This is a genomic window from Natronorubrum halophilum, assembly GCF_003670115.1.
GTDB classification, from domain to species: domain Archaea; phylum Halobacteriota; class Halobacteria; order Halobacteriales; family Natrialbaceae; genus Natronorubrum; species Natronorubrum halophilum.
In genome coordinates this window covers 846,731-904,401 of the sequence record NZ_QQTY01000001.1, presented here as the reverse complement: position 1 = coordinate 904,401, position 57,671 = coordinate 846,731, and the positions used below count along the sequence as shown (strand labels likewise).

Here is a 57,671-nt window from a genome sequence, read left to right as displayed (position 1 = left end):
TCGGAGGCCGTCGTGTTTCTTATCGGTCGAGTCGACCACTTCCGGGTCCCACTCGAGGCCGAGTACGTACCCGAGGACGTACGGTGAGACGTCCGCTCGAAACTGTCCGCTCGCGTGCCCCGGTTCGTCGGGTACTGAGAGGTTTCCGTGCACCGCATCGATGACGTTTTCCACCCCTTCTTCGTGAATTTTCAACACCTCCGGGTCGAACATGTCGCCCGTTTCGATCATCACCTCTTCGTCGATCCAGTTCCCCTGCAAGAGCAGTAACGGGTCGTCGCGATCGACGTTGTGTTCGGCGAGCGCCTCGTAGAACGCCGGCGGGTGAAGCGTATACGTTCGGATAACGTTCGCGTTCATCTCCGAGATCTGTCTCAGCCACCGACTGTACTCGGCTTTCGTGATCGCCGCCTCTCCCGGAAAGTAGCCCGGTTTTGCCATCCCGAGATTCACGCCACGGGCCCGAAAATCGGTCCACTCGCCGCCGTCTCGCCTCGTTCGAAACCGGTCGTCGGTGACGTTGCTTTCGATATCCTGTGGCTCCGGAAGTGGACGATATTGGATGCATCCAGCGATCATAGATCCCGCTGTCGCTACCCCTACCGCCGCTAGAAATCGTCTTCTATCCATCAATCGTAACCGATATTAGGAGCCGAATAGGAATAGTGTTGCCTAGTCAACAATTATGACCTACAGACTCGTGGGTACGTCGGAGATGGACGATGCGTTCGGTCCCCCACGGATCGAGTGCGACTCTGCTTACTATCAAAGCCGGCGGACGGACTCTCGAAAAACGCACTCCGTTATCCGCGACTTTCGTGCTCGCTCCTCGCGCCGGTACGCAACCGCGTGTACGGTTACCGGACGGAACAGTCCCGCCTCGAGCGGAACGTTCGGACGGTGTCTCTCTTTCCCGACTCGGCGTCGATTTCGTCGAATCCTAACTCGGTGAAAACGCGGTTCCAGTCGCGGTAGTACAGGGGAAAATCGTCGTTGACGTAGTTCACTTCGAACTCCGCCGATCGCGAGCTATCGGTCTCGATCTTGCTCTCGTTTTCGACCGTGATAAGGAGGTCGCCCGCGACCCGGGACAGTTCCTCGAAGACCCACTCGACGTCCGGGTGGATGTGTTGGAGCGTTTCAACCGAGTAAATCGCATCGAACTGTCCGTTGTCGAAATCCCTGACGACGTCTTCGATCGCGTCGTGGTAGAACGTTCCGTGAGCGGCGAGATCGGGATAGCTCTCTCGCATTACGTCGAACGCGTCCCCGTTGACCTCGATCCCTGTCAGGTCTTCGAACCCGTGTTCGGAGAGATACGACAGGTGACGCCCCGAACTACAGCCGAGTTCCAGGATCGATGCGTCCCGGTCGACGAACCGCTCGAGGATTCCGCGAATCGACTCGCTCGTCTCGTCGGGACCGTAGTAGGCGTAATACGTCGGCGAATACTCTCCGGACCGGGTCGCCCACTGACGTCGAACCTCGTTAGAATTCACGTGTACCTTCCACGGCGCGTCTCTAAAGTCCCGTCGACTTGAGAATGCAACCCTCCTACCTCCGTCGCTCGGGGTAGCGCCGCTCCCGGTTCGACGTAGCGCCGTTTCCGGCTCTCAAACCGGCGTCGCCAGGATCGTTTGGAACCAATCGGCGGGAGTGAAGCGACCGACGGATTCGCAGGACTATCGGCGTGATCGAATCGATCTCACGAAAAATCGACTACTGACGAATTCGTTGCGACGAATACGGAGTCATTATCCAATACACGGTAATATTTGCGAGAGTCACATGTAAGGGGTTCAACAATTCGAGGATGTTGTGCTATCGATGCCTTCCGTTACATGCCAGTGAACCCGGGTTATCTGCCGAATGAGCCTCTCATGTCCGGTATTCTCAATCGGGAGTGAAAGTCGTCGATACTAATTCCGTCAATTGACGAAAATCCAAGTCAAAGAATATGAGTTATCCGTGTGGAGTTCCGTGACGGAAATAGCTACTCCCGAAACATGTCTGGCAAATACGACCTCGTTATCGTCGGTGGCGGTATCAGTGGCGCATCCCTGTTGTACACGACCGCGAAGTTCACTGATATCGACTCCATTGCACTGATCGAGAAGGAGTCGGAGATCGCGGCGATCAACTCCCACTCCACGAACAACTCCCAGACCCTCCACTTCGGAGATATCGAGACCAACTACACGCTCGAGAAGGCCGAAGAGGTAAAGGAAGGCGCGGAACTCTTGGCGGGCTATCTAGAGAACCACGACGCCGACCGAGAGATGCACGCCAAGCGTAGCAAGATGGTTCTCGGCGTCGGCGAGGAGGAAGTGGACCAACTCGAGCGCCGCTACACCGAGGAAGGGTTCGGGGAACTCTTCCCGAAACTTCGGGCGATCGACCGCGAGGAAATCGCCGAAATCGAACCGAAGGTCGTGGAAGGCCGCGATCCGGAGACGGAGATGCTCGCGCTCCAGACGCCGGACGGCTACGTCGTCGACTACGGCGAAACGACGAAGTCGTTCATCGAACAGGCCGAGGAGGAAGCGAACGTCGACATCTACACCGGGACGGAAGTCGAGGATATCACGGAGACGCTCGACGGGTACACGATTGGCACGAGCAACGGTCGCTTTGACTGTGATACCACCGTCGTCGCCGCGGGATCACACAGCCTCCAGATCGCGAAGGAGCTCGGCTACGGGCAGGACAAGGTGTTGCTCCCCATTGCCGGGAGTTTCTTCCTCGCGGACGATCTCCTCAATGGGAAGGTGTACACGCTCCAGATGAAGAAACTGCCCTTCGCCGCGGTCCACGGCGATGCGGACGTCCACGACGCCAGCGTGACCCGGTTCGGACCGACCGCGAAACTCGTCCCGACGCTCGAGCGCGGCCGCATGTCGACGGTGAAAGACTTCCTCGACGTGTTCGGACTGAACGCCGCGGCGTTCCTCAGTTACGCCAACATTCTCTCCGATCGGATCCTCCTCCCCTACGTCATCAGGAACCTCGTCTACGACCTCCCCGAGGTCGGACCGCGACAGTTCCTCCCGCACGTCCAGAAGGTCGTTCCGAGCGTCGAACTCGAGGATATCGAACGGGCAAAGGGATACGGTGGCGTGCGCCCACAGATCGTCGACACGAAAAACAAGTCCCTCGACATGGGCGAGGCGAAGATTATCGGCGACGACATCATCTTCAACATCACGCCCTCCCCGGGCGCGTCGACGTGTCTGAAAAACGCCGTAAAGGATACCCATCGAGTGGTGGAGTTCCTCGACGACGAGTACGAGTTCAATGAGGACGCGCTCCGCGAGGAGACCATCGACAACTTCCCGCGCGTCGACGACTCCGAGGCAGCCGAAACCGGCGACGCCGAGGCGGACGAAGTCGGGTCGGTCGAGTCCGACGAAACGGACGATGGAACGGTTACGGTCGACGCGGACGACTGACCGACTCGGTCGACGCTCGAGATAACGGCCCCCGCCGCGAGTCGAGTCCGTGCTGGCGGCTACCGCAACCGTTGAGCGAAGACGGACCGTTCTCGAGGGTGGGCCGTCACTCGTAGCGGTTGGCCCACTCGCTGGCCTGAACGAACACGTCCTTGCCACAGGCACCGCAGGAATCGGGCGGTTCGGAACCGCCGGATGTCGCGGTCGAGGTGCCCGCATGGACTATCTTACAGTTTTCACAAACGTATTGGTCCAGTTGTTCCGGAACGTGTGCCATACGAGCAACACCCTCCGAACAATCATAACTGTTGTTCACATCCGGGGATATGTTGGACGACGATCCCCCGCAACTGCGGCCGTCGTTCGATTCGTCGCGGTCGGCGTCTTTTCCGCGTCGCCCGTTACTCCAGTACACTGCGGTACTGGGCGACGATATCGCTTTCCGGTACCCCGTCGAACCGAAGTTCGCCGTCGACGACGACGGTGAGTCGATCGAAGGAGTCCGCGAACGCGGTCACGTTGTGCGTCGAGATGACGACCGTCCGATCCGCTTGCTGGTAGGACTCGAGAAAGGTCCGGATGCGCCGCCGGGAGTAGTCGTCGACGTCGGCCAGGGGCTCGTCGAGCAACAGGAACTGCGGGCGCTTGACCAGCGCGAGCCCGAGATCGAGATTCTTGCGGAATCCGCCCGACAGTTCGGCCGCTCGCCGATCCGCCGCCGGGTCGAGCCGAAGCGCCTCGAGCAGCGTCTCGACCCACGACGCCGGCGGCGGATCGTCGGCGAAGCCCCGGAAAATCTCGAGGTTCTCGCGGACGGTCAGGTCGGGGTAGAACCGGGGCTCCTGAAAGCTGTAGCCGACGGTCGTCGCAGCGTCGGCGCGTTCGAGCCGTCCGCTCGAGGGACGCGCGAGTCCGGCGAGCAGCGCGAACAGGGTCGTCTTCCCCGAGCCGTTCGGGCCGATCAGGCCGTGAAACGTGCCCGGACGAATCTCGAGCGTGAGGTCCTCGAGCGCGGTCGTCTCCCCGTAGCGTTTCGACACGTCGACGAGCGCGAGTGCGTCGGAATCGGAGTCGGTATCAGTCACGGATCACCGCCTCCGCCGGTAGACGAGCAGGGCCAGTTTCAGGGCGACGAGCGAGGCGAGCGTCGTCGCGATCAGCCACAGCAGGTAGTCGGCGTACAGGGACGCCGGCGCGTCCCGCAGCATCGAGCTTCGCATCGCGATCGCGGAGTAGTGCGTCGGCAGCGCCCGCGAGATCGTTCCCTGGCTCCGCGAGAAGAACCCGACCGGATAGACGAGACTCGAGAGGCCGAAGACGGCCAGCGCGAGTCCGAGATTGACGAACAGCGCCGACTGTCGGAGTCCGAGCGCGAAGAGCACCGCGAGCCCGATCGCCGCCAGGTAGGCGAAGGTGAGCCCGAGCACGGCGACCGACAGCGGTGACAGGATGCTCACGTCGTAGCCCAGCCACGCGCCCGTCGCGGCGACGACCACCGCCGGGATCGCGAGCACGATGCCGTAAAAGAGCAGTTTGCTCGCCACGACCGTCTCGAGTCTGGACTCGGTCTGGAGACGATCGAGCACCGGCCGTTCGGAGCGAACCTGATAGGGCAGGTAGACCAGCGCGTAGAGCGTGACGAACGCGAACAGCCCGGTCGGGACGAGGAACTCCGAGAGCGTGTGCGGGTCGCCGACCCGCTCGTGGTCGACGGTAACGTCGGCTCGCACGAGTCGATCGATCTCGGACTCGGCGAGGCCGGCGCTCTCGTTGACCGGCTCTTGGAACGGCACGAAGGCGTGGTCCGAGACGATCGTGACGTTCGCGTCGGTTCCCTCGTCCATCACGTCGCTCGGGACGTGAACCACCAGATAGACTTCCTCGCGTTGGAGTCCCTCGCGCGCGTCGGCCGCCGACTCGTACTCGACCGGCGTCGCGAACGCGGTCAGGCCCGCCTCGGCGATCGCGATGTCGTCCGCGGTCGCTCCCTCCTCGGCGACGACGCCGACCGGAACGTCGCGCGGAATCGTCTGCTCGAAGACGGCGGTTCCGGCGACGATGCCGCCGGGGAGCAAGACGAGGAGGACGCCGATCAACCCCAGGTTTCGCCTGACGGTGATCGACTCCTTTCGCAGCAGTGCCGGCAGGTCCACGCGGCGTCACACTCCATCGAGCAGGCTGAAGACGGCGTCGGCCTCGCCCACGTAGGCGACCGTTACGACCGCTCCGTCGCGCTCGAGGCCGATGTCGTCGCGCGCCTCGTCGAACTCCTCGTCGAACTGGCCGAGGGACGGGAACGCTCCGAGTAGCGTCGTCTCGAGGTCCTCGGCGTCGCGGTCGTCGGGGACGTGGAGGTCGACCTCGAGGTCGATACCGGCCTCGACGACGTCGTAGCTCCGACCGACGGCCTCGATTTCCTCGAGGATATCGAGGTTCAGTTCGATGCGCGACGCGTACATCTCGGGAACGAGGGATCCCGACGGTTCGGAAGCGACGGATAGCTGGGCGTCGCGGGTGTCGTCGTACGCCTCGCGGACGGGTCCGGAGACGGGGTCGGCGTCCCCGTACCGGACGTCGAGCGAGGCTCGCACGGCTTCGCCGCCGCCGATAACGAAACGTCCGCCGCCGTGATCGCCGACCGAGGGAAGTTCCGGAAGATCGTCCACGTCCGCGGAAGGTTCGTACAGCACCGGTTCGTCCGCGTACGTCGTTTCCGCGTACTCGAGGCCGGTATTCCCTTCGAGCGAGTCGAGGATGTCGTCCTCGTTCCAGTCGCCGTCGACGATGACGTCGATGTGTTCCCAGTCGTCGGAACCGGCGTCGTCCGAGTCGGCAGCCGACGCTCCGAACAGTAACACGTCGTCCGTCTCGAGGAGGTCCAGCCCGGTTCGCGACTCGAACCTCGTCGTGATGTCGGACACGTGTTCCGGGTCGGCAGGTTCGAGGACCGCGAGGGTCTCGTCGACGCCACCGTCGACGGCGTCGCTGCTCGCGACCGCAGCGATGTCGAGGTGGACGAGCAACGTGGTGCCGGCGGGCGCGTAGCTCTCGAGATCCGCCGCCGTCCCGTCGTCCTCGTCGTCGACAAAGCCGGAACAGCCGGCCGTCGCGGAAACGAGCGCGACGCCGGTAGCGAGCATCGTGCGTCTCGAGATGGCGTGACTGTCGAGGGTGGGACGGGGTGGGCGAGTCAACGTATTGGCATGTCTCGAAGGCGAGGATCATTAACCGTTCGGTACTCGTGACAGAAGCGCGACGATCGGAGGGACACGGCGCGACGGCGGGCCGGAAGCGAGACGGCATGTCGCCCGGGGCCGGAGCCGGCTACAGGAGTCCCTTGAGTTTGAGTTGTTGTTTCGCCAGGCGAGCGACCAGCGGTACATCCTCGAGACCGAGTAGTTCCGTGATGGCACCGACGTTCCCCCGGTTCGCCTTCGCCAGCGTGTCGTCGTCGAGTCGGTTGAGATCCGCCATGAGTTCGTCGTAGCGCTCGTTCGGAGCGAGATAGAGCAGTTGGGTCATCAGCAGCCGCTTTCGCTGGTTCGGCGCGACGTCGCGGTGCCAGAGGGAGTCGTACACCTCGAGGTTCTCGGCGGTCGGTTCGTGGTCGGCGTGTTTGAGGCAGGTGTCGGCTGTGACGGCCGCCACGCGGCCCGACTGCATGCACTTGTTGATCCCCTCTCCCCAGAGCGGATCGACCGTCGGGACGGTGTCGCCGATGGCCATGAACCGATCGGTGTGAACCTTCCCCGGCGGCTGGATGTGGGCCGAGCCGCGGTGTTGTTTCCCCTCGATCCGCTCGGCGTTCGCGAAGCGCGGATCCGTCTCGAGCCAGTGAGTGAGGTAGTCGTCGATCGAGGTGTCCTCGCGCGCGTACTCGCTGTGACTCTCGTTCTGGATGTAACAGAGGCCGACCTTGGCGGTGTCCTCGCCGGTGTGGAAGATCCACGAGTAGCCGCCGGGGGCGATCTCGTGGTCCAGTCGGAGCATCATCGCGTCGTGGAGGTCCGCGAATCCGGGTCGGTCGATATCGATCCCTTCGAACTCGTACTCGATGCCGATCGCGTGGTTCTCACGCTTGAGGTCGACGACGTCGAGTTTCTTCGCGAGAGGGGCGGCCGGACCCGTCGCGTCGATGACGATCTCGCCGTAGACTTCCTCGTCACCGTTGTATCTGACGCCGACGATCTCGCCGTCCTCCATGATCGGCGCGGTGACGCGGGCGTCGAATCGGTACTCGGCACCGTCGTCTCGGCCGTCTTCGACCAGGAATCGCTTGAAGTCAGCGAATTCGAGGACGGCACCGGGCTGTTTCCGGACGTAGTGGTCGGTCGGCGACTCGAGAACGACGCTGTCGGTGTACTGCATCACGACGTCGTCGGGGATTCCGAAGGACGCCATCATCGACGGGAACGTGCCCGCAGTCGACTTGTTGCTCTGGCGCGGGAACTCCTCTTCGGACTCGGTCTCGAGCACGACAACGTCGTAGCCCCTGGTAGCGAGGTCGCGTGCGCACTGACCGCCGGCCGGGCCGGCGCCAGCGATGACCACATCGTAGCGGTTGTTCATACCGCCGAAACTGTTTCGGACCCTCATTAGTTTATTCAGTCACGATTGAGTTACGGGTTCCGGACACATACTGGTTTTGACACACGATCGGTGGCCGTCCGCTTCGAGTGGGAGAACCCAGGCGAAGCTGACGGATTATCCGTCTGCTTGCGAGACAGTGACTCACCGAACGATCGTCACGGGAACGCGGGCTCGGCGGGCGATCCGCTCCGCGACGCTACCGAGCAGGACCCTCGAGATCCCCGACCGGCCGTGGCTGCCGACGATCACGCGGTCGACTCCGCGTTCGGCGGCGTAATCGACGATCGTGGCCGCGGGCTGGCCGACCAACAGCTCCGTGGTGAGTTCACGGCCGCGTTCGGCCGCGCGCTCGCGGGCCGCATCGAACAGTTCTGCCGCATGCGCTCGCTGCCGATCGCGGATCGCCTTCGTGCCGAGGTGTGCGAACTCGCCGTACCCGCTCTGGCTCAAGTCGACGACGTGAACGACGACGATGTCGTCCTCGGGGTGTTCTCGGAGCGCGTACTCGAGAGCCTCCCACCCCGGTTCAGACTCGTCGAGGGCGACCAGCAACTCCATGCGAAACCGTTGGTCCGGGAAGCACTTGAGTGATTGCGTTGGTAACACGGCGCGTGGTATCGGACGATAGCTGAGCGCTGAGCGTGCTGTCGCCGGACGCTCGGTGCGCTCCGCCCCGAGAGACCGATTCACCGCGGCTCACCTCCGTTACCGTGAATTCGAAAACGGCGTGCGCTGTCTGACGACGGTGCTTGCAAGGCCAACGGGTGCAATAACGGGGATGGCTGAAGTACGCTTGGGAGCCCCTACCACATGAGTACGAAAACGCCACAGAAGGCCGATATCTTGCGGCCGATACAGAACACGTCGACGAAGTACTTCGCACTGGTCGCCGTCGCCGGACTGGCGTTCGCGCTCTTCCTGCTCGGCTGGTTCTACCAGCTCTACCGGGGACTGGTCGTGACCGGTCTCTCGGACTGGGGGTCCGGCGGCGGCGTCACCTGGGGACTGTACATCGGGGCGTTCATCTGGTGGGTCGGAATCGCCCACGGCGGGATCATCCTCTCGGCGGCGGTCAGATTGCTCGGAATGGACCGGTACATGCCCGTTGCGCGCCTCGCCGAACTGCTGACCATCGCCGGACTGTCGGCGGCCGGCTTCTACATCGTCGTCCACCTGGGGCGACCCGACCGGATGGTCACGAGCATCATCACGCACTACCACATCACGATCCACGCCTCGCCGCTGGTGTGGGACGTCACCGTCATCACGGCCTACTTCGTGCTGACGGCGACCTACCTCGCGCTCACGCTTCGATACGACATCACGAGGTTACGCGGTGAACTGCCGGATCACTTCGGCCCCATCTACAAGCTGTTGACAGTCGGCTACTCGGAGAAAGAAGACGAGATCGTCCAACGGATGGTCTGGTGGCTCGCGCTCGCGATCATCATCATGGCACCGCTCCTCCTCCACGGCGGCGTGATTCCGTGGCTGTTCGCCCTCATTCCGAGCATGCCGGGCTGGTTCGGCGCGGTGCAAGGGCCGCAGTTCCTCACCATCGCGCTCACCTCGGCGATCAGCGGCGTGATCCTCCTCTCCTACGCGTTCCGCTGGGCCTACGACTGGGATCACATCATCACCGACGACATCTTCCGCGGGCTCACGCTGTGGCTCGGGTTCTTCTGTCTCCTCTTCCTCTGGCTCCAGCTTCAGCAGATGATCACCGGCTCGTTCGTCGCCCCCGTCGACCTGACCCACGTGTGGGAGGCGAACTTCTCGAACGCACTCTATCTATTCGCGATCGGGCTCGTCGCCGCGGTGCTCGCCTACATCTTCGCACAGACGATCCGACCGTCGCTGTTCACCAAGCGTCGGGCCGTCGTCTGCGGTATCGCGGTCCTCACCGCCACCCTCACCGAGAAGATCCTCTTCGTCGTCGACGGACTACTACACCCGACGTTCGACATCTACGCTGCGACGCCAGGCACGTACTTCCCGAGCCTAATCGAGATCGCGTCGATCATCGGCACGGTCGGCATGGTAACGCTGATCTTTCTCACGGTCGCCAAAGTGTTCCCCGTGGTCGAACTCCACGCGGTCGAACACCTCCGGGAGAAACAGGAACGTGAGCGAGATCACGACCCGACCACCCACGACTGACGGGACTCGGAGTTCATCCTGGCTGCTCGAGCGCATCCGGACACGACTCGAGCGAATCCGAAGCGCTGTAGTATCTGAAAGTCGGTGCGCACCCGATCGCACGAGGGCAGCGCGGTTCGGAGCGAACGGAGTGAGTGAGAGCCGCGGCTATGCGATCGGTGTACAAACAGTTTCAGTTGTTACTATCGTCGAACGAGTCCGAAACGACGGCGGTGATCGGATGCGGCCGCGCATTTCGATCGGCGGTCTCGAGGGCCCCCGTCACTCGGAGTACCCCTCCTGGAGGAACGCGCCTTCGGTCTCGTAGATCGTGAGGAGTTCCTCGAGGAACTCCTCGTAGGTCTCGTCTTCTTCGCAGTGGGCGTCCAGTCGGTCTTTCATCTCGTCGCTGATTTCGACGGTGTGTGTCATGGTGGTGTCTCGAAGCGGGCGCTTCGATTGAACCGTCGTCGACCGTCGGCAAATAGTGTGGGGGCGCGTTTGCAACGAAGATGGTCGGCTGGCGCTACTGACGGACGTTCGAGGGGGTGGTTGAGGGGTTCGCCGGTGGTCCGGACCGGCACGGGACGGCCCGAACGTTATCCCGGCCGTCGTGATACCAACCAGTGTGACAGCAACACTGACTGACGACGAAGTTGGAAAGACGGTCGTCGACGCGGACGGAAAGGAACTTGGAATCGTTGCCAAAGTCGAGGGCGGACGCGCCTTCGTCGATCCGAACCCCTCGGTCGCCGAACATCTGCTCGCGAAGATCGGGGTGGAAGGCGAAGACGACGAGGACTACCTCGTCACGGAGGACATGCTCGAGTCGGTCGGCGAGGAGATCGTCCTGCGCGGGAATCTCTGAGCTCGGTAGCCCTCGCCTCGAGTCGATCTTCCGCCGAACACCGCGACGGCGCACGATCCGCCCTCGGTCGCCGAGTTTCGGGAATCGGACCGAAGCGAGGGTCTAACACGGCGTGGACCCAACGGCCACGCGATGACACCGCTGGAGTTCCGCGAAACCGTTCCCGCCCTCGAGTCCGACGCGTACCTCAACTGGGGTGCCGGCGGGCCGAGTCCGCGTCGCGTGGTCGACGCGGCCAACGCGAGCCTCGAGCACCACGAGTACTCGGCTCCGACCGACGAGGGGATGTACCCCGCGGCGTTCGAGGTCTACGACGAGGCGCGAGCAGCCGTCGCGTCCCTGCTCGGCGCTACCGCCGAGGAAATCGCGCTGACGGACAGTACTACGGACGGGATCAACCGCGTCGCGGGAGCGATCGACTGGGGCGAGGGCGATATCGTCGTCCGAACCGACCTCGAGCACTCCGCGGGGATCCTCCCGTGGCAGCGCCTCGAGCGCGAGCACGGACTCGACGTTCGGGTGCTGGAGACCGAAGGTGGGCGACTCGATCTCGAGGCCGTCAAATCGGCGGTCGACGGTGCAACCCTCGTCTGTGTGAGTTCGCTCACGTGGACCCACGGGACGCGCTTGCCCGTCGAGAAGGTGGTCGACGTCGCCCGCGATGCCGGCGCGCTCGTGCTGGTCGACGCCGTGCAAGCGCCGGGGCAGGTCCCGATCGACGTTCGCGAGTGGGGTGCCGACGTCGTCGTCGGCGCTGGCCACAAGTGGCTGTGCGGACCGTTCGGATCCGGATTTTTGTACGTTCGTGACGGCGTCGTGGACGAGCGAGACCTCGTTCCCCCTGCGATCGGGTACCGGAGCGTCGTCGACGAGAACGCCGTCGAGTACCGGTACGAAACGGGCGCGCGGAGGTTCGAGGTCGCGACCGCGAGTCCGGCACCCTACGCCGGACTGACGGCGGCCGTCTCGTGTTTCGAGGACGTCGGCGTCGAGACGGTCGAGGACCGAATCTGCGCGCTCACCGATCGACTCAAAAGCGGCCTGTCCGAGGAGCGGCTGTTGAGTCCCCGTTCTTTCGAATCCGGCCTCGTGACGATCGCCGTAGACGACCCGGAGGCGACCGTCGAGCGCCTGGCAGCGCAGGGTATCGTTGTCAGGTCGTTACCCCGTCCCGAGGCGATCCGCGCGTCGGTTCACGCGTTCAACAGTCGGGGAGACGTGGACGCGCTGCTCGAGGCGCTCCGCGGGTAACGACGCGTGGCTGTCGATCGTGCCGGTCGGTCCCAACCGCTGGGACGCCCGGATAGCTGTAAGTCGCTGTGCGATGACGAGTACGTATGTTCGAACGCATCCTCGTTCCGACGGACGGGAGCGGTCCGGCCAACGCGGCGCTCGAGTACGCCGGCGATATCGCAGCCGTAGAGCAGGTGACGGTGCACGTGCTGTACGTGACCGAACCGGGAACGGATCCGGCGGACGCCGCCGACCAACTCGCCGACGGTCGCGACTGGGTGGGCGACAGCGAGACGTCCGTCGTCGACGGGATAGAGACCGGTGAGCCGGCCGAGGCGATCCTCGAGTACGCCGCAACTCACGACGTCGACGCGATCGTGATGGGAACGCGGGGCCGAAGCGGCGTCGGTCGGCTCCTGTTGGGAAGCGTCACCGAAACGGTCGTCCGCGACGCCGACGTTCCCGTCCTCGTCGTTCGAGGGGCGGCCGGGGTCAGACGCCCCTATCCGCTCGAGACGATCGTGGTCCCGACGGACGGCAGTGCATACGCCGACGCGGCGATCGAACGCGCACTGATGGTGGCGAGACACCACGACGCGACCGTCCACGTCCTCTCGGTCGTCGACGTGACTCCCGCCGGGATCGAAGAACACAACGACCTCACGATCGACCGCCTCCAGCAGTACGCCAGGAGGGTCGTCGACGAGGGCGTCGCGGCTGCGGAGAACGCGGGCGTCGACGCCGAGAGTGCGATCAGACACGGGTCGACGCATCGGATGATCCGTACCTACGTGGACGACGCGGACGCGGACCTGCTCGTGATGGGGACGCACGGCCGAAGCGGACTCGACCGATTGCTGCTCGGGAGCGTCACGGAACGCGTGTTACGGACGGCGACGACGCCGGTGCTGACGGTACGAGCGTCTGAAGCGGAGTGAACGATCGATTCGGCGATCGACGATCCCGCGCGTTTCGGTCGCTCACTCGCCCTCGGTCGAGCGCGAGTGCGCCGCGGCTTCGACCAGCGTCTCCCGGTCCTCGAAGTACGTCGGCGCGTCGTTGTCGGCTTCGAACTGAATCACTCGGGTCATCGCTTCCTCGCCGTCGTCGACGTCCGACCGTAACTCTCCGGCGAGGTCGGTGTAGGCTGCAGCCAGTTCCTGAAAGGCCTGCATTCGCGTCTGTTTGGCCTTGACGAGCAGCTGTTTCTCTTTGACCTCGCTTTCGAGCCCCTCGAGCGCCTCGAGGTCGAGGTCGCTCCTGTCCGGACCGGCCGGCGTCGACGGCGCGTCGGTTCCCTCGAGTCGCTTCGTGTGGTCCTCGAGTCGGCGTCGGATCTCGGCCGTCTCCTCGTCGATTTCGGAGAGCAACTCGTCGGCTTCGGCGCGCATCATCTCGACGCGCCCCGAGAGCAGGCCGGTCTGCGTGTGGCAGTAGTCGACGAAGTCGTCGACCGACAGCGTGGGTCCGGTATCGTCGCTCATAGCCCGCTATTGGCGCTTCCAACCGAAGTCACTTTGGTCCGCCAGCCCGCCACACCGAGTCGTTCCGCCTCGAGTCCATCGAGTTGCGGGAGCCTTCGATTGCATCTCGAGCGTCCCCATGCAGCGATGATACTTCAACCGTTCGTGCTCACGACCGCCCTCGCGCGCCGCGACCTCGAGGAGTCGATACTCGACCCGACGACGGTCGGCGAACTCGCCTTCGTCTTCGGACTCTATATAGTAACAACTGAAACGATTCACACCTGATCGCACAGCTATCGTGCGATCAGGTGTGCATTGACTTTCAGTGGCTACTATAGCCTCCTCACCCTGAGCGTCGGTGCGATTCTTCTCGCCGTCTCCCGGTCGTCCGTCCGGCGAATCGAGGCTCGAATCCTCGAAAACCCGCTGAACGCGGGGGCGATCGGGTTCGGCGCGCTCGTCGGCTCGGCGCTTGCCGTCGCGTCAGTGCGAGCCGTCGTCGCGTTGCTCACCGAACGCGGATTGCCCCCGACCGTCGGGTTCGCACTCGCGCTTTCGGCGGTCGTCGTGCCGGTGTTGTTGACGCTCGCGAACACAATCGGGATCATCCTTGCTGGCTCCGCCCTGCTCCGTCACTTCGGCGACGGTTCGGAATCGAACCCGTGGCTCGCGCTCGTCGTCGGAACGGTCGTCGTCAACCTCCTGTATCTGATCCCGGTGGTAAACATCCTCGTTATCGTCGGTCTCGTCTCCGTCGCGACCGGCGGGATCGTCGGCCAGTGGTGGCACGACCGGTGAATCGGGTCGTCGGAGCCGTCCGCACCGAGCGCGATGGCGGCTGAGCGAATCGACCGTCCTCGAGCGCGCGGACGCCGCCGGTGACCGTCTGGTGAAGCCGCGCTCGAGATGCGTCTTGGGGCGACATTCGGGCCATGTTGTCGACCCCCGACGATCGCCTCTGGGAGATTCGCCCCCGCCGCTTACCGAAGTGTAACGGGTCTGTTTGAGCATGAATATCGGTCCGGTATTCCTCTTCGGAAAACACCGCACGCTGCGGTGGCTAGTTATCAGCGCCGATTCGGTCTGTCACCCCTCTTGAATCAAAACGTCTTGCTCGAGCGTCGGTTCGTACCAGATGTCCGCTTTAGCGGCGGTGGTTCCTAACTCGTTGGTCGAAGCGGGCCACGGAAATTCTCGTTCCTCGGCCGAATCTATTTTGATGTAGATCCGGGATGGAGTATCCTCGATCGAGACGTTTTCGTTGGCCGTTTCGCCATCCATCACGAACGTTTCTTCTCGGAAATACCCGTCTAAGTCGTTTCCGATCCGAACTCTGAACGAATGGGACTCCCGCGGTCCGTTATAGATTCCAAACTCGTAGCTTTGCCGCTGAGTAGCGGATGTAATGCTTGAACAACCCGCAGAGAGCACTACAAGGGCGGTTCCTGCCGTAGCGAGAAACGAACGTCTTTCCATAGTATGTCTTTCATTTCGAACGTCGAAAATATTTGGAATGTAACGCTATCGCCGGTGTCCGAGACGCGAGTCACTGTACTCGTCGCCGAAGATACCTTCTGATAGCGATCTCACCGCAATATTTGCGTGTTCACGTGGTCCAGTTTCGACACAGTACTCGACGAAAATCGTGCAGTGACAACGCACGTGGACACATCGGCTCGATCCATCGAATCGAGCGCAGGCGGGCCACCGAATCGGTCGAGACCCGCGCGAAACTTCGTTTGCTAGCACGCATCACGCTACCGGGCTTTCAGACTCGTTAAGTTCTTCCGGCCACTGACTCTATCACAGTGAATCGAGCAGCGAGTCGAACATCGATCCGGTCACCATTCAGTACCAGAACATGAGCAAGGACTATATCGAGGTGCGGGGTGCAGAGGAACACAACCTCAAGGACCTCGACGTGACGATTCCCCGCGAGGCGTTCACCGTCGTCACCGGCCTTTCGGGGTCGGGAAAATCCTCGCTGGCGTTCGAGACGATCTACGCCGAGGGGCAGCGCCGGTACATCGAGAGCCTCTCGGCGTACGCCCGGAACTTCCTCGGCCAGATGGACAAGCCACAGGTCGAGACCGTCGAAGGACTCTCGCCGGCGATTTCGATCGACCAGAAGAACGCCGCGAACAACCCGCGATCGACGGTGGGGACCGTCACCGAACTCCACGACTATCTCCGTCTTCTCTACGCCCGCGTCGGTACCCCCCACTGTCCCGAGTGCGGTCGCGAAGTCGGCGAACAGAGCGCACAGAACATGGTCGAACGCATCCTCGAGCTTCCGGAGGGAACCAGGGCCAAGCTGGCCGCACCCGTCGTCCGCGATCAGAAGGGAGCCTTCGAGGACCTCTTCGACGAACTCGTCTCGGAGGGGTACGCCCGCGTCGAAGTCGACGGCGAGGAACACGACCTCACCCGCGACGAGCCGAACTTAGACGAGAACTTCGATCACACGATCGATGTGATCGTCGACCGCGTGAAGGTCTCGACCGAGGCCCGACCGCGGATCATCGACAGCGTCGAGACGGCGCTCGAGGAGGCCGAGGGCGTGCTGAAGGTCATCCTCCCGGACGCACCGAAGGAGGTCGCGAGTGATCTGGGCGACGCGGCCCGCCGGACGGGCGCGCTCGGCGACGAAGTCGAGGAGGACGACCGCTTCGTCGTCGAGTTCTCGAAGGATCTGGCCTGTACCCACTGCGGAATCGACGTCCCCGAGATCGAAACCCGCTCGTTCTCCTTTAACTCGCCCCACGGCGCCTGTCCCGAGTGCGAGGGGCTGGGCGAGACGAAGGAGGTCGACGAGGACCTCGTGTTGCAAGACGAGTCCAAACCGCTCAAGCACGTCTTCGAACCCTGGAGCTACAACCGCTCGTACTATCAGACCCGCCTCGACGCCGTGGCCGAGCACTTCGACGTCCCGCTGACGACCCCGTTCGAAGAACTCGAGGAAGACGTCCAGCAGGCGTTCCTGTACGGCACCAGCGAGCAGGTGCTGTTCAAGCGACGGACGAAAAACGGGACCCGCCGCAAGAAAAAGCGCTTCGAGGGAGTCATTCCGAACCTCGAGCGCCGCTACCTCGAGACCGATTCGGACTCGACCCGAGAGCACATCGAGGACTACATGTCGGTCACGGAGTGTCCGGCCTGCGACGGGACCCGCCTGAAAGCCGCGAGTCGCGCGGTACTCGTCGACGACAGTTCGATCACCGAGATCAACGGGCTGTCGATCGGCGACGCTCTCGAGCACTTCGAGTCGATGGAAGCCGACCTCACCGAGCGCGAGAAGGTGATCGCCGAGGAGATCCTCAAAGAGATCCGTTCGCGACTCGCCTTCATGTGCGAGGTCGGCCTCGAGTACCTCACGCTCGACCGCGAGGCCTCGACGCTTTCCGGCGGCGAGAGCCAGCGGATTCGTCTCGCGACGCAGATCGGCTCCGGACTCGTCGGCGTCCTCTACGTGCTGGACGAGCCGTCGATCGGGCTCCACCAGCGGGACAACGACCGCCTGCTGGACACCCTGGAGGAACTGCGCGACATCGGTAACACCCTGATCGTCGTCGAGCACGACGAGGAGACGATGCGCCGTGCCGACCAGGTCGTCGACATGGGTCCCGGCCCCGGCAAGCGCGGCGGCGAGGTCGTCGCCAACGGCTCCGTCGAGGAGCTCAAACGGACCGAGGGATCGATCACCGGCGACTACCTCTCCGGCCGCAAGCAGATTCCGGTTCCCGACGAACGCCGGGACGCGGAGGGTGCACTGACGATTCTCGGTGCCCGCCAGCACAACCTCAAGGACCTCGACGTGGATCTTCCGCTGGGATGCTTTACGGCGATCACGGGCGTTTCCGGCTCCGGGAAGTCCACCCTCATGCACGACGTGCTCTACAAGGGCCTCGCTCGCCGGATGAACGACAACACGAGCGTGATTCCGGGCGACCACGACGGCCTCGAGGGGCTCGAGGGGATCGAGACGGTTCGCCTGATCGACCAGTCGCCGATCGGCCGCACGCCGCGGTCCAATCCGGCGACGTACACGAACGTTTTCGACTACATCCGGGAGCTGTTCGCGTCGACGAAGCTCGCGAAACAACGAGGCTACGAGAAGGGGCGGTTCTCCTTCAACGTCAAGGGCGGTCGCTGCGAGGAGTGTGGCGGACAGGGCACCGTCAAGATCGAGATGAACTTCCTCTCCGACGTCTACGTCCCCTGCGAGGAGTGCGACGGCGCGCGCTACAACGACGCCACGCTCGACGTCACCTACAAGGGCAAGACCATCGCGGACGTCCTCGAACTGTCCATCGAGGAGGCCTACGACTTCTTCGAGTCCTCGAGCCAGATTCGGCGGCGGCTGAAGCTGCTGAAAGACGTCGGGCTGGACTACATGAAACTCGGCCAGCCCTCCACGACGCTCTCGGGCGGGGAAGCCCAACGGGTCAAACTCGCGGAGGAACTCGGGAAGAAGGACTCCGGCGAGACGCTGTACCTGCTCGACGAGCCGACGACCGGTCTCCACAGCGAGGACGAGCGCAAGCTGATCGACGTCCTCCACCGACTGACCGACAACGGCAACAGCGTCGTCGTCATCGAACACGAACTCGACCTCGTAAAGAACGCCGATCACGTCATCGACCTCGGCCCCGAAGGCGGCGAGAATGGCGGCGAACTCGTCGCGAGCGGCACGCCCGAGGAGGTCGCCCGACTCGAGGAATCCCACACCGGACGGTACCTGCGCGATCTGTTGCCGAAGGTAGACCTCGAGGGGCCACGCGGCGAGCGCGTCGAGCCCGTGACCGCGCCGATGGACGACGACTGAGCGACGCCGGTATCGATGTCGGCCGTCGATTACGACGTCGATGCGAACGGTTAACGGCGGCGGACGGCGAACACGAGCGCGATGAACGCTCGAAAGCGGGTCGTCCGGCACGGGCTCACCGGCGGCGGGTTCGTCACGCTGGTGTTAGCGGGAACCGTCCTCATCTCGCTCGGCCTGCCACCGAGTCCGTCGACGTTCGTGCTGATCTCGTGGCTGGCTCTCGTCGGAGGGACGATGCTCCTCGCCGGGCTTCGTGAACGCGTATCGATCGGCTCGAGGACCGTCGGCTGGCCTCGCGTCGCCGCGGTCGCCGTTTCGATGCTCGCGGTCGGCTGGGGTGGCGTCAGCCTCGTGAGTCTCCTCGCGGGCGACGGAGTCACCGGACTCGGATCGATCGAGGTCGTCATCACCCTCGGGATGGTGGGCTACTTCGCGTGGTTCGCCCGCGAGTGCTGGGCCGGCGGCGTGGTGATCGCCGAGGAGGCGTTTACCGTCGACTGATTCTCGAGACGGCAGACCGTGACTGAGGCCGCTCGTCTCCTGTCCGGTTCCGGGCGTACAGCCAAGGTGGAGGCGACACAACCCACAGAGTATGCCAACCGATACCAGTGACGAGCGCACCGAAGAGCCCGAGTCGGAGCGCGACCCGATCGATGCGGATCCGACGGACTCGTTCGACCTCGAGCACGCCGAGCGCGTTCAAATGGGCGTTACCCGCGGCGAGACCGATATCGAACTCGGACCGCCGCGGGACTATCCCGACCGGGCCGACGTCTCGGTGCGACCCGAATCGACGGACGGCCACCGGATCGTCCTGAGCGTCGACGCGATGGCGGGCGACCACGGTATGGGTCACGTCGATGTCGAACTGACGCCGGCGGAGGCGCGAGCGCTGCGGGACCACCTCGACGAGACCGTCCGCTGGATGACCGAAGACGACGATCCGGAACTCGACGGTTGACTCACCGTCGAGATCGGCTCGAGGCCGACGGATCGATAGACGAAACTCGCGGCGAACGCGCGACTCCGTCGAATACGGCGCTCGACGGCGACCGATTACTCGGGACTCGGCGTCTCCTCGCGCGAGAGGTAGGAGGCCAGATCCGACGTCGTGATGATCCCGATGACTCCCTCGTCCTCGTCAACGACGGGGAGATGATGGAAGCCGTGTTCGACGATTACGTCCGCGGCGTCGCGGATACTGTCCTGCGCCGTGACCGTGATCACGTTCTGGGTCATGTACGCCGAGACCGGCGTCCGGTCTTTGGGCTTTCGTTCGGCGACGATCCGGACGAAGTCCGTCGTCGTCAGAATCCCTTCGAGTTGGTTGTCTTCGTCGACGACGATGACCGAACCGACCTCGTTCTCGAGCATCAGTTGTCCCGCGTCTTCGACGAGCGTGTCCGGTGTGACCGTCTGCAGCGACGAAGACATTACTCGGGCAACGAAAATATCCTCCATACGAACTAGTATTCACTACCCACTATAAGGATTGTCGAACCCGATCAGTTTGACCGGGAACGGGTGCGTCCGTATCGAATCGCTGGTCGTTCTCGCGTCGGTTACAGCGGCGGTCTCCACCGACGGCGTCCCTTCTATACCGTTTTTCCGGTCGACGCAGGCCGCGGTCGTCGAACGGACCGGTGTTCGAACCGAGTCGCGGTGAACCGCGAAAGTACCGTCGGATAAGGGATGGGGATCGGTTTTGGAAACATCAAATAATAGTCTATTACCGGATGAGATGCTATAGCCGACATCTTCGAGCACGGAATAACCAGCGTTCGACAAATATGGAGTATCACGCCTACTAGTGGTCTAATTCGAGTGTGTTGGGATTTTCGACGCCTTACCCACAGAGCCGCTGTTCCGAATGACTGCCAGACTATGCGCTCAACGCGTTCGTTTTCCGCGTTCTCGAATTTGTCGCCAGATAGTGCCTATTGAAACTATCATGCCAACATCTATATCTATAAAAATATATTATATCGTACCCGGAGGGTTCCGTTCTCGGGAACGGCTGCGGTTCAACTCGAGTTCGGTGCTGACGCCTCGGGTCGTGTTCGGGATGTCCTCCGTGGACCGCTCGCCACGCAGTCAGTGGCTCGGGCCGACAACGGCGGACCCGCCGAGGATTGCGCCGTCGGGTCCCAGTAGTGGCACATCGACGGCGTAGCGTTTCGGGCGATATCGTCAGGTGATACACTCTTTTGGTGACGATCCCTCGAGCGCCGCTACCTCGGGGTACCACAAGGGGAGGTCCTAAGTACGTGGTTTACGAGGAAATCGTATGGACGTCAGCCAGGCCGTCATCGAGCGACTGACTGCCGATGGGATCGACACGGTGTTCGGCATTCCCGGCAAACAGACGCTCCCGCTCAACGAGGCGATCGGGACGCGAGACGACATTCGGTTCGTGGTCGCTCGACACGAGACCGCCGTCACGCATCAGGCGTGGGGGTACGCGGAAACCAGCGGACGGCCCGCGGCGACAGCCGTCGTTCCGGGGCCGGGCGACATGAACGCGATGAACGGGTTGAAGAACGCGCTCAACGACTGTACGCCGCTGGTTCACATCGCCGTCGAAACCGAACCAGAGGTACGCGGCGGGGACGGTATCCACGAGACGCCCCCTGACACCTACGACAACGTCGTCAAGGCGAACCTGCTCGTCGAACGTCCCGAAAGCACGATCGCCGTCCTCGAGGAAGCCATCTCGATCGCCGAAACGCAGCCGAAAGGTCCAGTTCGCGTCGGAATTCCGAAGAACTTCCTCGCGATGGACATTCCGCTCGCGACGCCGGCGGACTACAGCCGAGAGTTCGTTACGGGCGTCGCAACCGAGGATATCGAGGCCGCCGCCGATCTCCTGGCCGAGGCCGACGACCCGGTAATCGTCGCCGGCGGCGGCGTTCGCACCGCGAACGCGAGCGACAACCTCCGCCGAGTCGCCGATCGACTCGGAGCCCCCGTCGTCGCAACGTACAAGGGGAAGGGAGTGCTTCCCGACGGATCCGGCGGCTACGTCGCCGGGACGCTCTCGGGAAGCGCGTCGCCCGAGTTGCTCGAGTTACTCGCGGAGGCGGATGCGGCGCTCGCCGTGGGAACGGACTTCGACGCCGTTGCCACCCGCGCGTGGGCCGTCGACGTCCCCGAAGCACTCGTCCACGTCACGCTCGATGCCGACGATCTCGGGAACGGCTACGAGCCGTCCGTCGGGATCGTCGCCGACGCCGCGGCGGCGCTGTCGCGTCTCGAGGGCGCGCTCTCCGAGCGCGAGTTCGCGGCCGGCGACGCCGTCGAGCGAGCGGGTGCGATCCGAACGGCGACGAGCGATCGGCTCGAGTCGCTTCGCGGGTCGTCGCCGCCGATCACCTCCGTCAGCGCGCTCGAGACCGTTCGAGCGGCGGTTCCGCGGGAGGCGATCGCCACGGCCGACGCCGGCGGCTCGCGCGTCTGGGGGCTGAACGTGTTCGAAGCCGGCGGCCCGCGTTCGTACGTCAATCCGGGTTCGTGGGCGACCATGGGGACCGCACTGCCGTCCGGGATCGGTGCTCAACTCGCGAACCCGGACGCGGACGTCGTCGTTCTGGTCGGCGATGGCGGACTGCTGATGTGCGTCCACGAACTTCACACGGCCGTCGCCGAGGCGCTCCCGATCACCGTCGTCGTCTTCGTCAACGAGGACTACGCGATCATCAGCGACGACGCCGGCCGGAACTACGACCTCGAGGACGGCGAGTACGACTGGACCGACGCGCCGATCGATTTCGCCGGCCTCGCGGCGAGTTTCGGCATGCGAACCGAGCGTGCGGAAACGCCGTCGGAGATTCGCTCGACCCTCGAGTCCGCGGTCGCCGCCGACGAACCGGTTCTCCTCGAGGTGCCGACGGATCCTCGAGAGCCACAGGCGAGCGACTGGATGAGCGACGACTCGTAGATCGGTCTGCTGCCTGATCGCCGGACCGTTCGGACCGGTGTCGAGCGTGACCGGAATCGTGTTCGGACGACGCACGCGGACGGAAATCGCTCGGCCGACGTGTCACCGCGAGCTGATAATACTGGTCAAACCAGCCACACATCGAGAGCCGTCCGATAGACGAGTGTCGACGAACGCCCTCGTCCCGCGACCGCTCGCGTGGCAGCGCTAGCGCAACGCAGCGGCAGGCCGCTGAAGGCGTCCCGTAGCCATCCCATCGTCCGTTCGACGAACTCGCGGGAAAACGCGCCCGGCGGATAGATCCACGACGGCAACCTGCGACGAAATCTACCCCGTTCCCGTCTCGAGACGCCCCATTCCAGCTGACTGATCTGTTTCGTCTCTGATTTCGAAGGGAATTCTTGCCGTCGACCGGAGCCCCTCTCGCCGACTCGCGACGCCGTCGAGTGGCGTCACCGGTACAACTTTGGTTGGAGGACGAATACGTGGTGGTACGCAATGAGAGATTTTTCGAACCATTCGACAGAACGACCCGCGGGTCACGACGTCGAAATCACCGGCGTCGAGGCGGCGGTCGTCGACGGAAACTTCGAGTGGAACCTCGTGAAGGTGCACACCGACGCGGGCGTGACCGGAATCGGCGAGGCGTACCGCGGCGGTGGCGTCCCCGAACTCGTCGAGTACACCAATCGATTCCTCGTCGGCGAAAATCCGCTGGACGTCGAACGGCTGTTTCGATACATCGTCCAGGAGATGTCGGGCCACGGCGGAACGACCGGAAAGGTCGTTACCGCCGTCTCCGGGATCGAAATCGCGCTGTGGGACGTCGCTGGGAAGATCCTCGACGTGCCCGTCTACCAGCTCCTGGGCTCTCGCTACCGTGACCGCGTCCGAATCTACTGTGACTGCCACGCTGGCGAGGCCTACGCGGTCGACGAGGGCGGGTTCACCGAGTACGCCAACGCGGAGGCGTACACGCCCGACGCGTACGCGGCGGAGGCCGAGCGCGTCGTCGACATGGGGTTCGACGCGATCAAGTTCGACCTCGATATGGAACGCGACAACAAGCCGGATCCGTACAACGGACGGCTGTCCAACGCCGCGCTGAATCACAAAGTCGAGGTCGTCGCGGCCGTCCGCGAGGCGATCGGCGACGAGATCGATCTCGCCTTCGACTGCCACTGGGACTACACGGTCGAGAGCGCCGCTCGCCTCGCGAGAGCGCTCGAGCCGTACGATCTCATGTGGCTGGAAGACGTCGTTCCGCCGGAGGAGACGGCCGCCCAACGCGAGGTCGCTCGGCGCACGAAGACGCCCCTCGCCACCGGCGAGAACCGGTTTCGCGTCCACGAACTGACCGAACTGCTCGACGGGTACGCCGTCGACGTGATCACGCCCGATCCGACTACCTGCGGCGGCCTCGCCGAGTCCAAGCGCGTCGCTGACCGCGCCGAGGAGCGCTACGTTCCGTTCTCACCGCACAACGTCTGTAGCCCCGTCGGAACGATGGCCTGCGTTCACCTCTGTGCAGCCGTCCCGAACGCCGACGTCCTCGAGTATCACGCCCTGGAAGTCGACTGGTGGGACGACTTGCTCGAACGAGACGAACCGATAATATCGGACGGATACATCGACGTGCCGACCGATCCCGGCCTCGGCATCGAACTGGACGAGTCGGTTGTCGAAGACCACGTTCTCCCCGGAACCGACAGATTCGATTGATTCTCCGCTGTATTCGAGACCGACGAGCAGAGGAGATCGCGATCGTTTTCTGCGAACTGCACGTCAAGACGATTCCGCAGTGGCCGACGGTTCGGGGCGACCGCAGGAGTACGGAGGTCAGCGAAGCGGTCGACGCGACCGTGACGACTACTGTTCGGTTCGCCGACGGCGACAGCGGCTATCGATAGCCCATCGATTCGTTTGGTATCACCGGTGGTGCGCGCCGAGATTCGAACGGGACGGTTCCAGTTGCGTTCCCGGTCGAGCGTCGCTGGAACTGTTGTAGCGCATTTTCTTACAATCGTATGTCTGTAATGATACGGGTTCGTCCACAGGTGGGTTCCACCGATCGTCCGGTGGTGGCGGACGTGCTACGTGTACGTCATATTGACTTCGATCACGTTTGCGGTGCTCAACACGCTTTTCGGAATCTCGTCCTCGAACACTTCGTTGTTGAACCGATTCGTCGGGCCGGACACGCTGACCGCTCCGATGGGCATGCCGTCTTCGTCGCAGATCGGCGCGGCGACACAGCGCATCCCGAGTACGCGTTCTTCGTCGTCGATCGCGTATCCTCGGTTGCGGATCTCCGCGAGCTGGGCTTTCAGTTCGTCTCGGTCCGTAACCGTCTGTTCAGTGACGGCGGGCAGCCCGTGGCGGTCGATGATCTCGTCGACTGTTGCCTCCGGGAGCCTCGAGAGGATCGCCTTGCCGAGCGCCGTCGTCTGGAGATAGACGCGCATGCCGATGTGGGTGTCGAGATTGACGGCGTCGGGCCCTTTGACCTTGTTGAGGAAAATTCCCTTGCCGTGTTCTTCGATCAGCAGGTTCGCGTGCTCGCCCGTCTCCTCGGCCAGCTTCTTGATCTCCGGCGATCCGACCTGATACAGTTTCATCTGGCTTCGGGCGAACCCGCCCAGCTCGAGGAAGCGAGCGCCGACGTGGTACGTCCCGTTCTCGTTGACCAGGTACTCGACCTCGGTTAGTGTTCGCAGGTGGTCGTGGACCGTGCTCTTTGGCATCTCGAGTTCGTCGGCGAGTTCGGCGACGCCTGCGCCGTTGAGGTCGTGGAGCGTTTCGATGATCCGGAAGGTTGTCGCAGCGGCCTGGACCGGATATTGAACTTCTTGCGACATTACCAGCTAGTACAGCTACCACCTATTTAACAGTTGTCCGGTGAGGCCGGATCCGCGTCTCATTGTGACATACCATATCGGGTACCGACGAGTCGTGTGATGAATGTTAGCAATGGTCGCTATTCCGTCTGGTATTACCGGATTACAGTCTACTTTCGCACGTGCGAGCAACGGTGGGTGAGCCGGACCGCGTATCCGTTCAGTCTTCGTTCCATCCCTCGTCGGGAGAACGCGATGATAACTCGCCACTCCTGAATAAATGGTTATGTTTATATAATGGTGTACTCATGTCTTGATCATGGTAGGCAGAGCCAATCATAGAAATCGGGGTAGAGTGCGGGCTGAATCGATCGTTTCCCGCCGTCAAGTCCTTTCGGCGGCCGGTGCCGCTGGGATCATCGGAACGGCCGGCTGTATCAGCGACGACAGCGACGACAGCGTGGATATCGGCGACTACGACGGCGAGGAAGTGACGCTCGAGTACGCCACCGCGCCGCTGTTCGGAGACATCGAGGACGAACTCAAACAGTCGATGCGAGACGCGGGCCTTCACGAGAACATCGAGGTCGAGTTCTCGACCGGCGTCTGGGGAGCCGACGATCAGCAGGATCGATACACGCAGATCCTGCAAGCCGGTCGATCCACGCCGGATATCATGCTGACGAACTTCGCGTACACGTCGGCGTTCGCGCCGCGAGGGTGGCTGGTCGACCTGAACGAGGCGCTATCGGACGAGAAACTCGCCGAACTCGAGAGCGGATACCACCAGACGATGGTCGACTCGATGCGCTGGGACGGCGGCCTCTACGGGGTGCCTCAGTTCGTCGACATTCCGGCAATCCTCTACCGCAAGGATTACGTCGAAAACGCCGGATACGACCCCGAGGGCGAGAATTGGGCGACCGAGCCGATGACGTGGGAACGGTTCGCCGAGGTCGCGAGCGACGCGGTGGAGGCCAACGACGTCGAGCACGGCTACACGACGACGCTCAACCAGCGGACGATCGGCCATCAGACCGGCTACGAGAAGGTCGTCACGATGGGCGGCAACTACTTCGGGGATATGGAGAACCAGCACGGTCCCATCGGCGACCGTCCCATCACGATCGACGACGAGCCGATTATCGAAACGCTGCGCATGATGCGGACGTTCATGCACGGTTCGGACGACGAGTACGCCATCGACGGTATGGACGGCGATTTCCTGCCCTCCGAAGCGCTGGGATGGGATACGACGCCTTCGATGGAATCGTTCGGCGCCGGCGACGCCGTATTCCACCGGAACTGGTCGTTCGCGATCGCGAGCTTCGGTGGCGAGGAGGACTTCGGCGAGGACCTCGGCCTGATGCCGTTCCCGTACGGCGTCTCCGAAGACGAGGCGAAATACAACGGCACCGGCGGCACGAACGCGACGCTCGGCGGCTGGCACCTCTCGCTCAACCCGGAGAGCGAGAACCTCGCGGCGGCCGTCGAGTTGCTCGAAGTGATGACGTCCGAACAGTTCTACCTCGACATCTTCGAGTTTACGGGCTCGACGCCACCGAAGCCGGAACTGTTCGAGTCCGACCAGGCACAGGAGGTCGACATCATGAGCCGATACCTCGACACCCTGCAGCTACAATCGGAGAACCAGTGGGTGCATCCGATCAATCCGATCTGGGACACCCAGTCCAACTCGATCGCCAGCGAGTTCTACGCGTGTCTCAACCAGGAGCAATCGCCCCAGGAAGCCGTCGAAGCGGCACAGGAAGACGTCGAAGCGATCGAACAGAAGGAGGCCTGAGGTGATCGCGACCGTCGACACCGCGCCTCCGCTCGAGACACGAACTACTATATAATCCGAAAATAGAGAGCACCATAATGAAAGAGGCAATACAACGGGCAGTCTCGCCCGTACTGTACCGGATCGAACGGTTAGACGAGGACAGGTACGGCTATCTGCTGATCGCGCCGATGATCATCGTCCTCTCGATCCTCGCGTTCTATCCGCTCGCGCGGACGTTCTGGGTTTCGCTCCACACCGACGATCTGTACGGCGAGGACCCGATCGGCGCGTTCGACGGGATCAACACCTACGTTTCGATCCTCAACGGCGATACAAACATCGTCCTGAACAATCCGTTCTTCTCGCTCAGCGATCCGCTCTCGAGCGCGCTGGTGGTCACGCTGCTCATCACGCTCATCAGCGTGACGATCGGAACGGGATTCGGGCTCGGAATGGCGCTCATCCTGAACAAGGAGTTCCGCGGGCGGTCGTTCGCCCGGATGATCGTCATCCTTCCATGGGCGGTTCCGATCGTCATCCAGGGGATGATGTTCTACTTGCTGTTCCAGCCGTCGATCAGCTTCCTGGTCGACCCCCTGCACGACCTCGGGCTGCTATCGCAGAATCCGCTGGTGAGCAGCCGGGACTCGATGGTGATGGTCATCCTCGTCGACGTCTGGCGAAAGATTCCGTTCATCGCCTTGATCATCATGGCGGGGCTCGCGAGCATCGATCAGAGCCTCTACGACGTGGCGAAAGTCGCCGGGGCGTCGAAGTGGCAACAGTTCCGTCTCATCACGTTGCCGCTGATCAAGCCCGTCGTGCTCATCGGCATGATCTTCTACACGATCAGTTCGATGAAGATCTACGGCATCGTCGAGGCGTCGGCGGGCTGTAACACGGTCCCGACGTTGACGTGCCTCGTGGTCGATACGTTCCGCCTGCAGCGGTGGGCGACGGCGTCCGCGATCGCGTTCATCACCGCGGTGATTATCGGGGGGATCGTCATGGTCTACCTCGTCCAGTTCAGAGATGAGGTGGGAGAATGAGTAATCCAGTCGCAGCCGATACGACGGAAAAGAGAGGCGTCGCCGGACGCATCGTCGACTTCCTCGTCCACAACGCAACCGACTCGTACCGACTCCTGTTCTACGTCGGACTCGTCGGTTTCATCACGATCACGCTGTTTCCGTTCTACTGGCTGTTCATCCTCGCATTGACGCCGGAGGGAACGCTTCGGGACATGGGTATCGTGCCCGAGGGGTTCAACACCTCGGTGTTCCTCACGGTCCTACAGGAGTACCCGCTACACCTCTACATCTTCAACAGCATCGTGATCGCCGCGATCACCGTCGTCATCTGTCTCGTGATCGGTAGTCTCGCGGGCTACGCGTTCGGTCGCGTCGAGTTCCGGGGCAAGGGGCCGCTGATGCTCCTCTTGCTCATCGTCTCGTACTTCCCCGGGATCACCTACCTGATTCCGCTGTTCGAGATGCTGACGGGGACGCTCACGTTCGGTCCGTTCATGACGCCGGACTTCTACAACACGCCGTGGGCGATGGTCTTCCCCTTCACTATGCTCAGCCTTCCGATCACCATCTTCATCCTCACGACCTTCTACAGTCAGATCCCCGACGGGCTCGAGGATGCGGCCCGCGTCGAAGGCACCACGCGCCTGGGCGCGCTGTTTCGGGTCATCATCCCGCTCTCCGCGCCCGGCGTCGCGACGGCGGCGATCATCGTCTTCATCGGCGTCTACCGGGAGTTCTTCTTCTCGTTCATGATGACCGACGGTCAGCCGGGCAACTGGGCCGTGCTGGTGTACGGCATCCTCAACTTCCAGGAACAGCACACCGAACTGTGGAACATGATGGCGGCAGCGAGCCTTATCGGCATCCTCCCGGTCGCGCTCCTCGTCATCGTCGCACAGAAACACATCGTAAAGGGCTTAACGTCCGGGGGACTAAAGGAGTGATAACTTATGGGGAATGTTACCCTTCGTGACGCAACCAAACGGTACGAAGACATAATCGCGGTCGACGAGATGAACCTCGAGATCGAGGACGGCGAGTTCCTCTGTCTCGTCGGCCCATCGGGCTGTGGGAAGTCGACGACGCTCGAGATGATTTCGGGGCTGACGCTGCCCTCCGACGGAACGATCGAGATCGCCGGTGCGGACGTCACGAACGAACCGCCGAAGGACAGGGACATCGCGATGGTCTTCCAGAACATCGCGCTGTTCCCCCACATGGATGTCTACGACAACATCAGCTTCGGGCTGCGCCTTCGGGACTTCGACAAAGACGAGATCGACAGGCGCGTCGAACAGGCCGCGAAGATCGTCCAACTCGAGGGAATGCTCGATCGCAACCCCGACGAACTCTCCGGCGGACAGCAACAGCGCGTCGGGATCGCCCGCGCGATCGTCCGCGAGCCGGAAGTGTTCCTGATGGACGAGCCCCTGGCCAACCTCGACGCGAAACTGCGCGTTCACATGCGCACCGAGATCCAGCGCCTCCAGAAGGAACTGGGTATCACGACCGTCTACGTGACCCACGACCAGGAGGAAGCGATGACGATGGCGGACCACATCGCGATCATCAATCAGGGCACCCTTCAGCAGTGTGCACCGCCGCTCGAGTGCTACAACCGACCGGCAAACCGATTCGTCGCGAGCTTCATCGGCAGTCCGTCGATGAACCTGTTCGACGGAACCGTCGCCGGCGGCGTGATCGACCTCACGCACTTCCAGATCGAACAGGCGCTCGGTTCCGAATACGACGGCGAGAACGTGACCGTCGGCATCAGGCCCGAGGACGCCTACCTCGTCTCGAGCGAGGACGATCCGGCGAACCCGAGCCGGTCGTTCGAGGCCGTCGTCGACGTGCTCGAGCCGGTGGGCGATCAGACGTACGCCTACCTGCAGCCACACGGTACACGGTCGGAGAGCGAGTCGGTCATGGGCGACGGAGCCGAGCAGTTGCTCGTGAGCATCGATCCCGGAACCGCGATTAGCGAGGACGAGTCGGTCAAAGTCGTCTTCGACCGGGAGAACATCCACGTTTTCGACGGCGCGACGGGCGATGCGGTCACGCACAGCCTCGTCGACCCGGCGACCGCCGGTGCCACAGTCGGTTCGTCCGAAGAAGAGATACAGGGGTGAGTGAACGATGGTAACGACTGCGGGCGCGCTGTTCATCGTCTCCGCAGTCGTGTTGTTTTTCTTCTGGATCTACGGGCTCGTCTCGTTCTACTTCGACCTGCGGTACCAGTTCGTTCCGGCCGTCCGAGCGTACCTACGCGACGACGAACTGGACGACCGTCCCGATCCCGAAGAGTACCTATAGACGACACTCCGTTCCGATTTCGACCCGGTTATTCGCTCGGCGTGCAGAGAAGTTCCCCTCGTGAGACGATCAGCGGAGGGGAAGGGCCACCGGAGAAACTTAAGGGTCCCCCGTTCATTGCGCCGGTATGGACACCACTCGCGACGCGGTTATCGATTGTCTCGGGACGATTCCCGACCGTCCCGACCCGGCCGTCGAGACCGTTTCGGTTACGGCTGCCGACGGGTTCGAACGTCGACTTCTGGAGTACGACGTCGAACCGGGGGAGCGAGTTCGGGCGTATCTGCTCGTTCCCGACGACGTCGACGGCGACCGTCCCGGGATCCTCGCCGTTCATCCGCACGCGGGCGAGTTCGGCGTCGGCAAGTCCGATCCGTCCGGTCTGAGCGACACGGAGTCGTACCACTACGGCGTCGAACTCTGCCGGCGCGGTCACGTCGTCTGCTGTCCGGATCTGCTCTGCTTCGAGGACCGATGCCCGTCCGAGCGCGAGCGCGCGACCGGCGCGGCTCCGACGGGTGCCGATTACGAGAAATTCGTCGCGATGGACTACCTGCTGCGTGGCTCCTCCCTGCAGGCGAAGTACCTCTCGGATCTCGTCGTCGCGCTCGACGTCCTCGAGGGTCACGACCTGACCGATCCCGATGCGTTGGGCGTCGTCGGTCATTCGCTGGGCGGCCAGGAGGCCGCGTGGCTGTCGTGGTTCGACGACCGCGTCGCCGCCGCGGTCGTCTCCAGCGGCACGGCGCAACTCGCCGCCGTCCAGCGCGAGCGGATCACCCACAATTTCGCGCTGTACGTCCCCGGACTGCTGACCGTCGGCGACGCGGCGGACGTACTAGCCGACGTCGCCCCGACGCCGCTGTTGGTAACCCACGGCACCGAGGACGACATCTTTCCACCCGAGTCCGTCCGCGCCCTCGCCGGCGACGTGTCCGCGGCCTACGCCGAAGCCGGCGCTCCGGAGCGGTTCGAGACGCTGTTTTTCGACGGGGGCCACGAGTTCCCCGCCGATGTCCGGTCGAGCGCCTACGACTGGGTAGACCGTTGGCTCGGTCGCTAACGCGTGCTGTCGTTCGGAAACCGTCCGGAGAAGCGTCCGTATCGGTCGTTCCACCCCGTCTCGAGCGAGCGGAGGTATTTATACCGTTCGGCGCGATGAACCGGACGAGATGACCGAGCGTACAGAGCCGACTGCGTCGTTTCGGATCGAACCGGCCGCCGAATCGAATCGAAAAGTGGGGTCGGCGGACGACCTCGCAACCGAACGGTTTCAGCGCGCGATCGACGCCTGCCACGACGGCGGCGGCGGTACCGTTACCGTCTCGAGCGGCGAGTACGTCCTCGGGACCGTCCAACTCCGTAGCGACGTGACGCTCCGTCTCGAGGCGGGATCGCGGCTGCTCCCCGCCGAGTCGAAGTCGGCGTACGTCGACCGCCACGTCGGTCCCGACGGCGAGCGGCCGTTCGTACTCGCGGAGGGCGTCGAGAACGGTGCCATCGTCGGCGACGGGACGATCGACGGACGCGGAACCGAGATCATGGACATGGACGAGCCGATTCGCCAGCACTCGGGCGAGAGCGACGGCCACCCGCTCGTTTCGAACGCGCCGCACCGCGCCAGACAGGGCGATGCCTACCTCGAGCGATCGGGAACGCTCGACGAGTGGCCGGTGGCGAAGCCGTCGTTTCGACCGGGACCGATGCTCCACTTCGTCGACTGCGAGGGCGTCTCGATCCGGGACGTGACGCTGCGGGACATGCCCGCTTGGACGCTCAGCTTCGACGACTGCGCGGACGTCGACGTGCGCGGCGTGACGATCCGCAACCACATGCGGATCCCGAACTGCGACGGCATCGCGATCGGCAACTCCCGGAACGTCCGCATCGCGGACTGCGCGATCGAGTCCTGCGACGACGCGATCACCCTCGTTTCCCACGCCGACCGCGAACGGGACTGCGAGCGCGTGACCGTCACCAACTGCACGCTCGCCTCGAGCGCGTGTGCGATCAAGTTCGGCTCCGAGACGAGCGGCGATATTCGCCACTGCACGTTCGACAACTGCGTCGTCCACGGCTCGAATCGGGGGCTGGGGATCCAACACCGCGACGGCGGCACGATCGAGAACGTCCTGTTTTCGAACATCACCGTCGCGACGCACCTCCGTCCCGGGCCGTGGTGGGGGAAAGCCGAACCGATCTACGTCACCTCGGTCCCGCGCGACGAGGACACCGACCTCGGCGCGGTCAGAAACATCCGATTCACGAATATCGCCGCCGACGCGGAGAACGGAGCGCTCGTCTACGGTCACGCCGATTCGACCCTCGAACGAATCCGTCTCGACTCGATCTCGCTGTCCATCGACGGGAGCCGTCACGCCGCCGCCGTCGGCGGAAACGTCGACCTGCAACCGACCGCTGTGATGGCTCCGATCTACGAGGACGCGATTTCGGGGATCCACTTCGAGCGCGTCACCGACGTCGAACTGTGCGATGTAACCCTCGAGTGGGCGGACGACGTGCCCGCGTACTTCGCACACGGCGTTCGCTGTGTCGATGTGGACGAACTGGTGATCGACGGGGTTACCGGTCGACAGGCGCAGTTGGGTTCGCCCGAGTCCGGCGACGGCGACGAGACGAACGGAGACGAGGCCGACGCGGCGGGCCCGGCGGCCATCGTCCTCGAGGGGACGACGAGGAGTACGATCCGAAACTGTCGGGCGGCACCCGGAACCGAACGCTTCCTCTCGACGAGCGGCAGTGCCGACGACCGGCTATTCGCGACCAACGACCTCACCGACGCGACGATTCCGATCGAGGGCGACAGCGAGCATTCGACGGTCGGTAACGTGCCGCCGCTGTGACGGCGATTTCTACTCACCTTCCTCCGACGACCGAAATCGGTATGCCCGGTTCGGACCCGTTCAGTTCGGCGGAAGGAGGTCCGCCGCGAGACGACGGGGTTCGCGTCCACGGCACACCCACACCTTCGCGCGGACGTGCTGGTCAATGACAAGACCCAAATCCGTGGCATCCGTTAGTCACGTACAAGAATGGCGACACAGCTAGACACGTTCGAAACGAACCTCGAAACCGTCCGGACGGACGTCACCCGGACGACACCGGCGGCGTTCCAAGAAACGCTCGCCGGCGTCATCGACCACCCCGCCGTCGGCGCGTCGCTCCCCTTCGAGGAGGTCACCCTCGAGGGAACCGACGTTACCCTCGAGCCGACGCCGGATCAGCTTCGCGAGGCGACCTGCGGCGTGACGGCCGCCGCGCTCGGCGTCGCCGACTACGGCTCGGTCGTCCTCGAGTCGACGCCGGCCGGTGCCGAACTCGCCGGCCTCTTTCCCGACCGCCACGTGATCGTCGTTCGCGAGCGGGACCTCGTCCCCGACATGGCCGCGGCGTTCGAACGGCTTGGCGACCGGTTCCGCGACGGACGCGACGACGCCGTGCTCGCTACTGGCCCGAGCGCGACCGCCGACATGGGCGCACTCGTCTACGGCGTTCACGGGCCGCGAGAGACGCACGCGATTGTTCTGGAAGACAATGGCGAGTAAGCGATCCCAGAAGGCCGACCGAATCCGGCACGTCATGGCGACGGAGGGGGACAGCGTCGAGCGCAACGCCCTGGGGTTCAACGACGGGCGCTACGAGTCCGTCGCCCGACTCGAGGACTACGACGCGTACAAGGATCGAGCGCGCGCGATCAAGGAAGACGCGATCGAACGCCTCCCCGAACTGATCGAGGCGGTTCGCGAGACGGTCGAGGCGAACGGGGGAACCGTCTACGTCGCCAACGACGCCGCCGACGCCAACCGGTACGTCCGCGAACTCGCCCGCGAGCGGGCGGCCGAGACCGTCGTCAAGTCCAAGTCGATGACGACCGAGGAGATCGATCTCAACGAGCACCTCGAAGCCGAGGGCTGTGCCGTCTGGGAGACCGACCTCGGCGAATTCGTCCTGCAGGTGGCCGACGAGGCACCGAGCCACCTCGTCGCGCCGGCGATCCACCAGTCGCGCGAGGAGATCGCCACCCTGTTCAACGAACGGTTCGAGCCGGAAGAACCCCTCGAGACGGCCCAGGAGCTGACCGAATTCGCTCGAGAGTACCTCGGGGAGCGGATCGAGGAGGCGGACATGGGCGTGACCGGCGCGAACTTCGTGACGGCGGACACGGGAACCATCGCGCTGGTGACGAGCGAGGGTAACGCCCGCAAGACGGTCGCCGTGCCCGACACGCACGTCGCGGTCGCGGGCGTCGAGAAGATTATCCCGACCTTCGAGGACCTCCAGCCGTTCGTCGAACTGATCGCGCGCTCGGGCACCGGTCAGGACATCACCTCCTACGTCTCCCTCTTTTCGCCGCCGGTCTCGACGCCGCCGGTCGACTTCGACGACGACGAGCCGATCGCCGACGACCCGAACGATCGGGAGTTCCACCTCGTCCTGCTCGACAACGGCCGCATGGCCATGCGAGACGACGATCAGCTTCGAGAGACGCTGTACTGCATCCGGTGTTCGGCCTGTGCCAACTCCTGTGCGAACTTCCAGTCCGTCGGCGGCCACGTCTTCGGCGGCGAGACGTACTCGGGCGGCATCGCGACCGGGTGGGAGGCCGGCGTCCACGGCCAGGAGTCGGCCGACGAGTTCAACGACCTCTGTACCGGCTGCTCGCGCTGCGTCAACCAGTGTCCCGTCAAGATCGACATCCCGTGGATCAACACGGTCGTCCGGAATCGGCGCAATCGCGGGGCTGACGAGGGACAACTCGACTTCCTCGTCGAGGGGCTCACACCGGACGAAGAACCCGCGGGACTCGACCTCCAGAAGCGCTTCTTCGGGAACTTCGCGACGCTCGCGAAACTCGGCTCCGCGACCGCGCCGGTCTCGAACTGGATGGCGAACACGCCGCCTTCGCGGCTCCTCATGGAACGCGTTCTCGGGATCGACCGCCGGCGCGAGTTGCCGACGTTCGAGCGCGAGACGTTCGTCGAGTGGTTCCGAAACCGGGACGTTCCCCGTCCCGTCGACGCCGAGTACCACGCCGTCGTCTACCCCGACCTCTACACGAATCACGTTCGAACCGACCGAGGAAAGGCGACCGTCCGCACGCTCGAGGCGCTGGGCGTCGCGGTCGAGGTCCCCGAGGTCGCCTCCTCGGGCCGGGCCCCCCTCTCACAGGGGATGATCGCCACCGCGGAAGGCCACGCTCACGAGGTGTCCGCCGACCTCGAGCCCTATCTCGAGGCGGGCTACGACGTCGTCGTCATCGAGCCCAGCGACCTCGCGATGTTCCGCGGCGAGTACGAGCGGCTCCTCGGGGGGTCGCGCTACGAGTCGCTCGCCGATCGCAGCTACGAGGTGTTCGAGTACGTCTACGGGCTGCTCGAGAACGGTACCGATCCGACGCCGCTTCGCGGTGGAGACGCCGCCCGCGGCGTCGGATCCGATATCGCGTACCACTCCCACTGTCAGCAGCGGACGCTCGAACTCGAAGCGTACACGACGGCCGTCCTCGATCAGCTCGGGTACGACGTCGTCACGTCCGACGTCGAGTGTTGCGGGATGGCGGGAAGCTTCGGGTACAAGATCGAGTACTACGAGCTGAGTATGGACGTCGGCGACCGGCTCGGAGAACAGTTCGAGACGTCCGATACCGCCGATCGAACGGTCGTCGCGAGCGGAACCTCGTGTCTCGAGCAACTGGACGCGCTCCTGTCCCGCCAGCCACAGCATCCTATCTCGCTCGTGGCTCCGAACGGATCGGACTAACGAACCGACCGCGTCTCGAGTCGCTCGGGCGAAACGATTGTCCCCGGGCCGCTCCAGTTAACAGGGGACGAGAGAAAGATTCATGAGACAGGGCGGGAATTTCGAGGTGATGCAATTCGTACGATTCGAGACCGGTGGTGGCGTCCGTTGGGGCGTTGCCGTCGACGACCAGACCTACGCACTGGACCGCTTTGGCGCACCGACGATCGAGGACCTCGCAACGCCCGGCTACCGTCGCCGCGTCCGTCGCGCCGCCGAGACCGGGGAACTGCCGGCGATCGACGAGCCGGATGACTATCTGACACCGATCCCGTCCGTCGAACAGATCATCTGCGTCGGGCTCAACTACTACGATCACGCCGAAGAGCAGGACGAAGAGATCCCCGACAAGCCGATGCTGTTCGCAAAATCGCCCTCGAGCGTCACCGACCCCGACGCACCCATCGTCCATCCCGAGGACGTCGAGCAGGTCGATTACGAGGTCGAACTCGGCATCGTCATCGGTCGGACGGCCTGCGAGGTGTCGGCCGACGAGGCCGAGGAGTACGTCGCGGGCTACACGGTCGTCAACGACGTCAGCGCGCGCGACGCCCAGTTCGAGGACGGCCAGTTCTTCCGCGGCAAGAGCTACGACACGTTTGCCCCGATGGGGCCGGCGCTGACCGCGCCCGAAGACATCGACGCCAACGACGCCGACGTGGAACTCCGACTCAACGGCGAGGTCAAACAGGAGTCCTCGACCGCGGAGTTCATCTTCGACGTCGGCGAGACGATCGAGTACCTTAGCCACAGAATGACGCTGCAGCCCGGCACCGTCATCTCGACGGGGACGCCTGGCGGCGTCGGTATCTTCCGCGATCCGCCGGAGTTGCTCTCGCCCGGTAACACGGTCGAAGCCGAAGTCGCGGGAATCGGAACGCTCGAAAACCACGTCGTCGGCGAGTAACGGAACCGTTCCGAGTCAGCGGCCGGTCAGGTTCTTGAAGGACCGGCCCGTCACCCACTCGCGGTCCGTCTTCGAGAGACAGTCCACGTGCTCGAGCCACTGCAGGCTCTCCTCGTAGCTCGCGTCGTCGCTGACGTTCGGGAAATCGGAGCCCCAGATAACCCGCTCGCGACCGAAGGTCTCGAGCAGCCAGCGGACGTGGTCGTGCATATCGGCGTAGGGAAAGCCCTCCTCGGAGCGGTGGACGACCTCGGAGATTTTGACGGCGACGTCGTACTCGGCGAGGCGCTCGAGGTCGGCGAACGCTCCCGCTTCCGGCGAGACCGACGGATCGGCGTGACAGAAGTGGTCGAGCGCGTACGTGAGCTCCGGGTAGGTCTCGACGAGTTCGACCACCTGCTCGAGCTGGTCGACGTGGGCGAGGAGCTGAACCAGCGCGTCGGTTTCGCGGGCCGCCTCCCAGAATTCGGTCTCGTCGACGGCGTCGCACAGCCAGTTCGCCTCGGGATCGAACGTCTCCCACATCCGGTCGTACGAACAGATCGCTCCGAGACGGAAGCCGAGGATCCCGTCGGTAGCCATCCCCGAGCGCAGCCGATCGGCCGCGCCGTCGGCGAACTGGTCGAGCATGACGATTCCCGAGAGCGCGTCGTACTCTTCGACACACTGGATCGTGTACGCGTTGTCGGTCCACTCGCAGATCGGGTAGCCGACGACGACCGCCTCGTCGACGCCGACGGCGTCCATATCCGCGAGGAGTTTCTCGGCGGTGTAGACGGTATCGACGCTGAACTCGTCGACGACGTCGATGAGCGGTCCGTTCACCCAGGGGTGGTCTCGAGTCGGGTGCGTCCAGGCGTGCGTGTGTGTATCCAGCACCATCGTGTACGAACGGCGACGGATCGAGCGCTACTAAGCGTTGTGTTGACCCGTGGCTCACGCCGAGAGCCGAGGAAACGGGAAGGTTGCTACGAGATCCGACCGTGCCGACGCGTTAGGAGTCGGCGAACGAGAAGACGGGTTTGCAGGTTTCGGACTCGAGGAAGGCCTCGAAGGCGTCGGTCGGTTCGTCGACGCTGAAGGTACGATCGATGATCGCGTCGGCGTCGATGGCACCGACGGAGAGGAGCCGGATGGCCTGTTCGAAGTTCTGCCAGGTCGAGCCGTAGGAGGTGTTGAGGTCGATCTCGCTGCGAACCACCGGCGTCATGAACACTTCGCTGGGTGCGCCGGGAAGGCCGACGACGACGACCCCTCCGCCCTTGCGGACGTGTTCGATGGCCATCTCGATACCGCTTTTGTGACCGGTCGTGTCGAACACGGCGTCGAACCCGATGCCGTCCGTTCGGGCGTCGACGACCGCCTCGAGGTCGTCGTTCTCGATGTCCACCGTGTCGATGCCGAGTGTTTCGACCAGCGGGAGCCGGTACTCGGTGTCTTTGCCGAGTCCGGAGACGAGGACGTCGGCGCCCATCGAGTTCGCGACGGCGGCGACGAGGACGCCGATCGGGCCGGGTCCTTCGACGAGGACGGTGTCACCCGGCGTCACGTTCGACTGGTCGAACACGGCCCGCGTCGCGATGCTGAGGGGTTCGGTGATGCTCGCGTGACCGAGCGGGACGTCCTCGGGGATATAGTGGAGGTCACGTGGTTTGACCGTCGTATATTCGGTGTATGCACCGTCTGTGTGCATCCCCGTGATCTCGAAGTTCTGGCAGACGTTCGGCTGGCCGTTCTTACACTGAAAACACGCACCGCAGTCGTGGATCGGCTCCTCGACGACGTGGTCGCCGACGGCGAAGTCGGTGACGCTGTCGCCGACCTCGACGACCTCGCCGGAGTACTCGTGGCCCATGATCCGCGGGATGGGAATCCACTCGTAGCCGTCTTCGTACGTGTACGCGTGCGCGTCGCTGCCGCACAGCCCCGCCGAGTGGACGCGAACGAGTACCTCGTCGTCGTCCGGGGATGCTTTTTCACGCTGGCGAATCTCGATGGATCTGGGGCCGGTATGGACTATCGTCTTCATATAGGGTTACCTCTCACTCTGGTCGAGCTATCAATAGGTGGGTGACTCACCTACATATACCTTTAGATGCGGGAAGCGATCGGCCGGAATCACGACGAGCGGCCGCTACGGACGCGCTTGAGTGTTACTCGCGGTGTCCGTCGGTCTCGGTGATCGTGCCGGAGCCGGTCTCGAGGCCGTCATCGCCCCGTCGCGACTCGGCGAGGACGGCCGCGTGCCTCGACTGCCTTCTTCTCAAATGCCGACGATTGATCGACCGTTTGTGATATCCGTTCGCTCTCGTGTACTGCGTCTCTCGCGGTCGGTTTGGAGTCATCGTTTCGACCGGCGGTTCGACAGTGCCGGACACAGTCACCGGGCGCGAAATCGAATCGATCTACGGGTGGTCCGTATCCGATGAGTTTGGGATAAGACATTTCTGGCCACCGTCGTTCATCCGGCGAGAGCGGACGACGTCTTGAGACGGCGTTTTCCGACTCAAAACGCAAGGTAACGCGCGTACCGGCTCTCAACGCGGGACGACCGGGAGAATGGTTTACACCAGTACTTCTGTAAACCACTCCGTTGAAAACGCCAGTATCCGACACCGTACATTCGGCACCACCGGACGGTATAGGGTGAATCGAGGACCGTCTTCAAATATCGATGGGATCGGTAGCTGATATATCAGCACCGATGGTCCCTTCGACGAAAACAGGACAGTGTCGAAGCTCTCGGGAGCGTCATTTTCGGATGATCCCTCGGAATCGATCCCGTCATCGTCGTCGAACGGCATCGACAACCCGGCTACGTGGTGACGAGGGCGAGTCGGTCGATTGTTCTCGCTCGGGGACGACACCGTAGCGCTCTCCGATCGCACCGAACGAGTCGGTACGGTCGGAACTCGAGGGTCGTTCGACGAGGTGCGGTTCCGGGAGGAAACGATAGGCGCTTGCGGACGGACGTGCCGGGTGACCGGCCTACTCGACCTCCGTCACCTGCGTCGGCCGCGTCGATTCCGACCGAACGGTATCGATCACGCCGCGAAGATATCCGACGGTGAATCCACGCGCTCGGTGTCGCCAGTCGTCGTCGCCCTCCATCTTCGGTACGTGGTCGGGAATCACCGCCCCGTCGAATCCGATGTCGTGGAGCGTTCTCACCGCGTCACCGGTATCGAAGTTGCCGGTATCGACGAACGTCTCGTGGAACTCCGGGACCGTTCCGACGACGTCGCGGAAGTGAACGAACACGATCTGATCGCGCTCGCCGAAGCGGCGGATAACGTCGGTGACGTCCTCGCCCATCTGCGAGAAACAGCCGAGACAGAGCTTCAGTCCGTGGTTGTCGCTCGGGACGAGATCCATGGACTTCTCGAAGTTTTCGACGTTACGGAACAGCCGCGGAATGCCCCCGAGGGACTCGAGGACCGGCGGGTCGACCGGGTGCAACGCGAGGTCGACGCCGGCCGCTTCCGCGACCGGAATCACGGTCTCGAGGAAGTACTGATAGTTGTCCCAGAACTCGGCTTCGGTGTACGTTCGGTTGAGATCGGGCGAGAGTCGTCCGGGTTGTCGAGTTCGTCGTAATCGAACGCGGTCGCCTCGGCACCGCCTCGCGTCTCGACGGGCGACGTCCGCATCGGGACGACGCCCCGCGGGTTCCACTGGTATCCTAACACCGGGACGCCGGCTTCCCCGAGGTTTCGGATCAGGGTCGTGATCTGCTCGAGCGCTTCGTCCGCACCGTCGCGGCCGAACATGATATCGCCGTACATCGAATACGGGAGCGATTGGATGCCCGTAAAGGATAGTCCCGCGTCTTCGATGCGGTCTCGAGCGGCCGTGAGTTCCGAGACTGACGGAATCTGACCGGGGCCGACCGAGATCGTCTCGGAGCCGTCGCGGTCGTTGAATTCGTCGGGCTCCTCGTCCGTGTCGGCGTGATCGACGAAGATGTCCGTCGCGCCGAGCTGTCGGACATATCGTAATCTACCTCTCGAGAGAGAACGGGTTCGAACGCCGACGCGAACGGCCGCACGGTTACTCCGACTCATACCCCGTCTTCGCCCGGAACGACTAAATTAGTATGGGTATCAGACAGTCGACCGCCGATCCAGCGATCGGGCAGTGGTCGCGCGTTCAGTGCGATACCAACGGACGAAACCGTCCGCTTCGGTCGCGCTCATGTAGAAAAGCCGACTCGGGACGGTTATTCGGCGCTCGAGACTATTTCCACGAGGATGTCTTCGTACTCCGCGTCCACCGACCCGAATCGCTTCCTCACGCTACTCGAGGACCCGCGCGGAAAGGCCGTCGACCACGTCGGCGTCGGCGATCGCGAGATCGAACGGATCGACCTTCGAGCCGCCGAGTCGCCACGACGCGTCCGATTCGACCGTCACCGCGATCGGATCGCTCCTGAAGTTCATCACCCACGTGTAGCCGCCCCGTTGGGCGACGCGCACGCCCTCGGGGAGCGGATCCGCGCGGCGGACGCCGGCGCGATCGAGGAGCGAACGGACGAGGTCGTTTGCGAGGTCGGTCTCGGGCCAGACGCCGCAGTAGACGACGCGACCCTCGCCGACCGCGTTTCGAACGGCCGCCGTTCGTCCGGCTTCGATATCGTCGCCCGCGTACTCGAGCAGCGACTCGGCCGCATCGGCGGTGAGCCACTCGGCCCACGTCCGGAACGCGTAGTCGGTGTGCGCGTCGTCGGTGCGAACGACGGTCCGCTCGAACTGCGCCGGAAGCGTCTCGTGTTGGTCGACGGTCGCGCCGACGAGGGCGGAGAGTGGACCGGGATGGGGGTCGGACCGGAGCTTGTTGGACTCGTCCTTGACGCCCGTCCGCGGGCCGAGCAGCAGCTCGCCGCCGGATTCGACATACTTGGTCAACCGGTCCGCCACCGATTCGGTTAGGAGGTGAAGGGCGGGGGCGACGACCGCGTCGTAGGATTCGAGATCGCGTTCCGGGGGGACGATGTCGACCTGCACGCCGTGAGCTCGAAGCGCCGCGTAGAACGACTGTAACAGCTGCCAGTAGTCGAAATCGGGGGCGTGGGACTGTTCGCCGAGCGCCCACGCGTTCTCGTAGTCGTGAACCACGGCGACGGGCGCGTCGACGTCGTCGACGTCGAACAGTTCCCCAGCGGTCTGCGTCGCGTCGTGATAGCCACGGTCCGGCGTCCCGTCTTGCTTTCGAAGGCCGGCGTGGTACTGCTCCTGTCCCTCGAGGCACCGTCGCCAGCGGAAGTAGACGACCGCATCGGCACCGTGAGCGGTCGCGTGGTGCGCCCACAGGCGCATCGCTCCCGCTGCGGGCTGTGCGGAGTGAGGCGGCCAGTTGACGTCTCCCGGCTGTTGTTCCATCACCCAGAAGGGGCGGTCCAGTACGCTCCGATAGAGGTCGTGGTTGAACGCGAGCAGATCGGGATTGCCCGCACGGAGTTCGTCGCGCGTCGTCTCGCCGGCGGCCTGTTGGGCGTGACCGGTCGGATACGAGTCCCACGAGATCAGATCGAGGTCGTCACCGAAGTCGTAGGCGTCCAGCGACTCGAACAGGTTCATGAAATTGTGCGTGACGAACCACTCGTCGTTCGCTTCGCGCAGGAGATCCGCCTGCAGCCGATTGTACTCGACGACGCTATCGCTCGAGAAGCGGGCGAAGTCGAGCACCAGCGAGGGGTGATCCTGTGCGGGCGTCGGGCGGGGGACGTCGAGCTGTTCGAAATCGTCGTACTGCTGGCTCCAGAAGGTCGTTCCCCACGCGTCGTTGAGCGCGTCGACGGTCCCGTATCTTTCTCGAGCCCAGTCCCGGAACGCGGTGGTACAGTCGTCGCAGTAACAGCGGGTCGTTCCGTGACAGCCGTATTCGTTGTCGGTCTGCCAGCCGACGACCGTCGGCTCGTCGGCATAGCGCTCCGCCATCGCACTGACGACGCGTTCGGTCTCCTCGCGATACGCCGTCGAGTTGAAACAGTAGTGACGGCGACTCCCGACCGATCTGACCGTTCCGTCGCGGTCCGTCTGGAGGATTTCGGGGCGGTCCGCCACCAGCCATCGCGGCGGTGACGCCGTCGGCGTACAGAGGACGGCCTGCATTCCGTACTCGCCGATCAGGTCGACGATTTCGTCGAGCCACTCGAAGTCGAACTCGCCGCGTTCGGGCTCGAGCACGCGCCACGAAAACTCGGCCATTCGAACGTATTCGATGCCCGCGTCGGCCATCTGCCGGATATCCGTCTTCCACCGCTCGCGCGGCCAGTGTTCCGGGAAGTAACAGACTCCTATTGACATAGGTAGGACTTCATAGCGACCCTTGTAAACGTTGTCATGCGGTGTTCGGGAAAAAACACGTCGCGCTATCGATTTGGAGTGGTTCGGAATACCTTCGACTCGGCTGTCGCTGTTCGACGGGGCAGTCTCGTGACGACCCCGACTCGCGACGAACGCACGCGGCTCTCCCGCGGTTTCACACAGTAACACTTGTGATGGATGAGCGAGAACCACGAACGAGATGTCAGGAGAAACGTTCGTCGATGTCCTCTGTCGATCCCGACACCGATTTCGACTACTGTTTATGGTTTCTGTGCTCTCGTTACTCGTCCTGGGTGCTGCGCTGACCGCCATCGAGCGGGGAACGAGCACGTACGTGATCACGGTGGTGCAGATCGTCACGTTCGTCGTGGTCGGGTCGTTCTCGCTCGGAATGATGGTTCTCTGCTCGCGACGGAGCACGTGACCGATCGTCTTTCGTTCGTATCCGGTCCGAGATCGATACCCGTCCGAAGGAGTGGACTCGAAGAAATCGCTACACGTGACGCGGATCGATACGAGTGAGTCGTTTGACACCACCCGTTCGGAGTTTCACCGAACGTCGCTCGCATCATCTCCTGAGCGCGGAGACGATTCGGGACGCAGCTATCGCGGTATAACATGATCTTCAGGGGAGTATCACCCAAAATTACATAAGGGTGGATTGTGACACATAGCCCGTGGGTATCATGAACAGAGACCACTGTCATCTGAGTAGACGTACGTTTGTCGGTGCCAGCGGCGGTACGCTCGCGGCAGCACTGGCCGGCTGTATGGGGAGTAGCACGGATAGCTCGAGGTTCGTTACGGCGTTCGAAGGCGGTCGTCCGGCGACGCAGGTACATTTCAACCCCTGGAACCCGGCGAACTACGCGCAAACGTACAGCATCTACTGGCTGCAGCGGACGATCTCGGCACACGGTGACGGGTCGGTCTCATCGGATTTCTTCGAGGAACTCAGCGTCGACGGGAACGAGGTCACGGTCGAGTTCCCGACCGACTGGAGCTACTGGAACGGGGACGACATCACCGCCGAAGACTACTTCGTCGCGGCGGAGATCGATCGGTACCAGGATCCTGAGGGGTCGCCAATCGAAGGGCACGAACTGGTCGACGAGTACACCGTCCGTCGAATCTACAAGGACGAGATCTCGCCGACCGTTGCGAAATTGAACGCGGGCTACGGGATGGAAGCGCCCAAATCCGTCTTTGGCGAGTATCTCGAGCGCTACCAGGACGCCTCCGGCGAGAGCGCCCGCGAGGACGTCACTAACGACCTCCTCCAGATGACCATCTCGACGGAGGAGTTCGTCGACCAGGGTCTCGGGAGCACGCTCTTCAAGATCGAGGACTTCAACTCCTCCGAGACGCTCGCGGTGAAGCAGGACGATCACCCGTGGGCGGACCGGACGGACATCGAGGAGATCCGGGTTCTGCCGAACGTCGAATCCGGGACGCAAGTCGAGCAACTCGAGAAGAGCAATGACCTCGACATGACGCAGTACATCGCCGAAAGCCAGCGTTCGGAGTACCCCGATAACCTCCAGAACATCTACGAGCTGAGCCACTACAACTGCCAGAAGTACATGCTGAACTGGAACAACAAGCACCTCGCGAACCGCTCGGTTCGCCGGGCGATCATCTCCGCGATCGACATTCCCTCGATCGTCGACGCGGCGACGCAGACGGGGATGCTTGCGACGCCGACGCAGGTCCAGACGGGCATCCGAGAGACCATCGAGGAGATGTACCTCGGTGAGGGCTTTACCGATCAGCTCATTCAGTACCCCGTCGAAGCCGACGAAGAAACGGCGCGCGGACACATGGAAGACGCCGGCTATTCCCTGGAGGACGAGACGTGGGTCGGCCCCGACGGCGACAGCATCTCCTTCGACATCATCACGCAGTCCGCCGTCGCACAGTCTCAGCCGACGAAGGTGTTCAGCGACCAACTGAACGGGTTCGGTATGGACACGGAGATGGAGGCGATCGGCCAGGATTACTACTCGAAGCTCCAGGAGTGGGAGTTCGACATCGCCTGGATCTGGCACGTCGCGCTTCCGTTCTGGCACCCGTCGGCGTACTTCTCGAACAACTTCTACGGCATCCTCGCAGGCGACCAGGGCAGCAGCAACGATACCGGGCCGACCGGCGTGCCGTTCTCGACCGAAATTCCCGAGGAAGTCGGCGCACGAGAGGTCGGGAGCAACGGCGTCGAGATCAACCCGGCCCAGCTCATGACCGACCTGAACGGCGCATCGTCCGAGGAGGAGACGATCGAACTGACCCAGCAACTCGTCCAGTGGTTCAACTTCGAACTGCCGTCGATCGTCCACATGCAGGAAAATCGCGGCTTCGGCGGCGACGTCGAGAACTTCAGCTTCCCCGATCCGGACGAGACTCGTCTGGATCGGCCCAACCCTGGACCGTGGGCGCTGACGAGCGGGTTGATTTCGCGCAACTAACACCGTCTCAACCACAGACACTATACCAGTGAGAGTTCGAATACCGATCGAAAAGAAGGTACATGAGAAGTAATTATTTCGTGAAACGCGTCGGACAGGCAGTGCTGACGTTTTTTGCAACGGTGACACTCACGTTCGTCCTGTATCAGCTGATGCCGGGCGGACCGGCCGAGGCGCTCAAAAATGTCATCTTACAGCAACAGATGGGAACCGGGAACACGATCGATCCGGCGCGAGTCGAACGGTTGGTCGCACAGTATACGAACATCGAGAGCGACGCGCCGATATACGTCCAGTACTACCAGTACATGACCAGCGTCTTCCTCGAGTTCGACCTCGGCGAGTCGCTCTACGAGGACGCCACCGTGACCTCGCTGCTCGCCGAACGGATCCCGTGGTCGATGCTCATCAGCGTCTACGCGATGGTTATCGGATACACGGTGAGCATCGTGCTCGGCGCGGTGATGGCCTTCAAGGAGAAATCCCGATTCGACTCGGTGTCGTCGGTCGCCGTTATCGCGCTCAACTCCACGCCGTACTACGTCGCAGGGATTTTGCTCATCTTCTTTTTCAGCATTCGGAACAAGTTCTTCCCGACAGGCGGTCGGGTGGGACTCGGTGTTGAAGAGGGATTTAACCTGGCGTTCATGCAAAGTATCGCACACCACGCCGCACTACCGGTGCTCTCGATGAGCATCCTCGGACTCGGCACCGCGCTGACGATGCGGGGCAACTCCGTCCGCGTCCTCGGGGAAGACTACCTCCGGGTGGCGGAGCTACGCGGACTCCGAAACTCCCGCATTGCGACCCAGTACGTGGGTCGAAACGCCATCTTGCCGATGTACACCCAGTTCATGATCGGCATCGCCGGCGTGCTCAGCAGCTCCGTCATCGTCGAGGAAATCTTCTCGTACCCGGGCGTCGGACTGTTGGTGTACGATGCCATCCAGGTACGGAACTACCCCGTTCTCATGGGGTCGCTCATCGTCTTCACCCTTGTAACGGTCGTTTCGATCCTGATCGCGGATCTGACGTACGGCTTCATCGATCCCCGGATCTCCTCCGGAGGTAACGATGAGTAACGAACAGCCCGACGATCCGGAGGGGCTCGAAACGCTCTTCGATGCGGATATCGACCGGGAGCCGACGCCGCGGTCGCAACGGCTCAAACGCCAGTTCGACCTGTACGTCGCCGCCCCCTTCCGAGTGGCGATGACCGACTGGCGAGCCGTCGTCGGGACGGCGATCATCTCCGCTTTCTTCCTGATGGGGACCCTCGGCGTCTGGCTCGTCGACAGACCGACGAGCGGCGACGCTCCCGTTCTCGAGCCGCCGTTCCAGAACGTCGACTACATTCTCGGGACGGACACCTTCGGACAGCCGATCGGAGCCCAACTCATTCACGCGACGCCGGATATGTTCCGGATGGTGTTCGCCGGAGCGGTCGTGAGCGTCGGACTCGCGGCGCTGGTCGGCGTCGTTTCGGGGTTCCTCCGCGGCTCGAAGATCGACACGACGTTGATGGCGATAACGGACGTCATCATCACCATCCCCGGACTCCCGCTGGTCATCGTCCTCATCGCCATCTTCCAGCCCGGTGACCCGTACGTTATCGGCGTCTTGCTCGGACTCGACAACTGGCCGGGGTTGGCGAGAACCGTGCGGTCGCAGGTACTCAGCATCCGGGAGGAGTCGTACGTGGAGGCGTCACAGATCATGGGTATCTCCACGGGGACGATCCTTCGGCGGGACGTGCTCGCCCAGCTCATGCCCTACGTAACGGTGAACTCGGCGCTGGCGTCTCGACGCATCATCTTCGAGTCCGTTGGACTGTACTTCCTGGGTATCCTCCCGTTCACGACGTTCAACTGGGGCGTCATGATGAACATCGCCTACGAGGGGAACGCGTTGAGCCGGCCGGACATGTATCACTTCCTCGCGTTTCCGTTACTGACGATCTTCCTGATGTCGTTCGGACTCGTGTTGTTCTCCCAGGGGATGGACAGCGTGTTCAACGTTCGACTCAGGGCGCGTCACGCGTCGACGATCGACGACGACGGAGGGCCCGACTCGTGAGCCGACCGATGAATAGTAACGACGACAGGACTATGACACCGATTGCAGTTCGCTACGAGAGGACAACGAATGAGTAATTCAGACACGATCTTCGAGGTCAGAGACCTCAACGTCACGTTCCAGATGAACCGCGGACAGTCGCGTGTCGTGCGCGATGCCGATCTCGACGTCGTTCGCAACGAGACGCTCGGGATCATCGGCGAAAGCGGGAGCGGCAAGTCCATGCTCGCCTCGTCGTTTCTCAACGCCGTCGTTGAACCCGGCGTCTCGACCGGCGAGGTCACGTTCCACCCGGAAGACGGAGACCCCGTCGACGTCTTGGATCTCTCCGAGTCGGAGCTGAATCGATTCCGCTGGGAAGAAGTCGCGATGGTGTTCCAGGGGGCGATGAGTTCGTTCAATCCCGTCACGAAGATTCGAACGCACTTCCGGGAAACCCTTCAGGATCACAACCGCGACATCCCCGCCGGCATGGACCGAGCGCGCGAACTCTTAGAGAGCGTGTACCTCGATTCGGACCGAATCCTCGACTCGTACGCGCACGAACTCTCCGGCGGCATGAAACAGCGCGCGCTCATCGCACTGAGCCTGGTTCTCGAGCCGGACGTGCTCGTCCTCGACGAGCCGACGGCCGCGCTGGACTTGCTGATGCAGCGTTCGATCGTCACGCTCTTGCGCGAACTGCAAGCGGAGTACGATCTGACGCTCGTGTTCATCACGCACGACCTTCCGCTGTTGACAAAGCTCGCCGACCGCATCGCCGTGATGTACGCGTTCAACATCATCGAGATCGGAACAACGGACGATCTGCTGTACGACGCCTCGCACCCCTACACGCGCGCGCTCCTCGATACGACGCCGGATCTGAACGTTCCGGTCGACGAGATGAACATCATCGAAGGGAGCAAGCCGGATCCGGTCGATCAGATTCCGGGATGTTCGTACCATCCTCGGTGTCCGATAGCCGACGGCCGCTGTCGGTCCAAAGTGCCCCCGATGATGGCGGTCGCTGACTCCCACGAGTCGGCGTGTTTCTACTACGACGAGGCCGCGGACGCGGTGCCGATTAGCGCCGCGCCCGACAGCCGTCCGACGACCGACAAAAACGCCGCGACTGACGGAGGGAGCACCTGATGGGGTCAGCCGAACCGATGCTTTCGATGGACGGCGTCTCCGTCGAATTCACCGACGGTGGAGGAGTGCTCGACCTCTTCGGCGAGTCCGAGACGGTTCGAGCGGTCAACGACGTCTCGCTCGAGTTCGACGAACAGGAGACGCTCACGCTCATCGGCGAGAGCGGCTGTGGGAAGTCGACGCTCGGAAAGACGGCGATCGGTGCCCAGAAGCCGACCAGCGGCGCGGTCAGGTACCGCGGACAGGACATCTGGGAGGCGCGAAACAAGACCGGCGACGTTTCGATCCCCTTCGAGGAGATTCGCCACTCGCTCCAGATCATCCACCAGGATCCGGGGAGCGCGCTCAACCCGAATCAGCGGATCCTCACGTCGTTGATGCTTCCGTTGAAAAAGTGGTACCCCGACCTCGGCCGCGAGGAGCGAGAAGAGCGCATCCACACGCTGTTCGAACGGGTCGGCATGTCGCCGCCCGGCGATTACCTGAATCGGTACCCACACCAGTTGAGCGGCGGGGAAACCCAGCGCGCGGTCCTCGTTCGCGCGCTGTTGTTGAACCCCGACCTGATCCTGGCCGACGAAGCGATCAGCGCGCTCGACGTGTCCCTGCGCGTCGAGATGATGGATCTCATGCTCGAACTGCAGGACATATTCCAGACCTCGTACCTGTTCATCTCGCACGACCTCTCGAACGCGCGCTACATCGCCGAAAAGTCCGGCGGCCGAATCGCCGTGATGTACCTCGGCGAGATCGTGGAGATCGGAACCGTCGAGGAAATCGTCGAGAACCCACAACACCCCTACACGAAAGCGCTGCAGTGGGCGACGGCAAACCTCTACGATGACGAAGCGGACGAGGAGTTCCCCCTGCGGAAAATAGACGTTCCCGATCCGACGGACCTCCCCTCCGGATGCCACTTCCACCCGCGCTGTCCGGAAGCCCGCGAGGTGTGTCGACGCCACCATCCGGAACGCATCCACGCGACCGGCGACGAGGAGAGCTACGCTCGGTGCTTCCGAGCGGACGACACCCACGAGTACTGGAACAGCCCGGTGATTCCGGATGAGTAGCCAGTTATCTCCTCCTCGAGCGGACGGTTCGACAAAACATATATGTACGATATGGACGACGGTACGAATATGAACACGTCTAGCAAAGTGAACTCCGTACGGCGTCGATTCGCGAGTCTCCCGGGTGGTCGGGGTGTTCAAACATCGATCGGGATCGCGGTCGCGCTGATTCTCGTCGGGATGTTCGTCGCCGACGGGACGATGGCAGGCGTACTGGGTCTGTGGGGCCTCTCGCTCCTTGCCGTCACGGTCGTCGGATACGTCGCGTATCGTCTCTGGTATCACTACGGTTCGTAACTCCGGTCGTCGTTTGTCTCCCGTGCTTCAGTGAATGCGATACGTGCGACCGCCTGTCCGACGATCGACCGCGGCCGGTGCCGATAACGACGGCCGTCGATTCGCGCCCGATTTTCCGAATACCGTCCGAGAGTCCATCCTCGGATCTCGAGGGCGGTGTCGTCCGCTCCCGAAGTACAGCCACCGTCGTCTCGTGGCTACTACTGAGACTCGTTTCGTGCACAGCCGTTCTATATACAGGAACGATGTTCTCGTTAAACGCACTGTTGCTGTCGGAATGAATTGGCTCCGTTATCGAATTCGAGATCGATCGCCGAGACCGTGTACTGCTGCTCTGCTGCGTCCGCGTGTGTATACCACACGTGCGAGTTCGTGACGATGCCACACACATTACACGTGTACTGTTGTAATAGACGTCCGTGCCGGTCCGTCACTTCGTTCTCTACAATCGTACGGAGTTCACCATCAGAGAATCGATCCGTCCCAGTGGACGATGACCGAGTGAGCGAAGCGATTCGGTTCGTCCACTCCCACAGCGTCCGGCAACCGTCTCACCCACCACGCGGCCACGTTTCTGCCGAGGAGGTGGAAAGCACTCGGCGAGTTCGGCGATCCGTTCGGCGTCGACGAGGTCCGGCACCGATCACCGATCACCGCATTCGTGAGGGGATCGTACCGATTCGGAGCGGGTCACACGGCCCGATGGCATCAGACGGACGGTGGCTACTTCTCGAGGGGCGTTTCTCGCGGACCGAGGTACGTCCGACGGCCGCGGTCGGCGTAGACGACGATCCGGTCCACGACGAGACCCGGGTCCAACGCTCGGAGTTGCAGGGTATGCGTCCCCGACGCCTCGATTGTGTGCATCGTCGTCGTGATCGCGGCTCCGCGGAGGACGTTCCGCTGCCACTGGGGATCGTGCTCGCCGCCGTCGGGATCGATCGAGACGACCGCTCGCTCGCCGTCGTCGACCGAGACGGCGTAGCGCAGGTCCCAATGCTCGTTGAGCGCCTGCGTAGGGAGACAGTGTACCTCGATTTCGACCGATCCGACCGTAGACAGTTCGATGTCGTACTCCAGCACCGGGGCGGCGTCGCTGCCCGGAGCGTGGCTCGGAAACGTCGCGGGCTCCGCGGCGACGGTCGTCCCCGAAACGCGTCCCGGTACGTCACACCCCGTCCAGACGCCAGGATCGCCGTCGGTGGAACCGCTGTAGTGCTCCGCCTCGATGGCGACGGCTCCATCGACCTCGACAAAATCGCCACGAGGGCCGCTCTGTCGGGACGCCGCTTCGACGCGAACGGTCTTTTCGACGCCCGCCCCTTCGATCGTCACGTCGCCGGTCGCGCGCCGATCGGGAACGGTGCTCCAGTCGATCCCGACCCACAATCGTCGTTCGCCCGCGACGGTCCCCTCGGTCGCGTCGATGTCGATCCACTCCTCACTGGCCGTCGCGGACCACTCGAGGGGGTCGTCGCCGCGGGTGAACACGTCGATGAATCGTTCGGCGTCGACGCCCGGATCGAACGTCGGCAGCGACGGCGGCGGACTCTCGTCCCCGCGGGCCGGCGTCCGGTGGCCCTCCGCAACGACGCCGAGTGCGGCCCCGCCCCGCGGCGTGAGACTCCCCGTGGCGGGAACGTCGAACACCGGTAAATCTCGAGGGCGGTGCGACAGCATTCCATCCCACTTGCCGTCGCGCAGGTCCTCGTTGTAGTACCGCGTCTCGGCTTCGATCCGCCGATGGGCGCGTTCGGCCAGTTCGGCGTAGCGGTTCGCGGTCGTGCGGCCTTGCCCGGCGTACAGTCGGCTTCGAGCCGCGTGGAGGTGCGTTTTCGACATCGCCGCGGCACAGCGCACCTGGTACAACACCAGCTGATAGTAACTCGGTCGATGCGCCGTCGGAAGGGCTTCGTAGACCGACTCCGCCCGTTCCTCGAGGCGTTCGAAGGCGTCGATCCGTCGGCGCGCCTCGTCGCCCTCGTGGACGAAACTGAACGCCGGTTCGTCCGGAAGCGTGTCCGGATACACCGTCGACCACCCCATGTGTTCGGGCTTTCGAGCCAGCGACAGCCGGTAGTACTCGGCGAGAATCTCGGCGATATCGTCGGCGTGAGTCCCGCCGAACTCGCGGGTGGCCCACTCGCGCAGCCACTCGGCGCTCGAGACGGATCGGGTCGCCTCGACGTCCCAGGCGAGGTCGAGGGCGAACTCGAGTTCCGTTTCGGTCGGCTTGATGTCGCCGACGTTCACGACCCAGTAGTCGCGAGCGCCGGCGTCGTACGCTTTCACCAGTTCGGTCCGGACGAGACTCGGCGGGACGCTCGACAGCCAGAGGTAATCGTGGGGCCGACCCCAGTAGGACAGGTGGTAGTACATTCCCGACCCGCCCTCGCGCCGGCGCTCGGCGTCGGTCGGCAGTTCGCGAACGTAGCCGTGGTTGTCGTCGGGCCACAGCAGGCAGACGTTCTCGGGGACGTCGAGCCCGCCGCGATACACGTCGAGGACTTCCTTGTAGGGACAGAACACCTGCGGTATCTCCTCGACGGGCCGCTCGTGGGCGTCGTCAAGCAGCCGACGCTGATCGTCGATCACCCGCTGGAGCAACTCGATTGTCTCCGCTCGAGTCTTACCGCCGGGCATTCCGGAGTCGTGAATCCCGCGCATCCCCAGGGTGAAGACGTTCTCGGAGTCCGCCACGTCCTCGACGCGCTCGCGCCAGTACGCCAACATCTCCTCGCGATTCGTCGCGTAGTTCCACTCGCCCCGGGAGTCGTCCCACTCGTCGACGTTGTTCCTGTGCAGCGGCTCGCAGTGTGAGGTCCCGACGACGATCGCGTACTCCTCGGCGACGGCCGGGTTCTCGGAATACCGGTAGAAGGCCTTCGTATCGGGGTGCATCGCCGGCCAGACGGTGTTCGCCTTGAGGCGCAACAGCAACTCGAAGATCCGAGCGTACGTCGTCGGACCGATTCCGGGCCGGTCGTCCGCCACTTCCGGGGCGAACGTCTCCGACGCCCACGGCCGCAAGCCGAAGTCCTCGTCGTTGAGAAAGATCCCGCGATACGTTACCGAGGGCGGCCCGAACCTGTACGTTCCCGATTCGACGACGACCGCGTCGCGTTTCTCGGCCGGAACGTCCGCCCACCAGTACCACGGGGAGACGCCCATCCGCTCCGACAGTTCGTACGCGCCGTAGGCCGTCCCGCGGCGATCGCTCCCGGCGATCACCAGACACGAGTCGACGCCGGGTAGCGGCTCGTCGACCGTCTCGAGGACGAAACTCTCCCGCTCTGACGCCAGCGCCGCGACGTCGACGTCGCTCGCCCGCAGGCAGCGTTCGACGCCCTCGGAGCGGCCGACCGTGCCGACGATCACGACGGACCCGGAGAGCTCCTCGAGCGAACCGGTGATCGCGGGGTGGCGTCCCGTGACGCGTTCGATATCATCGCCGAGGTCAGCCGTTGCGATCTTCGCAACCTCGTGGTCGTCCTCGTCGACGTACAGATCAGCGACCGCACCCTCGTATACGATCGGGACGTCGCCGTCCGACGGAACGCCGGTTATCGTACCCATTCGTTCGGCTACTCGATTCGGGCGGACAAAAAGATCACGACCACCGTTCACGATTCGTTCGACGACCCCCGGAACGCGTCGCGTATCGGCGCGGTGCCGACGCCCGTCGCTCCGAGCGTCAGCTCGGATCGACAGTGACAATCGTTATATCATCGCCGACGGAAACGAATGGTATGTCATATCGAGTCGCTGTGATCGGTACCGGCACGGAACCCGACAACCCCGGGAGGGACGGCTACGCGATGGCCTACCACCACGCCACGGCCTACGAAAAACTCGAGGAGTGTACCCTCGTCGCGTGCGCGGATATCGTCCGCGAGAACGCCGAGGCGTTCGCCGACGAGTTCGGAATCGACGACGGGAACGTCTTCGAAGCGTACGACGAGATGCTCGAGACGGTCGAACCCGAGATCGTCTCGCTGTGCGTCCCGCCGGCGATCCACGACACGATCGCGATCGACTGTATCCAATCGGGCGTCGTCGAGGCGATCCACTGCGAGAAGCCGATGGCCGACAGTTACGGCGGGGCGCGCACGATGGCACAGGAGGCGAGCCGCCACGACGTCCAGTTGACGTTCAACCACCAGCGGCGGTTCAGCGACGCGGTCAGAACGGCAAAGGAACTGCTCGACGGCGGCGAGATCGGCGATCTCGAGCGGATCGAGTTCGCTGCACCGGTCGGCATCTTCGATTACGGCTCGCACTCCTTCGACCTCTGTAACTACTTCAACGACGAGGTCTCCGGCGACTGGGCGCTCGGTCAGATCGAGTACGGAGAGGAGAACATCCTCTTCGGCTCGCACAACGAGAACCAGGCCGTCGTCCTCTGGGAGTACGAAAACGGCGTCAACGGGCTCGGAACGAGCGACAGCGACGACGACGGCGGCCCGACGAGCGCCGTCGGGTGTCACCACCGGTTGATCGGCACCCGCGGCACGATCGAACTCGGCCCGTCCGGAGAGGGCGACGAGGAGTTGCCGACGTTGCGAATTCGTCGCGCCAGCGACGAGGAGTGGGAGTCGATCGAGACCGACGACGGCCTGCACGGCTGGGAGTTCATCGACCGCGCGGTCGCCGAAAACGTCCGCTGTCTCGAGGCGGGCGAGAAACCGGAACTCGGCGCGGAGAACGCGTTGAACGCGACCGAACTGATCTTCGCCACGTGGGAGTCCGCCCGCCGTCGCGGCCGCGTCGACCTCCCCCTGACCATCGACGGTAATCCGCTCGAGGAGATGGTCGAATCCGGAGCGCTCTCCCCCGTACCGATGACGGAGGACGAGTAAATGCCTCGAGTGTCCGTCTGCGTGGAGATGGTCTACGACGACGAGCCGTTTCACGAGCGGTTATCGCGGGCCGCCGAGGCGGGTGCCGACGCCGTCGAGTTCTGGGGCTGGCGCGAGAAGGACCTCGACCGACTCGAGGACGCCGCCGCGGAAGCCGACGTTCCGATCGTCGGTTGCGTCGCGGGCGGAACGCTCACCGATCCCGACGCGGCCGACGACGCCGTCGAAACCATCCGCGAATCGATTGCAATGGCGGCCGACCTCGAGATCCCGTCGCTCATCGTGACGACCGGGCCGGACCAGGACGGACTGGACCGGACGACCCAACACGACGCCATCGTCGACGTCCTCTCGCGGGTCGCTCCCGACGCCGAATCGGCGGGCGTGACGCTCGTGCTGGAACCGTTGAACACGGCGGTCGATCACCCCGAGTACTACCTCGAGACGTCCGGGGAGGGCTACGAGATCATCGACGAGGTCGACTCGTCGAGCGTCCGGTTGCTGTACGACGTCTATCATCAGCAGGTCACCGAGGGCAACGTTATCCAGAACATCACGGAGAACATCGACCGTATCGGACACATCCACGTAGCTGACGTTCCCGGACGACACGAACCCGGGACCGGCGAACTCCACTACGAGAACGTCTTCGAAGCGATCGAGGAGACGGACTACGACGGCTACGTCGGGTGCGAGTTCTCGCCGGTCGGCGATCCCGACGAGGCGATGGCCGCGGTCCTGAACTGGCGCTGACGGCCGCCGTATTCGACTCGAGCCCGCTCTATCACTTCATTTTAAGCGTCACGGTGCCGTCGAAGTTGAGCAGGATGCGCTGGGCGACGTCGCCGAACAGCGCCTTCCCGGTCGGCGACCGCCGCCGTCCGACGAGAAAGATGTGATCGCACTCGAGTCGCTCCGCAGCGGCGATAATTTCGTCGGCGCGCTCGTCGTCCTCGGTGACGATGCCATCGGCGGTGAATTCGATCGAATCGTCGACCGACTCGAACACGTCCTCCGCGAACTGCCGTGCGAACTGCTTCGCGGTGGCGGCCGGACCGGGATCGCTGTACGACGTTCCCTCGACCTGCTCGATCACCTCCAGATTCGCCGCCGTCTCCTCGGTCTGATCCGGCGTTATCCACGAGACGACGGTCAGCTTTGCGCCGGTATCGTGGGCTAACTGTCCGGCTTCCGCGAGCAGCCCTCGGTGTGCGTCGGTGTCGTCGACGATAACAAGTGCGTGGTCCATGCCACCGTATTGATTCATCACCCAGATAAGTGTACTGTCCGCGTTGTACTTTGGTTGGCGTCTCTCTCGACTCTAGCGCGTTCAGCCGCTTTCCAACGGCTTTCGGAGCGTCGCGCGGGCGGCGTTCCGGTGGCCGTCGACCGGCGAGACACGATCGACCCGACGACGGCACCGGTACTCGTCGAAACCGGCGACCGCGACCGCATCGCGATCGAGACGGCCGCCGCCGACCGCATCCTCGAGTGTCGAGTCGGTGAAATCGCGGGAGTGGAGAGAGACGGGACGGAGTAGTCGGTATCGGAAGAGGCGAACGAACGCGGCGTCCGCGTCGTCCGGGGCGTCGGATACCTTTTTGCGCCACGGGTACGTCTCCCGGTACAGATGGAAGACGAGTTACGACAGGGGCCGAACGCCGGCCGAACGCTCCCCGCGGAGCGCGAGCAGTACGACGATCCGGAGACCGGCGCGTCAGTCACGCGGTTGACGAGCGACCCTGAGGCCGACAGCCGACACCTGTACTTCACCGAGCCAGGCTGGGACGACGACGGACGGCGGTTGCTCTTTCGCTCGGACCGCGGCGGAACGCGACAGCTATACTCGGTCGCCCTCGAGTCGGGAGAACTGACGCAACTGACCGACCTTCCGGACGATATCAGCGGCGTCACCCGCATCGCGACCGAACCGACGGCGCTGTTCTGGTGTGACGAGCGGCTCGTCGCGCTCGACCTCGAGACGCTCGCGGTGACGTTGCTGTACGAACTCCCCGACGGCTATACGGGAAGCATCGCCGCGGGAACGGCCGACGGGCAGCGCGCCGTCACGGCGCTGTCGGAAGCGCTCGACCTCGAACGGGATCCCGACGATCGCGAGCGGTGGATCGCCGACCGAATGGACGCCGGCCCGCACTCGAAGGTGATCTCGATTCCGCTCTCGGGCGGCGAGCCGATGGTCCACGTCGAGAACGACCGGTGGCTCAACCACGTCAACGCGTCGC

52 protein-coding genes and 1 pseudogene (2 of these 53 running past the window's edge) are annotated in these 57,671 nt (G+C 63.5%); 34 read left to right on the top strand and 19 right to left on the bottom strand.

Annotation, left to right across the window (positions count from 1 at the left end; genetic code table 11):
* Together DWB23_RS04280 and DWB23_RS04275 are read right to left on the bottom strand one after the other, a co-directional pair.
* A protein-coding gene (locus DWB23_RS04280) for a hypothetical protein (RefSeq protein ID WP_162989742.1) crosses the window boundary here: on the bottom strand, positions 1 to 441 show its 5' end (the start). It extends 1,638 nt beyond the left edge of the window; the window shows 441 of its 2,079 coding nt (coding positions 1-441); the start codon lies at positions 439 to 441; its stop codon lies off the left edge, out of view.
* A 416-nt stretch (positions 442 to 857) separates the two neighbouring features.
* Entirely contained in the window at positions 858 to 1,499 is a 642-nt protein-coding gene (locus DWB23_RS04275) for a class I SAM-dependent methyltransferase (RefSeq protein WP_121741545.1), read from the bottom strand.
* Positions 1,500 to 2,006: 507 nt separating this feature from the next.
* On the opposite strand from DWB23_RS04275, the gene DWB23_RS04270 reads away from it, so the two are divergent.
* A complete protein-coding gene (locus DWB23_RS04270) occupies positions 2,007 to 3,449 on the top strand; it encodes an FAD-dependent oxidoreductase (protein ID WP_121741544.1) in 1,443 nt (480 codons plus the stop codon).
* Positions 3,450 to 3,555: 106 nt separating this feature from the next.
* Here the strand turns inward: DWB23_RS04270 and DWB23_RS22865 are convergent, their stop codons facing one another.
* The 6 genes from DWB23_RS22865 to DWB23_RS04245 all read right to left on the bottom strand — a co-directional run bounded on the left by DWB23_RS22865 (position 3,556) and on the right by DWB23_RS04245 (position 8,597).
* Positions 3,556 to 3,726, bottom strand: coding sequence for a hypothetical protein (locus DWB23_RS22865; protein WP_162989741.1), 171 nt, complete (start codon positions 3,724 to 3,726; stop codon positions 3,556 to 3,558).
* 124 nt (positions 3,727 to 3,850) lie between these two features.
* A complete protein-coding gene (locus DWB23_RS04265; protein ID WP_121741543.1) occupies positions 3,851 to 4,534 on the bottom strand; it encodes an ABC transporter ATP-binding protein in 684 nt (227 codons plus the stop codon).
* Positions 4,535 to 4,537: 3 nt separating this feature from the next.
* A complete protein-coding gene (locus DWB23_RS04260; protein ID WP_121741542.1) occupies positions 4,538 to 5,602 on the bottom strand; it encodes an ABC transporter permease in 1,065 nt (354 codons plus the stop codon).
* Positions 5,603 to 5,608: 6 nt separating this feature from the next.
* Positions 5,609 to 6,643, bottom strand: a complete 1,035-nt coding sequence (locus tag DWB23_RS04255) for a hypothetical protein (protein ID WP_238717340.1) — start codon at positions 6,641 to 6,643, stop codon at positions 5,609 to 5,611.
* Between the two features lie 130 nt (positions 6,644 to 6,773).
* On the bottom strand, positions 6,774 to 8,018 hold the full coding sequence (locus tag DWB23_RS04250) for a digeranylgeranylglycerophospholipid reductase (RefSeq protein WP_121741540.1): 1,245 nt from the start codon (positions 8,016 to 8,018) through the stop codon (positions 6,774 to 6,776).
* Positions 8,019 to 8,180: 162 nt separating this feature from the next.
* Positions 8,181 to 8,597, bottom strand: a complete 417-nt coding sequence (locus tag DWB23_RS04245; RefSeq protein ID WP_121741539.1) for a universal stress protein — start codon at positions 8,595 to 8,597, stop codon at positions 8,181 to 8,183.
* A gap of 252 nt (positions 8,598 to 8,849) precedes the next feature.
* Here DWB23_RS04245 and nrfD point away from each other — a divergent pair, with 252 nt between their 5' ends.
* Positions 8,850 to 10,199 (top strand): NrfD/PsrC family molybdoenzyme membrane anchor subunit, encoded by a 1,350-nt coding sequence (gene nrfD / locus DWB23_RS04240; RefSeq protein WP_121741538.1) that lies wholly within the window; start codon positions 8,850 to 8,852, stop codon positions 10,197 to 10,199.
* A 261-nt stretch (positions 10,200 to 10,460) separates the two neighbouring features.
* Here the strand turns inward: nrfD and DWB23_RS22860 are convergent, their stop codons facing one another.
* Positions 10,461 to 10,610: a DUF7557 family protein gene (locus DWB23_RS22860; protein WP_162989740.1), complete on the bottom strand. Its 150-nt coding sequence runs from the start codon at positions 10,608 to 10,610 to the stop codon at positions 10,461 to 10,463.
* 196 nt (positions 10,611 to 10,806) lie between these two features.
* Between DWB23_RS22860 and DWB23_RS04235 the strand changes: the two genes are divergently transcribed.
* The 3 genes from DWB23_RS04235 to DWB23_RS04225 all read left to right on the top strand — a co-directional run bounded on the left by DWB23_RS04235 (position 10,807) and on the right by DWB23_RS04225 (position 13,217).
* On the top strand, positions 10,807 to 11,046 hold the full coding sequence (locus DWB23_RS04235) for a hypothetical protein (protein WP_121741537.1): 240 nt from the start codon (positions 10,807 to 10,809) through the stop codon (positions 11,044 to 11,046).
* Positions 11,047 to 11,178: 132 nt separating this feature from the next.
* Entirely contained in the window at positions 11,179 to 12,297 is a 1,119-nt protein-coding gene (locus tag DWB23_RS04230) for an aminotransferase class V-fold PLP-dependent enzyme (protein WP_121741536.1), read from the top strand.
* An 86-nt stretch (positions 12,298 to 12,383) separates the two neighbouring features.
* The gene (locus DWB23_RS04225; protein ID WP_121741535.1) at positions 12,384 to 13,217 is read left to right on the top strand and encodes a universal stress protein; all 834 of its coding nucleotides are present in this window, start codon (positions 12,384 to 12,386) and stop codon (positions 13,215 to 13,217) included.
* A 42-nt stretch (positions 13,218 to 13,259) separates the two neighbouring features.
* On the opposite strand, the gene DWB23_RS04220 is transcribed toward DWB23_RS04225, so the two are convergent.
* Positions 13,260 to 13,763: a hypothetical protein gene (locus DWB23_RS04220; protein ID WP_121741534.1), complete on the bottom strand. Its 504-nt coding sequence runs from the start codon at positions 13,761 to 13,763 to the stop codon at positions 13,260 to 13,262.
* 126 nt (positions 13,764 to 13,889) lie between these two features.
* On the opposite strand from DWB23_RS04220, the gene DWB23_RS22855 reads away from it, so the two are divergent.
* Complete coding sequence (locus tag DWB23_RS22855) at positions 13,890 to 14,030, top strand: hypothetical protein (RefSeq protein WP_162989739.1); 141 nt, start codon at positions 13,890 to 13,892, stop codon at positions 14,028 to 14,030.
* Positions 14,031 to 14,060: 30 nt separating this feature from the next.
* Complete coding sequence (locus tag DWB23_RS04215) at positions 14,061 to 14,543, top strand: hypothetical protein (RefSeq protein ID WP_121741533.1); 483 nt, start codon at positions 14,061 to 14,063, stop codon at positions 14,541 to 14,543.
* A gap of 288 nt (positions 14,544 to 14,831) precedes the next feature.
* Here the strand turns inward: DWB23_RS04215 and DWB23_RS04210 are convergent, their stop codons facing one another.
* A complete protein-coding gene (locus tag DWB23_RS04210; RefSeq protein ID WP_121741532.1) occupies positions 14,832 to 15,026 on the bottom strand; it encodes a hypothetical protein in 195 nt (64 codons plus the stop codon).
* 580 nt (positions 15,027 to 15,606) lie between these two features.
* Here DWB23_RS04210 and uvrA point away from each other — a divergent pair.
* The 3 genes from uvrA (at position 15,607) to DWB23_RS04195 (ending at position 19,531) form a co-directional block, all read left to right on the top strand.
* Positions 15,607 to 18,570, top strand: coding sequence for an excinuclease ABC subunit UvrA (gene uvrA, locus DWB23_RS04205; protein ID WP_121741531.1), 2,964 nt, complete (start codon positions 15,607 to 15,609; stop codon positions 18,568 to 18,570).
* 81 nt (positions 18,571 to 18,651) lie between these two features.
* Positions 18,652 to 19,071: a hypothetical protein gene (locus tag DWB23_RS04200; RefSeq protein ID WP_121741530.1), complete on the top strand. Its 420-nt coding sequence runs from the start codon at positions 18,652 to 18,654 to the stop codon at positions 19,069 to 19,071.
* A 91-nt stretch (positions 19,072 to 19,162) separates the two neighbouring features.
* The gene (locus DWB23_RS04195) at positions 19,163 to 19,531 is read left to right on the top strand and encodes a hypothetical protein (RefSeq protein WP_121741529.1); all 369 of its coding nucleotides are present in this window, start codon (positions 19,163 to 19,165) and stop codon (positions 19,529 to 19,531) included.
* Positions 19,532 to 19,626: 95 nt separating this feature from the next.
* Here DWB23_RS04195 and DWB23_RS04190 read toward each other — a convergent pair whose 3' ends face one another.
* Positions 19,627 to 20,031: a CBS domain-containing protein gene (locus DWB23_RS04190; protein ID WP_121741528.1), complete on the bottom strand. Its 405-nt coding sequence runs from the start codon at positions 20,029 to 20,031 to the stop codon at positions 19,627 to 19,629.
* Positions 20,032 to 20,857: 826 nt separating this feature from the next.
* On the opposite strand from DWB23_RS04190, the gene DWB23_RS04185 reads away from it, so the two are divergent.
* From DWB23_RS04185 to DWB23_RS04175, 3 genes are all read left to right on the top strand, one after another.
* Positions 20,858 to 22,507 carry a thiamine pyrophosphate-binding protein gene (locus tag DWB23_RS04185; RefSeq protein WP_121741527.1) on the top strand — a complete coding sequence of 550 codons (1,650 nt, stop codon included), beginning with the start codon at positions 20,858 to 20,860 and terminating at the stop codon, positions 22,505 to 22,507.
* 498 nt (positions 22,508 to 23,005) lie between these two features.
* Entirely contained in the window at positions 23,006 to 24,229 is a 1,224-nt protein-coding gene (locus tag DWB23_RS04180; RefSeq protein WP_121741526.1) for a mandelate racemase/muconate lactonizing enzyme family protein, read from the top strand.
* Positions 24,226 to 24,417, top strand: a complete 192-nt coding sequence (locus tag DWB23_RS04175) for a hypothetical protein (RefSeq protein WP_121741525.1) — start codon at positions 24,226 to 24,228, stop codon at positions 24,415 to 24,417. The genes DWB23_RS04180 and DWB23_RS04175 overlap by 4 nt, the downstream gene beginning before the upstream one ends.
* Positions 24,418 to 24,600: 183 nt before the next feature.
* Here DWB23_RS04175 and DWB23_RS04170 read toward each other — a convergent pair whose 3' ends face one another.
* Positions 24,601 to 25,365 carry an IclR family transcriptional regulator gene (locus DWB23_RS04170; RefSeq protein WP_121741524.1) on the bottom strand — a complete coding sequence of 255 codons (765 nt, stop codon included), beginning with the start codon at positions 25,363 to 25,365 and terminating at the stop codon, positions 24,601 to 24,603.
* 334 nt (positions 25,366 to 25,699) lie between these two features.
* Here DWB23_RS04170 and DWB23_RS04165 point away from each other — a divergent pair, with 334 nt between their 5' ends.
* The 10 genes from DWB23_RS04165 (at position 25,700) to DWB23_RS04125 (ending at position 37,204) form a co-directional block, all read left to right on the top strand.
* Positions 25,700 to 27,148 carry an extracellular solute-binding protein gene (locus DWB23_RS04165; RefSeq protein ID WP_238717339.1) on the top strand — a complete coding sequence of 483 codons (1,449 nt, stop codon included), beginning with the start codon at positions 25,700 to 25,702 and terminating at the stop codon, positions 27,146 to 27,148.
* A gap of 77 nt (positions 27,149 to 27,225) precedes the next feature.
* Complete coding sequence (locus tag DWB23_RS04160) at positions 27,226 to 28,179, top strand: carbohydrate ABC transporter permease (RefSeq protein WP_121741522.1); 954 nt, start codon at positions 27,226 to 27,228, stop codon at positions 28,177 to 28,179.
* Positions 28,176 to 29,105, top strand: coding sequence for a carbohydrate ABC transporter permease (locus DWB23_RS04155; protein ID WP_121741521.1), 930 nt, complete (start codon positions 28,176 to 28,178; stop codon positions 29,103 to 29,105). Before DWB23_RS04160 ends, DWB23_RS04155 begins: the two co-directional genes overlap by 4 nt.
* 6 nt (positions 29,106 to 29,111) lie before the next feature.
* Positions 29,112 to 30,293: an ABC transporter ATP-binding protein gene (locus DWB23_RS04150; RefSeq protein ID WP_121741520.1), complete on the top strand. Its 1,182-nt coding sequence runs from the start codon at positions 29,112 to 29,114 to the stop codon at positions 30,291 to 30,293.
* Positions 30,294 to 30,300: 7 nt separating this feature from the next.
* Positions 30,301 to 30,477: a hypothetical protein gene (locus tag DWB23_RS22850; protein ID WP_162989738.1), complete on the top strand. Its 177-nt coding sequence runs from the start codon at positions 30,301 to 30,303 to the stop codon at positions 30,475 to 30,477.
* A 127-nt stretch (positions 30,478 to 30,604) separates the two neighbouring features.
* Entirely contained in the window at positions 30,605 to 31,540 is a 936-nt protein-coding gene (locus tag DWB23_RS04145) for an alpha/beta hydrolase family protein (protein ID WP_121741519.1), read from the top strand.
* A 109-nt stretch (positions 31,541 to 31,649) separates the two neighbouring features.
* Positions 31,650 to 33,341, top strand: a complete 1,692-nt coding sequence (locus tag DWB23_RS04140) for a glycoside hydrolase family 28 protein (RefSeq protein WP_121741518.1) — start codon at positions 31,650 to 31,652, stop codon at positions 33,339 to 33,341.
* A gap of 189 nt (positions 33,342 to 33,530) precedes the next feature.
* Complete coding sequence (locus DWB23_RS04135) at positions 33,531 to 34,043, top strand: LUD domain-containing protein (RefSeq protein ID WP_121741517.1); 513 nt, start codon at positions 33,531 to 33,533, stop codon at positions 34,041 to 34,043.
* A complete protein-coding gene (locus tag DWB23_RS04130) occupies positions 34,033 to 36,258 on the top strand; it encodes an LUD domain-containing protein (protein WP_121741516.1) in 2,226 nt (741 codons plus the stop codon). Before DWB23_RS04135 ends, DWB23_RS04130 begins: the two co-directional genes overlap by 11 nt.
* Before the next feature lie 109 nt (positions 36,259 to 36,367).
* The gene (locus DWB23_RS04125) at positions 36,368 to 37,204 is read left to right on the top strand and encodes a fumarylacetoacetate hydrolase family protein (protein ID WP_121741515.1); all 837 of its coding nucleotides are present in this window, start codon (positions 36,368 to 36,370) and stop codon (positions 37,202 to 37,204) included.
* A gap of 15 nt (positions 37,205 to 37,219) precedes the next feature.
* Here the strand turns inward: DWB23_RS04125 and DWB23_RS04120 are convergent, their stop codons facing one another.
* From DWB23_RS04120 to DWB23_RS04100, 4 genes and pseudogenes are all read right to left on the bottom strand, one after another.
* Entirely contained in the window at positions 37,220 to 38,083 is an 864-nt protein-coding gene (locus tag DWB23_RS04120; RefSeq protein ID WP_121741923.1) for an amidohydrolase family protein, read from the bottom strand.
* Positions 38,084 to 38,198: 115 nt separating this feature from the next.
* A complete protein-coding gene (locus DWB23_RS04115; RefSeq protein ID WP_121741514.1) occupies positions 38,199 to 39,233 on the bottom strand; it encodes a zinc-dependent alcohol dehydrogenase in 1,035 nt (344 codons plus the stop codon).
* A 959-nt stretch (positions 39,234 to 40,192) separates the two neighbouring features.
* Positions 40,193 to 41,268: pseudogene (locus DWB23_RS23945) on the bottom strand (mannonate dehydratase).
* A gap of 231 nt (positions 41,269 to 41,499) precedes the next feature.
* The gene (locus DWB23_RS04100; RefSeq protein WP_121741512.1) at positions 41,500 to 43,509 is read right to left on the bottom strand and encodes a beta-galactosidase; all 2,010 of its coding nucleotides are present in this window, start codon (positions 43,507 to 43,509) and stop codon (positions 41,500 to 41,502) included.
* Between the two features lie 283 nt (positions 43,510 to 43,792).
* On the opposite strand from DWB23_RS04100, the gene DWB23_RS04095 reads away from it, so the two are divergent.
* The 7 genes from DWB23_RS04095 to DWB23_RS04065 all read left to right on the top strand — a co-directional run bounded on the left by DWB23_RS04095 (position 43,793) and on the right by DWB23_RS04065 (position 50,569).
* On the top strand, positions 43,793 to 43,954 hold the full coding sequence (locus DWB23_RS04095) for a hypothetical protein (protein WP_238717338.1): 162 nt from the start codon (positions 43,793 to 43,795) through the stop codon (positions 43,952 to 43,954).
* 346 nt (positions 43,955 to 44,300) lie between these two features.
* Positions 44,301 to 45,992 (top strand): ABC transporter substrate-binding protein, encoded by a 1,692-nt coding sequence (locus DWB23_RS04090; RefSeq protein ID WP_238717337.1) that lies wholly within the window; start codon positions 44,301 to 44,303, stop codon positions 45,990 to 45,992.
* A gap of 62 nt (positions 45,993 to 46,054) precedes the next feature.
* Positions 46,055 to 47,074 (top strand): ABC transporter permease, encoded by a 1,020-nt coding sequence (locus tag DWB23_RS04085; RefSeq protein WP_121741509.1) that lies wholly within the window; start codon positions 46,055 to 46,057, stop codon positions 47,072 to 47,074.
* Entirely contained in the window at positions 47,067 to 48,068 is a 1,002-nt protein-coding gene (locus DWB23_RS04080) for an ABC transporter permease (RefSeq protein ID WP_121741508.1), read from the top strand. Before DWB23_RS04085 ends, DWB23_RS04080 begins: the two co-directional genes overlap by 8 nt.
* A gap of 69 nt (positions 48,069 to 48,137) precedes the next feature.
* Positions 48,138 to 49,202 (top strand): ABC transporter ATP-binding protein, encoded by a 1,065-nt coding sequence (locus tag DWB23_RS04075; protein WP_121741507.1) that lies wholly within the window; start codon positions 48,138 to 48,140, stop codon positions 49,200 to 49,202.
* A complete protein-coding gene (locus tag DWB23_RS04070; protein ID WP_121741506.1) occupies positions 49,202 to 50,272 on the top strand; it encodes an ABC transporter ATP-binding protein in 1,071 nt (356 codons plus the stop codon). Before DWB23_RS04075 ends, DWB23_RS04070 begins: the two co-directional genes overlap by 1 nt.
* Before the next feature lie 69 nt (positions 50,273 to 50,341).
* Positions 50,342 to 50,569 (top strand): hypothetical protein, encoded by a 228-nt coding sequence (locus tag DWB23_RS04065; protein WP_238717336.1) that lies wholly within the window; start codon positions 50,342 to 50,344, stop codon positions 50,567 to 50,569.
* Positions 50,570 to 51,292: 723 nt separating this feature from the next.
* Here DWB23_RS04065 and DWB23_RS04055 read toward each other — a convergent pair.
* Positions 51,293 to 54,145, bottom strand: coding sequence for a glycosyl hydrolase 115 family protein (locus tag DWB23_RS04055; protein WP_121741503.1), 2,853 nt, complete (start codon positions 54,143 to 54,145; stop codon positions 51,293 to 51,295).
* 173 nt (positions 54,146 to 54,318) lie between these two features.
* On the opposite strand from DWB23_RS04055, the gene DWB23_RS04045 reads away from it, so the two are divergent.
* Together DWB23_RS04045 and DWB23_RS04040 are read left to right on the top strand one after the other, a co-directional pair.
* Complete coding sequence (locus tag DWB23_RS04045; protein WP_121741501.1) at positions 54,319 to 55,428, top strand: Gfo/Idh/MocA family protein; 1,110 nt, start codon at positions 54,319 to 54,321, stop codon at positions 55,426 to 55,428.
* Positions 55,429 to 56,181 carry a hydroxypyruvate isomerase family protein gene (locus DWB23_RS04040; RefSeq protein WP_121741500.1) on the top strand — a complete coding sequence of 251 codons (753 nt, stop codon included), beginning with the start codon at positions 55,429 to 55,431 and terminating at the stop codon, positions 56,179 to 56,181.
* Between the two features lie 31 nt (positions 56,182 to 56,212).
* Here DWB23_RS04040 and DWB23_RS04035 read toward each other — a convergent pair whose 3' ends face one another.
* Positions 56,213 to 56,677, bottom strand: a complete 465-nt coding sequence (locus tag DWB23_RS04035; protein ID WP_121741499.1) for a universal stress protein — start codon at positions 56,675 to 56,677, stop codon at positions 56,213 to 56,215.
* 129 nt (positions 56,678 to 56,806) lie between these two features.
* On the opposite strand from DWB23_RS04035, the gene DWB23_RS22845 reads away from it, so the two are divergent.
* Positions 56,807 to 56,968, top strand: a complete 162-nt coding sequence (locus DWB23_RS22845; protein ID WP_162989737.1) for a hypothetical protein — start codon at positions 56,807 to 56,809, stop codon at positions 56,966 to 56,968.
* 90 nt (positions 56,969 to 57,058) lie between these two features.
* Positions 57,059 to 57,671, top strand: partial view of an oligogalacturonate lyase family protein gene (locus DWB23_RS04030; RefSeq protein WP_121741498.1) — the 5' portion only. Its footprint extends 566 nt past the window's final position; 613 of the gene's 1,179 nt are visible here — the first part of the coding sequence; its start codon is at positions 57,059 to 57,061; its stop codon lies beyond the right edge, outside the window.

Coding starts and splice junctions, on each gene's coding strand:
- DWB23_RS04270 (WP_121741544.1), top strand. CDS start 2,007: ATGTCTGGCAAATACGACCTCGTTATCGTCGGTGGCGGTATCAGTGGC.
- DWB23_RS22865 (WP_162989741.1), bottom strand. CDS start 3,726: ATGGCACACGTTCCGGAACAACTGGACCAATACGTTTGTGAAAACTGT.
- DWB23_RS04250 (WP_121741540.1), bottom strand. CDS start 8,018: ATGAACAACCGCTACGATGTGGTCATCGCTGGCGCCGGCCCGGCCGGC.
- DWB23_RS04245 (WP_121741539.1), bottom strand. CDS start 8,597: ATGGAGTTGCTGGTCGCCCTCGACGAGTCTGAACCGGGGTGGGAGGCT.
- nrfD (WP_121741538.1), top strand. CDS start 8,850: ATGAGTACGAAAACGCCACAGAAGGCCGATATCTTGCGGCCGATACAG.
- DWB23_RS22860 (WP_162989740.1), bottom strand. CDS start 10,610: ATGACACACACCGTCGAAATCAGCGACGAGATGAAAGACCGACTGGAC.
- DWB23_RS04230 (WP_121741536.1), top strand. CDS start 11,179: ATGACACCGCTGGAGTTCCGCGAAACCGTTCCCGCCCTCGAGTCCGAC.
- DWB23_RS04225 (WP_121741535.1), top strand. CDS start 12,384: ATGTTCGAACGCATCCTCGTTCCGACGGACGGGAGCGGTCCGGCCAAC.
- DWB23_RS04220 (WP_121741534.1), bottom strand. CDS start 13,763: ATGAGCGACGATACCGGACCCACGCTGTCGGTCGACGACTTCGTCGAC.
- DWB23_RS22855 (WP_162989739.1), top strand. CDS start 13,890: ATGATACTTCAACCGTTCGTGCTCACGACCGCCCTCGCGCGCCGCGAC.
- DWB23_RS04210 (WP_121741532.1), bottom strand. CDS start 15,026: ATGGATGGCGAAACGGCCAACGAAAACGTCTCGATCGAGGATACTCCA.
- uvrA (WP_121741531.1), top strand. CDS start 15,607: ATGAGCAAGGACTATATCGAGGTGCGGGGTGCAGAGGAACACAACCTC.
- DWB23_RS04200 (WP_121741530.1), top strand. CDS start 18,652: ATGAACGCTCGAAAGCGGGTCGTCCGGCACGGGCTCACCGGCGGCGGG.
- DWB23_RS04195 (WP_121741529.1), top strand. CDS start 19,163: ATGCCAACCGATACCAGTGACGAGCGCACCGAAGAGCCCGAGTCGGAG.
- DWB23_RS04190 (WP_121741528.1), bottom strand. CDS start 20,031: ATGGAGGATATTTTCGTTGCCCGAGTAATGTCTTCGTCGCTGCAGACG.
- DWB23_RS04185 (WP_121741527.1), top strand. CDS start 20,858: ATGGACGTCAGCCAGGCCGTCATCGAGCGACTGACTGCCGATGGGATC.
- DWB23_RS04180 (WP_121741526.1), top strand. CDS start 23,006: ATGAGAGATTTTTCGAACCATTCGACAGAACGACCCGCGGGTCACGAC.
- DWB23_RS04170 (WP_121741524.1), bottom strand. CDS start 25,365: ATGTCGCAAGAAGTTCAATATCCGGTCCAGGCCGCTGCGACAACCTTC.
- DWB23_RS04160 (WP_121741522.1), top strand. CDS start 27,226: ATGAAAGAGGCAATACAACGGGCAGTCTCGCCCGTACTGTACCGGATC.
- DWB23_RS04155 (WP_121741521.1), top strand. CDS start 28,176: ATGAGTAATCCAGTCGCAGCCGATACGACGGAAAAGAGAGGCGTCGCC.
- DWB23_RS04150 (WP_121741520.1), top strand. CDS start 29,112: ATGGGGAATGTTACCCTTCGTGACGCAACCAAACGGTACGAAGACATA.
- DWB23_RS22850 (WP_162989738.1), top strand. CDS start 30,301: ATGGTAACGACTGCGGGCGCGCTGTTCATCGTCTCCGCAGTCGTGTTG.
- DWB23_RS04145 (WP_121741519.1), top strand. CDS start 30,605: ATGGACACCACTCGCGACGCGGTTATCGATTGTCTCGGGACGATTCCC.
- DWB23_RS04140 (WP_121741518.1), top strand. CDS start 31,650: ATGACCGAGCGTACAGAGCCGACTGCGTCGTTTCGGATCGAACCGGCC.
- DWB23_RS04135 (WP_121741517.1), top strand. CDS start 33,531: ATGGCGACACAGCTAGACACGTTCGAAACGAACCTCGAAACCGTCCGG.
- DWB23_RS04130 (WP_121741516.1), top strand. CDS start 34,033: ATGGCGAGTAAGCGATCCCAGAAGGCCGACCGAATCCGGCACGTCATG.
- DWB23_RS04125 (WP_121741515.1), top strand. CDS start 36,368: ATGCAATTCGTACGATTCGAGACCGGTGGTGGCGTCCGTTGGGGCGTT.
- DWB23_RS04115 (WP_121741514.1), bottom strand. CDS start 39,233: ATGAAGACGATAGTCCATACCGGCCCCAGATCCATCGAGATTCGCCAG.
- DWB23_RS04100 (WP_121741512.1), bottom strand. CDS start 43,509: ATGTCAATAGGAGTCTGTTACTTCCCGGAACACTGGCCGCGCGAGCGG.
- DWB23_RS04095 (WP_238717338.1), top strand. CDS start 43,793: ATGGTTTCTGTGCTCTCGTTACTCGTCCTGGGTGCTGCGCTGACCGCC.
- DWB23_RS04090 (WP_238717337.1), top strand. CDS start 44,301: ATGGGGAGTAGCACGGATAGCTCGAGGTTCGTTACGGCGTTCGAAGGC.
- DWB23_RS04085 (WP_121741509.1), top strand. CDS start 46,055: ATGAGAAGTAATTATTTCGTGAAACGCGTCGGACAGGCAGTGCTGACG.
- DWB23_RS04080 (WP_121741508.1), top strand. CDS start 47,067: ATGAGTAACGAACAGCCCGACGATCCGGAGGGGCTCGAAACGCTCTTC.
- DWB23_RS04075 (WP_121741507.1), top strand. CDS start 48,138: ATGAGTAATTCAGACACGATCTTCGAGGTCAGAGACCTCAACGTCACG.
- DWB23_RS04070 (WP_121741506.1), top strand. CDS start 49,202: ATGGGGTCAGCCGAACCGATGCTTTCGATGGACGGCGTCTCCGTCGAA.
- DWB23_RS04065 (WP_238717336.1), top strand. CDS start 50,342: ATGAACACGTCTAGCAAAGTGAACTCCGTACGGCGTCGATTCGCGAGT.
- DWB23_RS04055 (WP_121741503.1), bottom strand. CDS start 54,145: ATGGGTACGATAACCGGCGTTCCGTCGGACGGCGACGTCCCGATCGTA.
- DWB23_RS04045 (WP_121741501.1), top strand. CDS start 54,319: ATGTCATATCGAGTCGCTGTGATCGGTACCGGCACGGAACCCGACAAC.
- DWB23_RS04040 (WP_121741500.1), top strand. CDS start 55,429: ATGCCTCGAGTGTCCGTCTGCGTGGAGATGGTCTACGACGACGAGCCG.
- DWB23_RS04035 (WP_121741499.1), bottom strand. CDS start 56,677: ATGGACCACGCACTTGTTATCGTCGACGACACCGACGCACACCGAGGG.